Origin of the sequence: Aureibaculum sp. 2308TA14-22 (assembly GCF_040538665.1) — a bacterium.
Taxonomy (GTDB): Bacteria; Bacteroidota; Bacteroidia; order Flavobacteriales; family Flavobacteriaceae; genus Aureibaculum.
In genome coordinates, this window is sequence record NZ_JBEWXT010000001.1 from 173,015 (window position 1) to 230,685 (window position 57,671).

A 57,671-nucleotide genomic window follows, 5' to 3' on the forward strand; every position below is an offset into this window, starting at 1 on the left:
ATAAATTTTATATCAACCCCTTGACGCAAGACAATCAATTCGACCAAGGTTTTGCGGTTCGTGTTAAAAAATTATTGCCAACAACCATTACACCTATTGTAAAACCATTAAATAGCGATGGATTTTCTGACATTACGTTTAGAGGGGAATACCCCATAGGGAAAGTAACGTATAAAGATGCCGATTTCCCAATATCAATAAAACTAAATGCGTTTTCACCATTTATTCCGACCGACCATGAATCGTCTGATTTTCCAGCAGTAGTTATGGAATATACATTGACCAACGATTCAGATACTAAAGTTTCTGTGGAGTTATTCGGGTGGCTTCAAAATATGGCTAATTATAAAACGGCAAGTGAAGCTAATGGAAAAGCTAAAAATGAAATCATAAAATCAGGAGAGGCACTTCAATTGTTTGCTTCTTCAAACGTAACTGATGAAGCCAGCAAAGATTTACCAGATTATGGTAATATGTCTTTAACCCTATTAGAAGGCAATGAGGCTTGGGGGTCGCCATCTACACCACAAGATATTAATTATAATTTAACTGAAGTTTCTCCATCAAAAAATAAAGGCGAAGAAACTGCTTTAGGAAAAAAACTTACTGGCGTTATAGGAAAAGAAGTTGAACTGAAAGCAGGGGAAAGTAAAACATTAACCTTTGTGCTATCTTGGTATTTTCCAAATGTTCACCGTAAAGAAAGTGGTTTTCACGATTTAAAAAACAGAGATAATTTAAGACATTATTACAGTAAAAAGTTTAAGTCATCAGCAGATGTGGCAAGCAAAATTGCTGCAAAAAAAACTAAATATTTAGAAACTACAAAACAGTGGAATAAAACCTGGTATAATGCATCATTACCATCATGGTTTTTAGATAGAACTTTTGTAAATACAAGTATTTTAGCAACAACTTCTTGTTACCGTTTAGATGACTTAACTGATAATCCTGACAATGAAAACCGTTTTTACACCATGGAAGGAGTGTATTTAGGTCATGGTACATGTACACATGTTTTTCATTACGAACAGGCATTAGGTAGAGTGTTTCCTAGTTTGGCCCGTCAATTAAGAACCCAAATAGATTATGGTTTATCATTTAATAAAGGGGTTATTGGTTATAGAGCAGAATTAAGTGAAATTGGACATCATGATGGACGCGGTTATGCGGTTGATGGACAAGCAGGAACCATTTTAAGAGCCTACAGAGAACACACTACTGCATCAAATAACAACTATTTAAAATCGTATTGGCCAAAAATTAAAGAAAGTTTGGAATATATGATTGCACATGATGCTGAAAAATCAATAAAGCCAGACGGTATTTTAGAAGGTGTACAATACAATACCTTAGACAAAATGTGGTATGGTAAAAATGCATGGCAAAGTAGTCTGTACAATGCAGCATTGCAGGCAGGTGCAGATATGGCAATAGAAATGGGAGATAAAAAGTTTGCGAAAAACTTCAAGGCCATAGCTAAACTAGGACAACAAAACATGACCAATCAATTTTTTGATGGTGAATATTTTATAAATATTCCGGATCCCGATAATACGGAGAATCCAAATACTAATATTGGTTGTCATATTGATCAAGTATTAGGACAATCATGGGCTATTCAAGCAGGATTACCACGCGTATTACCTAAAAAGGAAACGGTTAGTGCCTTAAAATCAATTTATAAATATAATTTTCAAAAAGATGTTGGAAAATATTTAGATACGGCGACTATCAAAAATGTCCGTTTTTATGCCTTGCCTGGTGAGGCGGGAACTATTATGTGTACGTTTCCAAAGGGAGGAGCATTAGAATCTAAAGGCACAAAAGCGGCAGATTGGGATAATCTAGTAGTAGGCTATTTCAGTGAATGTATGACCGGGTTTACCTACCAAGTGGCGGGACATATGATTGCTGAAGGATTGGTAGATGAGGGAATGAGTATGATTAAAGCCATTCATGATCGTTATCAGCCTCAAAAAAGAAACCCATATAACGAAGTGGAATATGGTAATCATTATACACGTGCCATGTCTAGTTACGGAGCTTTTGTATCGGCTTCTGGGTTTACATTAAACGAGCCTAATGGAAGAATTGGTTTTTCACCAAAGATAAACCCTAATGATTTTAAATCGGCATTTATTGCAGGAAACAGTTGGGGTACATTTATCCAAAAAGTTGAAGACAACCAGCTAAAAGTGAGTTTAGAAGTTACTTATGGTAAATTAAAACTACAAGAAATTAGTTTAGATGAATTATCGAATGCTAAAGAAGTAGTATTGATAATAAATGAAAAAAAAACAAAAGCAAGATTAATTAAAAGCAATACTAAATTAATCGTGTATTTCAAAACCATTACACTTTCGAAAGGTGATAAATTAGAAATTAAAGTTTCATAAAAGTAAAATAATTTTACTTATAATATAATTTTATTGTTTTTAATGGAAATAGTTTCATATTTTTGTGTTAATATAATTTTGATAACCAATTAATAAAACTTAATACTATACAATGAGTGCAGAAACGAAATCCAAAACATCTTTACCTGCCAAGGCTCAAGTCGTTGTCGTTGGCGGTGGAGTGGTAGGAACAAGTGTTCTTTATCACTTGGCAGAGCGAGGTGTTGAAGCAATCCTTTTAGAAAAGAATGATTTAACAAATGGTGCAACTTGGCACGCTGCTGGTCTTGTAGGTCAGTTACGTTCTTCTCGTAATGTTACCCGATTAGTACAATATTCTGCAGAACTTTATCGTCGCTTAGAAGAAATTACAGGTCAACCCGCAGGTTGGAATGAAGTGGGTTCGCTTCGTTTGGCATCTTCAGAAGAGCGTATGATGGAGCTTCGCAAGATTGCGACACAAGGTAAATCGTTTGGTCTTGAAGTAGAGATTCTTACTCCAGAGCAATGCCAAGAAAAATTCCCTATTATGGAACTTGAAGGTTGTGTTGGAGGGGTTTATTGTGCTACAGATGGTTATGCAGATCCATCAATGCTTACTCAAGCATTGGCTCGTGGTGCACGTGCCAATGGAGCACGTATTTTCCGCGATACGATGGTTGAAGGTTTTGAAAAGAAAAATGGCAAAGTAACCGCAGTCGTAACAAACAAAGGAACAGTTGAGTGTGACACCGTTGTAAACTGTGCAGGTATGTGGGCTCGACGTGTTGGCCAAATGGCTGGCGTTAACGTTCCCATAGCCATTATGGAGCACCAATATATGGTAACCAAAGAAATGGATGGCGTACCAAGAGACTTGCCTGTAACTCGTGACCCAGATAAAGCTGTTTACTACCGTTCAGAAGTAGGTGGTCTAATTTTTGGTGGTTTTGAGCTTTCGCCAATTTTATATAACCATGGAGATATGCCATGGGATTTCGTATCACAATTATTCGAACCAAACTATGATCAATTTGAGCAACTTTTTATCCCAGGTTTAGAGCGAACGCCTATTCTTGAAAAAGCAGAAGTGCGTCAAATGATTAATGGTCCAGACGGATACACACCAGATTCTCACTACTTATTAGGACCTTCACCAGAAGTTCCAAATTACTTCTTAGCAACAGGAATGAACTGTTTCGGTATTGCAGGAGCTGGTGGAGTTGGTAAAGCAGTTTCAGAATGGATTATTGATGGTCGTCCAAAATTATATATTTATTCAGAAGATATTCGTCGTTTTGGTGCCCCTCATTATGCAGCAGATAAATACGTTGGTGCTCGCACAAATGAACACTATCCGAAACATTATACCCTTGCATGGCCACACGAACAAGACAAGGCAGAACGTAACTTACGTCGCAGTCCTTTATATGATAAACTGAAAGATCAAGGTGCTTGTTTTGGTGAAAAATCAGGTTGGGAACGGGCACTTTGGTTTGCTCCAGAAGGGGTAGAAGCAAAAGAAGAAATGGCATGGGGTCGACCACATTGGCATAATCATGTGGGTCGTGAAGTAAAAGCTATTCGTGAAAACGTAGCGATTTTAGACCAATCCTCATTCGGAAAGATTGAAATACGTGGTAAGGATGCGTTGCAGGTACTTCAACGTCTTTGTACACGTAATATGGACAAGCCTGTAGGTACACTATCTTACACACAAATGTGTAATAAGGATGGTGGTATTGAATGTGATGTAACGATTGCACGCCTAGGAGAGAACCATTTCTATATGATTACAGGTACTTCATTTACAGCACATGATTTGGATTGGGTAAATATTAACATTAAAGATGATGAAGCATGCGTTGCGTTTGATTGCACATCATCAAGAGGTGTTTTGAATCTTTGTGGACCAAATGCCCGTAAAGTTTTAGAAAAAACATTAATAACAAAATTCGATGATGTTTCTAACGAAGGGTTCAAATTCGGAACTTGTAAACAAATACATATTGGTTCGGCACCAGTTCAGGCACTACGTGTAAGTTATCACGGAGAATTAGGATGGGAGTTACACATGCCAGTAGAATATACTGCTTATGTTTATGAAAAATTAATGGAGGCTGGCGAAGAGTTTGCTATTGCTAATGTAGGATACCGTGCTTTAGAATGTTGTCGTATTGAAAAAGGATATTTTTACTGGAGTGGTGATCTTACGGCAGATTACGATCCATACTGTGCTGGACTTGGATTTAACGTTCATCTAAAGAAAAAGGTTGACTTTATTGGTAAGGATGCACTTGCTAAAATTAAAGCTGAAGGAACACGCTTCAAAATGTGTTTCTTTGAACTTGAAGAAGAGACAGAGATTTATGGATCAGAACCATTATACTGTGACGGCGAAGTCGTTGAAATTGTTACTTCCGGTGCTTTTTCTCATACACTTGGAAAAACAATTGCCTTCGCATATGTGCCAACAGCAAACTTAGATGCAAAGACTTACGAAATCGAATCATTCGGTAAACGAATTAAGTGCATACGACATGACAAATGTCTTTATGACTTTGAAAGAGTTCGTGTTCTTAGCTAAAAATATTTAAAATATAAATTAATATTAGATTCGTAAAATGAAAATTTTAGTTCCAACCAAGAGGGTTCCAGACCCAGATCAACCAATTCATCTTAATGCAGATAAGACAGCTACTGATTTAGACGGTATTCCATGCATTATCAATCCTTTTGATGCCATTGCACTAGAAGAAGCACTTCGTATTCGAGAAGAAGAGCGTAGTCCAGCTGGTAGCGATATTGAAATAGTTGCTGTTAGTATTGGACCACAAGCATGCGAAAAAGAAATTCGCATTGCTCTTGCTATGGGTGCTGACCGTGCCGTTCATGTTATAACTGATGCTTACATTGATTCGTGGGTTGCGTCAAACCTTCTCAAAGCGGTTGCTGATCAAGAGCAACCAGGCCTAATTCTTATGGGTAAACAAGCTATTGACGCGGACAATAATCAAGCAGGACAATTTCTCGCTAATCATCTTAATTGGCCACAAGCAACCTTTGCCTCTGAAATTTCCTTTGAAGGAGATCGCGTAAAAGTTGCTCGTGAGACAGATGCGGGTATCGAGAATGTTTCCATGGCACTTCCGGCTGTTATAACTACAGACCTTCGTCTGAATGAACCACGCTATGCGTCATTGCCAGCCATTATGAAAGCCAAACGTCGTCCAGTAGATACTCACACACCTGCTGACCTTGGTGTGGATATAGAGCCAAAAGTTGAAATCATTTCCATGGAAACTCTTAGTGCGAAGCGTAACTGTGTTCGAGTCAGCAATGTTGATGAACTTATTGTAAAACTTAAGGAGGCGGGTGCTCTCTAATATTAATTCTTAATTTAAATCAAAATGAAAATTCTAGTAATAGCAGAAGCACAAGGTAAGGAAATTCGCCACGCTAGTAGAAGTGCAATCACACTTGCTAAGAATGCAGCCGCGGCTGCTAATGGGGAAATTGAAATTGCCATAATAGGAGATGATATCGAAGCTGCAGCCACTGCAGCATCTGCTTATGCTCCAACATTTACACTTAGCGATGCTTCGTTAGCTAATGCAACAGCAGATCGTTATGGAGCAGCCATTGCAAAGATTGTAGAGCAGCGTGGAGCAAGTTTAGTTATCGCAGCTTCTACCTCACAAGGTAAAGATTGTGTTGCTCGAGCGGCGGCATCTCTTGGAGGTACTATGGTAACGGATGCAATTGCATGTGAAAATCGTGATGGTAAATTGGTATGGCAACGGACTATGCATGCTGGAGGAGTAGCGGCTTGGGTGGTGGCACATGGATCACCCGTCGTAGTAACGGCACTCCAGTCAGCGTACGAACCAGCAGAACCAACAGGTGAAACCAGTGTAACTGCTCTTGAGATAGATGTAGCATCGCTTCCTTCGGCAATTCAATTTGAATCGGTTTCTACAAAACAAAGTGATCGTCCAGATGTTACAGAAGCAGCTGTAGTTATTTCTGGTGGTCGTGCATTTAAGACTGCCGAAGATTATGAGCAACTTATTGGTGGTCTTGCAGATAAAGTTGGTGGAGGTACAGGAAGTTCGCGAGCTGCGGTTGATGCGGGTATAGCACCAAACGAAAACCAGGTAGGTCAAACAGGTAAGATCATTGCACCGGATCTCTATTTGGGAATTGGTATTTCAGGTGCGGTACAACATCTTGCCGGAATGAAAAACTCTAAAATTATTGCAGCTATAAATACAGACGATGAAGCACCGCTTTTAGATTACGCTGACTTTGCACTCATTGCAGATGCATATGATGCCATTCCTGAGCTTATTGATAAATTATAGGTTCATAGCCTAATTATTTTAAGCCCGAGGTTGTTTTCAAAAAGAGATTTAACCTTGGGCTTTAATTTTACTAAATAGCCAAACTAACAAATCAAATGGACGATTTATCTAGAGAATTATACGGAAATATTGGAGCTATCTCTAAAATCCTCTTTTATATATGTGCCTTTACTTCAATGGCAATTTTTATCTACGGAATATATAGACGTCGTCAGTTGTGGAAACTAGGTAAAGATACTGGAGAAAAGGTAAACATTTCTGCTACACTTAAAGCACTTATTTCAAGAGTGTTTTCACAAAAAACAGTTCGTCAAGGTGTTCGTAAAAAGAAAGCAGGACTTTTTCATGCCTTAATGTTCTTTGGTTTTGTAGTTCTTTTTATTGGTACCTGCCTTGTGGCGGTTGAAGAATATGGTCACATCTTGTTTGGGGTAAAGGGAGAAAACTTATTCCATAAGGGACTTTATTTTGCTATCTATGAAGTATCGCTAGATTCTTTTGGACTTATTTATACGGTAGGTGCAGCTTGGTTTCTTATCCGAATGATGCAGAAAGGGCGTGAGGACAGTGTCCGCTACCGTAAATCTGATTACTTTCTTGTTAGTGCACTTTTTGTTATTGGTTGGTCAGGTTATTGGCTTGAGGCACTCCGTATCATACGTGAGAACACACCATATCCTTGGTTGTCCTATGTAGGTAATAGTCATGCTCATATTTTTCGTTTTCTGGGTGTAACCGAAGGAAATGTTGACGCAATTCATTTTACTGTTTGGTGGGGTCACGGTATTCTTGTTTTTGCTTTTATAGCTTCATTTCCATTCACTAGACTATTACATGTTATTGCCGGGACATGGAACCTTTGTTTGGTGCGTAGAAAACCAGGTTACATGATTCCAGTTTCTATCGAAGAACTTGAAGAGACTGGGAAAGTTGGCGTTGAGAATGTGCAAGATTTTTCGTACAGACAACTACTTTCACTCGATGCTTGTGTTGCTTGTGGTAGATGCACGGATGCCTGTCCAGCCACAGAAGCTGGGAAACCACTTTCTCCGCATGATGTTGTTCAAGATATTCGCAATCATTTCAATGAAGTTGCTCCACTTATAAAGGATGCTCGTAAGAACAAACGTGATGAATTAGAAGATGAGGCACTTCAGACCGCTCCTAATCTTCATGGTGATATTATTGCTGCCGAGACACTTTGGAGTTGTACAACTTGTAACGCATGTCATGAAGTTTGCCCTCTTGATGTGAGTCCGGTGAGTATTATTACGGACATGCGTCGTTTTCTCATTGGAGAAGGGCAACTTAGTGGACCACCTGCAGCTTCTTTACAGAAAGTACAGCGTTCTGGAAATCCTTGGGGTCTGCCTACTCGTGATCGTTTTAATTGGGCAGAAGGACTTGATGTTCCTACAGTTAAAAGCAATCCGAATTTTGAAGTTCTTTATTGGATTGGTTGTTCAGCAACGTATGATCGTCGTATTCAAAAGGTAGCCCATGCCGTAGTAAAACTGTTGAAACATGCAGGAGTTAATTTCGCTACACTTGGCCCCGAAGAGCGTTGTACGGGAGAATTCGCTCGTCGAATGGGTGATGAATTCCTGTTTCAAGAATCCGCCGAAAATAATATTGAAGTGCTTAAGAAATATAATGTGAAATCTATCATTACACATTGTCCGCATTGCCTCAACTCATTGAGTAAGGATTATCCACAATTTGGTGGAAATTATGATGTCATGCATCATACACAATATTTATCTGGTCTTATAAAAGATAATAAACTTAAGATTGATGACAACGCAGTAATTGATGAGGGTGGATCTATTACTTATCACGATCCATGTTACCTAGCTCGTATCAATGGCATAAGTGAGGAGCCACGTCATCTCATTGAAACGGCAGCTGGTGAAAATGCCCTTGAAGAAGTTGCACGTAGTGGTTGTGAATCTTCTTGTTGTGGAGCGGGTGGAGGACGTATGTGGTTTGATGATGAGCCCGAAGAACGCATTGGTAGAACCCGTATAGATGAGTTGCTTGACACCAAAGCGAAGACCGTGGCCGTTTCTTGTCCGTTCTGTCTTACAATGATGACTGATGGTGTTGCTGCAAAAACTGATCAAGTTGAGGTAAAAGATATTTCCGAAATTCTCGCTGATGCGATAGAGATTACAAAAAATATTTCTAGTCTTACGGAAAAAGAAGAATAAATAACGTGAATTTAATAATAGAAATTGAATAAAAGAACATGAATCCACAAATTATTACCTTTTTAATAAAATGTCCAGATCAAAAAGGAATTATATCAAAATTAACGAGCTTTTTTTTTGATGAAGGTTTTAATATTATTAGTTCACAGCAATACACCAACATTGAAGAAGAAAAATTCTTTATGCGTATTCGATTAGAATCTGATAGTTTGGTAACGCTAAGTAAAACACAGCTGGAGAGTAAGTTTGAGAAACTTGCTAATGTTTATCAGATCACTTGGAAAGTTGATTATGGCAGTAAAAAACAAAAAGTGGCAATTATGGTGTCACATACAAGTCACAATTTATACGATTTGTTACATAGGCACAAGGAAGGCAAACTTTCGTGTGAAGTTAAGATGATTGTAAGTAACCATACAAAGTTGAAACCTATAGCTGACATGTTCGGAATTCCGTTCTATCATGAACCTATAACGAAAGAGACTAAGAAAGCTCAAGAAAAGCAAGTCATAGAGCTGTTTGATACGCATGAAATTGATTTAATTGTAATGGCCAGATACATGCAAATATTATCGTCTAATTTTATTAACCATTACTCTGAAAAAATTATAAATATACATCATTCGTTTTTACCTGCATTTCAGGGGGCAAATCCTTACAAAAGAGCATATGAAAGAGGTGTAAAATTAATTGGAGCTACCGCCCATTATGCAACAGAAGATTTGGATGAAGGTCCAATTATTGAGCAAGGGGTAGAAAGAGTGTCTCATGAAAGCACGGTGAGTTCTTTAAAAAGTATTGGTGCGGAAATTGAAACATCTGTGCTGGCAAGAGCCGTTAATTTTCATTTAAGTAATCAAATAATTGTTGATGGAAATAAGGCAATTGTTTTTCCAGAAACGGGCGAGTAATTAATTTTAATCTAAATAATTCCCTGACGGCCATTGCCTCGGGAATAGTCAGTTTCAAGAAATTTTTTGTTTAAATTTAAAGTGTCCAACTCGAATAATTGAACATCATTGAATAACATGAAACGCAGAAAATTTATAAATCAATTGGGTCTTGGTGCAGTAGCAAGTATGCTACCTTGCACATTAGTATCGTTTACTCCGGGAGTTTCTTCAGAAAGTAATGCCAAAAATTTAAATTTTGGTATTGTTACCGATGTACATAAAGATTTAATGCCAGATGCTGATAAACGTCTAGAAACCTTTATAACCAAAGCCATTGATAAGAAGGTGGATTTTATCATTCAAATGGGAGATTTCTGTTTTGGCGAAACAAAAAATAATGACTTTTTAAAAATATGGGAGACCTATAAAGGACCTAAATATCATGTTTTGGGAAACCACGATATGGATAGAAACACCAAGTCGGAAATGTTAGATTTTTGGGGCATGCCCAAAACCTATTATTCCTATGATTTTAAAGGTTATCATTTTATTGTTTTAGATGCTAATTTCTTATATCAGGATGGAAAATACATAAATTATAAAAATGCCAATTTTTATGTAGATTCGAGTATCAGAACTTTTATAAATGACGAACAAGTCGAATGGTTTAAGGCAGACCTAGAAGCAACTAAATTGCCCACCATTGTATTTTGCCATCAAAGTTTATGGCATGGCGTTAAAAATCGGTTGACCTTGCAAAAAATTATGGAGACCCATAAGGAAAAGGTAATTTGTTCTTTGAATGGACATAATCATTCGGATTACCATTTTGAACAAAACGATATTGACTATATTGGAATAAACAGTATGTCATATCAATGGGTTTCCGGTAAATACGAGAGTACAGAGCGTTTCCCTAAAAAATTTTATAAAGAGTATGGAAACTTACATCATATTGCAGGTTATAAAGACCCATTGTATGCGTTTGCAAGTTTAGATCCGAAGGGTATTATGAAAATTGAAGGTGTTAAAAGCGATTGGATGTCTCCATCCCCATATCATGTTAAGACGCCAAATAATGAAAGACTTTTTGATGAATCCATACAGATATCAGATTATGAAATAAAATTTTAAAAATTATGGATATATTAAATAAAGTTAAGTGTTTACATTTTTATATTTCAGTCTTTACTTTGCTTCTTTTGGTTAGTACTAATGTAATTGCACAAACAGCTGTAGACTCTACAAGAATTTTCAGTGTACTATCATTTAATATTTATCATGGAGAAACAGTAAATGCGGTTAAAAAATACGATTTAGATTTATTGGCAAAAGTTATAAACGATACCAAACCAGATTTGGTAGCTCTGCAAGAAGTCGATTTTAAAACCAATCGTGCACGTAAATATGATTTAGTGACCGAGTTAGGACAACGTACAAAAATGCAGGCAATTTTTGGAAAAGCTATGTCCTATGATGGCGGAGAATATGGAGAAGGTGTGTTATCTAAATATTCATTTTTATCAACTAAAAATCATCCTTTGATAGCACAAGAAGGTAAAGAACCACGTGCAGCTTTAGAAGTAAATGTCGCTTTAAAAAGCGGAGATACTATTCGTTTTGTTGGTACTCATTTAGATCATACCAAAGAAGATACAGATAGGATTAATCAAGCAAGGCAATTGAACGAACTCTTTACGAAAGATGATACGCCAACAATTCTTGCCGGTGATTTAAATTCCAGACCGGAAAGTGAAGCCATGAAAATTTTGTTTCAATATTGGAAACCATCTTTACCCGATTTTGAACCAACGGCACCAGCCAATAATCCACGTTCAAAAATAGACTACGTTCTTTTTAGGCCTTTACATAAATGGAAGGTGTTAGATGCCGAAATAATCTGTGATGATATGGTCACGGACCATTGCGTAGTTTTAAGCATTTTAGAATTATTAAATTAAATTATGAAATTAGCAAAACACATTTTTACTCTAGTATTGGTTTTTACATCAATAACTATACAAGCTCAAAAATTAAAAGTTATTGCTTATAACGTTGAGTTTGCGAAAAATACTACGCCAGAAGAAATGGCAGCATATCTAAAAAGTGAAAAAGCGGATATTATTTGTTTTAACGAAGTGCCTGCACAAGGATGGACAAAAGAAGTTGGTAAATTACTTGGATTACCTTATAGTTACGAAGGGGAGATAGCTTCGGCACATCATACTGAAGAATTTAAAGATAAAACAAAAAAGTATTTTGGAAAATATAAATCAATATTGTGCAAATACCCTTTGGAAAACACCAACGAAATTACCATTGAAGGTTCTGGATGGTCACCGGCAACAGCCGTAAGTGCTACGATAAAGATAAACGACTCGACTTCAGTACGCGTATTTAGTTTACATATCCCAAGTGGAGAATCTAATCCAGATAACAGTAGAGCGTATCATTTAGCAAAGATTATAAAAGAGCAATATGCTACCACAGATAAAATTATTGTGGCTGGAGATTTTAACGATGTGCATGATTCCAAGCCAATGCAGTATTTTTACAATGCTGGACTACAAAACCCTTGGGAAGAATTAAAAGTAGATTTGTCTAACCAAACAACGTATCCTAGCGGAAAAGTTAACAGTTATGTAATAGACCATATTTTATTTAAGGGTTTTGAAGTAATAAGTACGGGTATTTTAAAAGAAAGAACGAAACCATTATCCGATCATAGTGCGGTCCGAGTGGTTTTTGAATATTGAAAAGGTAGCACCGACTCTAATTTCAAAAAAAATGAAAATCAACAAGAGTATTGGATTAATTTTTATAATGGTACTTGTTTTTGGTGCCTGTACCCAACCCAAAGTTACAACTGAAGTTATTGTAGAAGAAGAAAAAGTGGCATCCAATTGGAAAACCGATTTGGAAGCGAAATTAAAATTATACGGTCACCGAAATTGGATTGTAGTAGCAGATGGAGCCTACCCGCAACAAAGTAATCCTGCTATTGAAACTATTACTATAGATGCTTCTCAACTTGAAGCGGTAAAATATGTCAGCAACCTGATTGCAGATGCAACACATGTTGACGCCAATATTTTTGTGGATAAAGAAATGGCTTTTGTTTCAGAAAAAAACGCAAAAGGGATTACCGCTTATCGTGATGATTTAAACAAAATTTTAAACGGCAAACCTTTTAGAACTATGTTGCATGAAGATATTATTAGCGAATTGGATGCTTCTGCAAAATTGTTTAATGTGTTAATTATTAAAACAGATTTGGCAATTCCATACACGTCAGTATTCTTTCAGTTAGAATGTGGGTATTGGAATGGTGATTCAGAAGCGGAGTTAAGAGAAGTTTTAAAGGAGTAAGTAAGATTAACCATGGATGAATTAATTGATATTCTAGATGAGCAAGGAAATATTACAGGGAAAACCTGTATGAAGTCCGAAGCTCATAAAAAAGGGATTTGGCACCATTGTATCCATGTTTGGTTGTATACTATAAACGGAGAGGTTTTAATTCAGAAAAGAATTGTTTCTAAAGATACGTTTCCTAATAGGTGGGATGTTTCCGTTGCGGGACATATTCGGGCAGGAGAAGATATTCTTTTAGCAGCTCAAAGAGAAGTATTTGAAGAATTAGGTATTAAAGTTGAGTTGAGTGATTTGAATTTTACAGGAAATTTTAAAACAGATATTAAACATAATGAGTTTCTATTAGATAGAGAATATCATCATGTTTATATTTCAGAACTAACGTTACCAATTGAGGAGCTAAATATACAATTGGAAGAAGTTTCAGAAATTAAACTTATACCTATTTCAAATTTAAATGAAACCCTAATTAATAAAAATCTAGAACATCAGTTTGTGCCCTATGAACGAAATTATTTTAATATGGTCTTTGAGGCTATTAAAAACTTTATTTTCTTACAAACGTAATATCAATAAATGCTTGTTTAAATATAAGATACCTATTCAGTTACCTATTCAAATTGTTAAAAACTATTTAATTCAACGTTAGACCCTTATAAAATTATGGGCAGTTCCTCTTTCTCAGTCGATATATAATATTGGCGATAATCTCTACAGTGTAATGTTAATTCTACTATCTTCAGTTAATATTGTTTAAAGGTTTGAAAAAGGAATGTTTTGAGATAGTATTGACTCCTTATTGTGGTTTATACAATGAAATATCAAATCGTATCAAATGATAGAATTTAAAATGACCAGTTAAAAATAACAAAATGTTGTACCTATGTTGTACCTGAGAACAATCTAAAAAAGAAAACCCAGACGAAAGTCTAGGTTTTATAGTACTCGAGATGGGACTTGAACCCATACGGACATTACTGTCCACTGGATTTTAAGTCCAGCGTGTCTACCAATTCCACCACTCGAGCCTTTTGTCATTTGCACGACAAAAAATTGGTATATGTTAATGAGCGAAAAACGGGATTCGAACCCGCGACCTCCACCTTGGCAAGGTGATGCTCTACCCCTGAGCTACTTTCGCATTTTTTAAAGAACAAGGCATTATCATCTCAAATGCGAGGGCAAATTTAAGACAATTCTATAAAATGCAAAGCCTTTTTTAATATTTTTTAAAAAGGTTTTGTAAAGTCTAAATTTTACTATGGATGGTATTGAATTAATAAATATATTTGCACCACTTTAGTAATTAATTATGCAGACTTCATTGGGTTCTATTACAAAAAAACAATCCTTTGCAACGGTTTTAGATGACTTAAAACAATTGACCAAATTTGGGTTGTCAATTAGTGTAGTATTTTCTGCATTAGCTGGGTATTTACTTGCTGCTGAATCCGTACAAATATCAACATTGCTTTTATTGGCCGTTGGAGGTTATTTTATGGTTGGGGCTTCAAATGCTTTTAACCAAATTATTGAAAAAGATACCGATAAGTTAATGAAGCGTACTATGAACAGGCCTTTGCCTGCTGGCAGAATGTCGGTAAATACGGCAATGATTATTGCCGTTGTTTCAACCATTTTGGGGATTACTATTTTATATATGATAAACCCTAAAACAGCAATGTTTGGAGCTATTTCAATATTTTTATATACTAGTATTTACACGCCTTTAAAATCCAAAACGCCATTGGTTGTTTTTGTTGGTGCATTACCAGGAGCCATTCCATTTATGCTAGGCTGGGTGGCGGCAACTGGTAAGTTTGGTATAGAAGCAGGTATGTTATTTATGATTCAATTTTTTTGGCAATTCCCACATTTTTGGGCTATTGGATGGTTACAATATGATGAGTATAAAAAAGCGGGATTCAATATGTTACCTACGGGTGAGAAGAATAAAAAAGCTACCTCGCAAATTGTACTTTACACTATTTGGATGATTATTGTTTCTGTATTTCCTGTATTAAAATTAACGGGAAGTTTATATTTATCTCCAGTTGCGGCAATTTTAATTTTGATTTCAGGTATAGTAATGTTATACTATGGTGTGAAATTACATAAAAATCAAACGGATAAATTGGCCAGAAAACTAATGTTAGCAAGTGTTTTGTATATTACACTTATTCAAGTAATTTACGTAATAGATAAATTTTTACATTAAAAATGATAATGGAAGCTCAAGTAAAAAGTAGGACTTCAAAACAGATGATGTATGTTGCCATCATTAGTATGATAATGATGTTTGCAGGTTTAACAAGTGCCTATGTAATTAGTAGTAATAGGGAAGACTGGGTAACTTTTGATTTGCCTCAAGGCCTTTACATTAGCACCTTGTTAATTATCTTAAGTAGCGTTACTTATTTTTTAGCAAGAAAAAGTATTCATAAAAATAATAGATTGTTAACAACAATTTTTTTAGTATCGACGTTACTATTAGCTATTGGATTTGTCTTTTTTCAAATCGAAGGATTCAACCAATTAAGAGAAGTAGGATTATATTTTACTGGAGAGGGCAGCGTGGTATCATCATCGTTATTGGTAGCTATTTCGTTTGCTCATTTATTGCATGTTGCGGCCGGACTCATTGTTTTACTAGTTGTGCTTTTTAAGCATTTGAATAATAAATATAGTGCAGAAAATGCATTGGGATTAGAAGTTGGTGGAATTTTTTGGCATTTTGTAGATTTTTTATGGATTTTCCTGTTTTTATTTTTCTATTTCATTACATAATTAATAGTGTTGATATCATATAATTTTATATTTTTGCCTATCAACCATTATTTTATAACCAAAATTAACTGATAATTTTTTTATGGAAGCAACAATTGCTAAAGAAAACACAGAAGGTGACTCTTGGACTGGTGGCGGTAAAAAACCGTTAGGAGCCAGTTATGGTAAAATGATGATGTGGTTTTTTATCATGTCTGATGCTTTAACTTTTTCAGGATTTTTAGCAGCTTACGGGCTTATGCGTTTTAAATTTATTGACAGCTGGCCTATAGCTGATGAGGTTTTTACGCACGTACCTTTCATGCATGATGGTCATTACCCAATGTACTACGTAGCTTTTATGACTTTTATCCTAATTTTTTCATCGGTAACTATGGTATTAGCAGTTGATGCTGGTCACCAGATGAAAAAAAATAAGGTTATTTTATACATGTTGTTAACTATCATTGGAGGACTGATTTTCTTGGGTTCGCAAGCTTGGGAGTGGAAGAATTTTATCAACGGAACTTATGGTTCTTTAGTGTTGCAAGACGGTAAAGTTGTTCAGTTTGTTGATGATACAGGCCACCAAATTGCACTAGAAAATTTTGTTACTAAATCAGCAACAAATGAGAGAGTACCACATACAAGAAGTAATGGATTGTGGTATGTTAAGGATGCTGGAGCATTGCCACCATATTCTGTAAATGAAGTTATTGAAAGCTTTAAAAATAGCCCCAATGTAAACCTCAGAACAGAGCAAATAAATTTAGATATTAAGAAAAAAGTTATATTATCTAAAGAGGAAGCAAATAGGCTTTTAACAAAAGCAAGTAGTGTGGTAAAAGGTGCAAACCTGAAGATTAACGAATACGGTAATACTCTATTTGCTGATTTCTTTTTCTTTATTACCGGATTTCACGGATTTCACGTTTTTTCAGGAATTTTGATAAATATCATTATTTTCTTTAATGTTATTATTGGTACTTACGAGAGGAGAGGACATTATGAAATGGTTGAAAAAGTAGGTCTGTATTGGCACTTTGTCGATTTAGTATGGGTATTTGTATTTACATTCTTCTATTTAGTTTAAAAAAATAATATGGCACACGATCAAGAACACGAACACGAATCGCATGTAGGATTAATTTGGAAAGTCTTCGGATTTTTGTCTCTAGTAACAATTGTTGAGGTAGCTTTGGGTATTATAAAACCTAAGAGTTTGCACTTGGGTATATTTTTAGGAACGAGTTGGTTAAACTGGATTTTTATTATTTTAACCTTGGTAAAAGCCTACGGAATTACTTGGTATTTTATGCATATAAAATATGAAAAAGCGGGTTTACGTAGAGCCGTTGTTTGGACAACTACCTTCCTAATTTGCTATTTAGCAGCTTTACTATTAATTGAAGGCGACTATCTTGGCGGTATTTTACAAGAATATACACGTTGGAGCTATTAATTTAGTTGCAGAATTATAATATAAAGCGGTTGTTAAACCGCTTTTTTTATACGTTAAAGAACCGTAATTTTGTGATTTAATAATAAAACTAAATTGGTTTGAAGTCTAAGAAGTTTTGGATTTTAGTGGGATTGTTCATTATGCCTTTGGTATTCTATATACTATTACTAACAGGTACAAACAACTTTGCCAAGTTACCTGTGTTGAATAAAAGTATTGGTAATGTTACAGATTTCAAAAACAGTACGGGCACTTCAATTACATTAGATGATAAAATTACCATACTATGTTTTTTAGGAAATGATTTAGGTTCTGTAAAAAACAATGCTCTAAATCTTAACGAGAAAATCTATAAACACTTTTATAAATTTAAAGATTTTCAATTTGTTGTTGTACTGCAAGAAGGCTCTTCAAGTCAGGTTAGGGAGTTGGTAAAACAACTAAAAGTAACAACAGATATGCAAAAGTGGAACTTTGTATATGGTAACCAAAAACAAATTGAAACCCTTTTTAAAAGTTTAAATACAAACCTTGACATAGATGCTAATGGATACTCTCCTTACGCTTTTATTATTGATAAAAATAAACATTTACGTGGAAGGACTGATGATGAAGATAATGGATTGATGTACGGTTATAATGCCGAAACAGTAGCACCGATTCATGGTAAAATGGTTGACGATGTTAAAGTTCTGATAGCCGAATATAGGCTGGCATTAAAAAAGAACAATAGAGAAATTTAATAACCAAATGTCAGTTCGAGTTGAGGCTTTTTAGGCGAAGTATCGAGAACTTTTTTAAGAATTGAAAATGAAAAAAACATACATAGGTATAGCATTTGTTGTTTTGGTATTCGGTATTTGGGCAGTGCCAAAAATTGTAAATAAATTATCACCACCATCTTTATTAAAGTTTGAAAAAGTGCCTGATTTTGAGTTTACAAATCAAAATAATAATATTATATCCAATAGTAACTTTAAAGATAAAGTGTATGTAGTAGAGTTTTTCTTTACCTCTTGCCCAACTATTTGCCCAAAAATGCATCAAAGTATGCTTAAAATACAAGATGCCTTTTACGGTAATCCAAATTTCGGAATTGCTTCAATAACAATAGATCCAAAAAGAGATACTCCTGAAACACTAAAAAAATATTCTGAAAAGCACAATGCAACGTTAAAAAATTGGCATTTTTTAACGGGAGATAAAGATATCATTTACGATTTTTCCAATAATGGTTTTAAACTATATGCTGGCGAAAATGAAGAAGCCGAAGGTGGCTTTGAACATTCAGGTTTATTTGCTTTAATTGATAAAGATGGTTATATACGATCTAGAACCATAACCGTTGGCGAATTTGAAAATCCAATAAAGTTTTATGATGGATTGGATGCTGAACAGGTTCAAATGCTCAAGGAAGACATCAGTATTTTATTAAATGAATAATGAATCAGGTAACAAAAAAATATAATAAATGGATTCTTATTTTGTCAATAGTTATTCCGTTGGTGATTGCAGGATTATTTAAGGTTAAAATTGATGTTGACCTACCCATTTTTTTACCGCCAGTTTATGCGACTATAAATGCAATTACGGCAATTTTGTTAATTATTGCAGTTTGGGCAATTAAAAACGGGAAAAGAGATTTGCACGAGCGTTTGATGAAAACGTCCCTAATCTGTTCCGTGCTTTTTTTGGTAATGTATGTGCTTTATCACATGACATCTGATTCCACTAAATTTGGTGGGGAGGGAACAGTAAAATATATTTACTTTTTTATTTTATTAACGCACATTTTATTGTCAATTGCAGTAATACCATTTGTTTTAATTACTTATGTTAGGGCAATAACAGGAGATTTTGAAAAACATAAAAAAATTGCGAAATTTACATTTCCATTATGGTTGTATGTCGCTGTATCGGGAGTTGTTGTTTATCTGATGATTTTGCCTTATTATTAAATAACTAAATGAAAAAAAACCTATTCATATTATTTTTCTTTATTTCTCAATTAATTTCGGCACAATGTGCAATGTGCAAAGCTGTTGTAGAATCTGGAGATACTGAAATGGCTGAAGGATTGAATAATGGTATTGTTTATTTAATGGCTTTTCCATACATCTTAGTCGGAGTTGCGGCTTATTTTTTATATAAAAAGTGGAAAAAAGGAAAATTAACAGAACAATAAGAAGATTTAAGTGTAACAAGTTTTACTTTTGTTCGTCATATATAAAAAATCAATAAAATCAACCTTTAGGATTATCTCCATTTTAGATAATGCACAAATAAATATAACCAAATGAAAATCAGACTAAGTGTTTTAATTACACTCCTTGTTATTGCAACGGCCTTTGCTCAAGATAAAAAATGGACTTTAAAAGAGTGTGTAGACCATGCACTTGAGCATAATATTGCTATAAAAAAGAACAAAAAATTTGTTGAAATAAGTGAAGTGGATGTTATGGATGCTAAAGGTAATTTTTTACCTAATTTAAATGCTTCCGTAAATCCAGGATTGAACTTTGGTTCTTCAATTGGTCAAGATGGTGCAAGAATTTCAACAGATAATTTTAGATCTTCATTCACCCTTAATAGTAATACAACTATTTTTAATGGGTTTAGAAATACAATTACTTACAAACAAGCCAAATTAGGTGTTGAAGCTAGTAAATTAGATTTACAAAAAATTGAAGATGATATTTCCTTATTTGTTGTTAATGCCTACCTCAATGTTTTGTTTGCCAAAGAGAATTTAGAAGTGGCTCAAACACAGTATGAAATTAGCACCAAAAATATAGAAGTTACTCAAGCACAAGTTGATGCTGGCGTTAAGCCTAAAGGGGATTTATTGGACGCTGAGTCAACAGTTGCAACTGATGCTCAAAATGTAGTCACCCAACAGAATGCATTAGATTTGGCACTACTGTCATTAGCCCAGTTATTACAAGTGTCGCCTGATAATTTTGATGTAGCTACTATTGATGTTGGATCACCTTCTATTGCGACACTTTATGAAAATTCAAATATGGTTTATGAGAAAGCATTGGATAATAGAGCAGAAATAGCTAGAGCTAAATTAGCGGTTGACAATGCGGAATTAGGAATTGAGTTAGCTAAAAGTGCATACTCTCCATCATTAGGTTTTTCTGCAGGTGCTGGAACTTCTTATCAAAATGTCTTTAACAGTGCTTTTACAAATGACAGCTTTACAGATCAGTTCAAAAATAATTTAGGATATAGTCTAGGTTTTTCATTAAATATTCCAATTTTTAATAGAAATCAGACTAAAGCAAATGTTAACCGGTCAATTATTAATCAAAAAATAAGTGAGATTGATTTAGAAGATCAAAAACTACAACTAAAAGAAACTATTGAAAGAGCGTATTTGGATGCCAAAGCCGCAGCAAAATCATTTGAAGTTGCTAAAATATCTTTAGACGCACAGAAAGAAGCTTTTAAAAATGCTGAAGAACGATACAATTTAGGAGCTATGACCTCTTTTGATTTTGACCAGGTCAGAAGCCGCTTTGTTGATGCTGAGTCAACTTTAATCAGAGCCAAGTTTGACTATGTTTTTAAAACCAAAGTACTAGAGTTTTATTTTGGTGAGGAAATAGTCCTAGAATAAAAAACGAACTCTCAACTATCAAATTCTAACTATTGAAATGAATAGTTGGAATTTTTCTTTTTCAATACTATATCTTTGCCTGCAAAAACTAAACGTTGTCTTTAATCTTAAACATAGAAACTGCTACTAAAAACTGCTCGGTAAGCTTAGCCAAAAATGGAGAATTACTTGCTTTAAAAGAGCTAAGTAACGGTGGTTATTCGCATGGCGAACAATTACACGTTTTCATTCAGGAGACGTTAACAATCAGCAAAAAGGCAATTAACGATATAGATGCTATTGCAGTAAGTAAAGGGCCTGGTTCATATACGGGTTTACGTATTGGCGTTTCAACTGCTAAGGGCTTGTGTTTTTCTTTAGATATACCATTAATTTCTATTTCAACGCTTGCATCATTGGCAAATACAATTGCTGTTGAAAAAAACATGATTGTAGTACCTTTGTTAGATGCTAGAAGAATGGAAGTATATAGTGCTGTTTTTAACAATAACTATAATCAGATCAGAGAAACAAAAGCCGAAATTATTAACGAAAATTCATTTTCAGAATATTTGAGTAAAGGTAAAGTTTACTTTTTAGGTGATGGGGCGGAAAAATGCAAAACAGTAATAAAAAATGATAATGCTATTTTCCTTGACGGCTATTTCCCTTCAGCCAAACAAATGGTTGGACTCTCTTATGAAAAACATAAAAAAAACGACATTGAAGATGTCGCTTATTTTGAGCCTTTTTACTTAAAAGATTTTATGGTTACTACTCCAAAAAAGTAATTTATAATGTGTTATAATACATAACAAGCTTAATCAAATCATTTTCTTTTTTTGGGTTTAATTTATTGTCTTTGGCAAACTTTTCAACTTCTTTTCCCTTGTCCTTAAATAACTTAAAGATGTGCTTCTTTTTATTAGGTACTTTTTTGGCTGAATAATCTTTAAATCCTAGAAATAATTCATCACTTTCTCTTTTAAATGTAGGAGGGATATAACTGTCATAGCCTGAGTGAGCCTCTTTCTCTTCATAGAACTTTATCCTTTCTTTGTTTAATAAACTCAATTCTTTTCCTAATGTAAGTACTACAAAAAACCCAGTTTTATTTTTCCCATGTTCTTCATAATTATAAGCTTTGTAAACTTTATTGTCATTTAAAAAAGTGACAGTATTGTCAAAAGATTTAGCAACTGTAAATTTTTTACCATTAGCATTAATTACTATTTGGTCTTGGTAAGCATTATAATTTGCAGAATAAATAGTTTTGTTATTAGAGAGTTTTGCAGGTGAAAACTCAGCATTAATATAAACATTACCTTTTACATCTTTGTCTCGTAAATCTGTTGTAGAAAGTAAGGTGGAGAAATCATGTAAGTTGGCAGTAGTCATTGTTTTTTCCCCTTCTGATAGTTGCCCGTTACTTGTTAGACTCCAAAAGAATAAAAAAACAATAGTTAAAATAATAGACTTAAACATTTTTTTATTTTTATAAATAAACATCAAAAATCGTTCCAGATATTACCCTTCTTTTTGTATTTCAACTGCGTGTGGGTAAGGAATTTCAATACCAGCTTTATCTAATGCTACTTTAACATTTTCGGTAGTTTCAAAATAAACATCCCAATAATGTTCAGGCGTACACCATGGCCTAACAGCAAAATTAACTGAACTATCTGCAAGCTCAGAAACATTTACAGTTGGTGCAGGATCTTTTAATACTTTATCATTGGTAGTTATGACACTCATTAAAACATCTTTTGTCTGTTTGATGTCAGAATCATAACCAACACCAAAGGTTAAATCAACTCTTAACTTACCTTCTTCAGTATAATTAACAATATTTCCGTTAGATAAGGTTCCGTTAGGTATAATTACTAATTTATTTGTTGGGGTTATAATTTTTGTTGTAAATATTTCTATCTCTTTTACTACACCTAATTCGCCTTGTGCTTCAATTAAATCACCAATTTTAATTGGCTTGAAAATCATTAGTAAAACACCACCAGCAAAATTTGAAAGCGAACCTTGTAATGCTAAGCCAACTGCTAAACCTGCCGCTGCTAAAATGGCTGCAAAAGAAGTCGTTTCAACACCTAATTTCGCAAGAATAGCAAGAATTAATAATATTTTCAGCGTCCAGCCTAATAGATTAAGTAAGAATTTTTGCAAGCTCTCATCGTAATCATTTTTGGTCATTACGTTACGAGCAACTTTAAGTAACTTTTTAATTATCCAAGAACCAATTATCCATATGACTATGGCTCCTATGATTGAGATACCATAAGTAGTTAAAAAAGTTGTTGCTTGATTCATTATATTTTCAAAATCCATAGTTTATTAATTTGATGATAGTAAAGTTATAATTAAGGCAAAAATAGCAGGTACAGATTGAATATAAAAAAGTTTGACTTTTTTTGTTGAATAGGCTCCATAAATTCCTGCAATAATAACGCAAGATAAAAAGAAAATTGCAATTTGATATGAAAAATTTTTGCTGATAATTGACCAAATTAATCCAGCTGCTAAAAACCCGTTATATAAACCTTGATTGGCAGCCAATACTTTGCTTTGTTCTGCAAACTCTTTTGTAAGACCAAATGCCTTTATTCCCTTGGGTTTTGTCCAGTAGAACATTTCTAATATCATAAAATACAAATGCAATATTGCTACAAGAGCTACCAGAAATATCTGAACCGTTTTCATTTTAAGAGAATTTCAATTTGCTCCAATGCTTTTTCAGCCTCATTTACTGGCATCTTACAAGTACCATCAATACAAACATAAAATGTAGTTTCACCTTCAGAATATTTATATTCTAATAAAGGCAATTTACTATCTGTTGTACTGCCAACTATCAATTTATTTGGAATGTATTTTTTATTGAATTCTTTTAGCCTTTCTTTGGCATCTTTACCAACAATAGCTATTTCGTAAAAATTACCTAAATAATTTGAATACAACAATAACCAATTAGAAGCTCCACCTCCATATTGTAAAACTTTATCCTTTACATTGTGTAACATTTGATCAGCATTTTTGGAATATGCTTGATTTGCAAAATAATGGCCTAACTTAAATAAATTATTAGCCATAATAGAATTTGAAGACGGGATTACATTATCATCCGTTTCAATTTTTCGGGTAATCAATTGGGAGTCGCTATCTGATGTGAAATAGAACATTTTACTCTTGTCGTCGTAAAAATTATCAAAACAATAGTCGGTCATTTTCTTTGCCTTATGCAACCATTTATCATCCAAAGTAATCTCGTGCAAACTTATAAAGGCATCTATTGTGGTAGCATAATCAATCAAATAGGCATTTATATTGCTTTTGCCATTTTTATAATTGCGGTATAAGCTGCCATCCTCTTTATGTTGCACTTTATCAATAAAATTAGCAGTTTTTAATGCTCTTTCTAAAAAGTGTTCATTATCAAAAACACGATAGGCATCAACATAACCTTTCAGTATTAAGGCATTCCATGAGGTCAGAATTTTATCATCTAATCTCGGGCGACTTTTTTGTTCTCTTGCTTTTAATAAAACTTCTTTCCAATAATTGACTTTTTTGGACAGTTCTTGTTCTGTAATTTGAAAATTTTCTAAAATGTCATCATTAAATCCAATACGATTTAAATGATACGTTTCATTTTCCCATTTGTAAGTATCGTTTACATTATAGTATGTTGCAAACAAATCAAAATCGTTTTTGAGTATATTATTTAACTCCTCTTTTTTCCAAACATAAAAAAGCCCTTCTTTTAATTCGCCATTTTCATCTTCGCTTACCGCATCAAGCGAAGAATAAAAAGCACCTGTTTTATCCATTAATTCACGTTCTACAAAGCGTATGGTTTCGTAAACAACTTGTTTGTATAATGGGTTTTTAGTTACTAAATACGCATTAGCATATAAACTAACCAATTGTCCGTTGTCGTAAAGCATTTTTTCAAAATGAGGTATGTGCCATTTTGCATCTACGGAATAACGTGCAAAACCACCGCCTATTTGGTCATATAAGCCACCATAGGCCATATTTGTTAATGTGGTATTTACGTAATCCATTATCTTGTCATCATTATTTTGAACCGCATACCGCAACAAAAATTGATAATTATTGGGCATTGGGAATTTAGGTGCACCAACACTTCCACCAAGGTCAGTATCCATGTACTTTTTCCAATTATCAACAATGGTATCGAGTTCTACGGTTGTATATTCTTTTTCAGAAGTATTAAGTGTAACTAAACCAGATTGTTCCACACCAGTAGTTAATTGTGCGGCATATTCTTCAATTTTATCAGGATTTTCCTTATGTAGTTTTATAATTTGTTCTAAAGCACTTTTCCAATTTTCTTTAGGCAAATAGGTGCTACCCCAAATAGGTCTGCCATCAGGCAAAGCAATACAATTTAACGGCCATCCCGCACTACCTGTCATTAGCTGTACTGCATTTATATATATTTGATCTACATCAGGTCTTTCTTCACGGTCAACTTTTATGTTGATAAAATTTTGATTCATTATGTTAGCAACAGTAGAGTCTTCAAAACTTTCACGTTCCATAACATGGCACCAATGGCAAGCTGCGTAACCAATGGAAATTAAAATCAATTTATTTTCTTTTTTTGCTAAAGCTAAGGTTTCATCATTCCAAGCATACCAATCAACAGGGTTGTGGGCGTGTTGTAACAAATAAGGACTTGTTTCATTTATTAGGTTATTGGTGTATTTATGTTCTTCTGTCATTTCTTTTTTGTTTTGCCTACCACAGCTTAACATAAGGTAAGCACATATAAATAAGGTAAAATATTTTTGAATCATATGGTTTTTTTCAAAGATGTGATAAAGATAGGGAATAATGGCAAGCAATGAAAAAGCTGTTTTGCCAAGTTGGATAAATCAAAAAAGGAAAGAAAAAAGCGTTTTGAACACATTTCAAAACGCTTTAGCTTTTTTCAGGCTATAAAAAATTTTATTTTACTTCAAAGGTAATTTTCACATTAACTCTGAATTCTTCAACATCACCATCTTTGACAACTGCACTTTGTGATTGCACAAATACTGATTTAATATGGTTTACACTTTTTGAAGCGTGTTTTACTGCTTTACGAGTTGCATCTTCCCAACTTTTATCAGAATTTGCCATTACTTCAATTACTTTCATTACTGCCATAATATTTGTTTTTAAATTTAATAAATAAGTGAATCGTAAATATACAAATTTATCCATTTAAAGCTACCACTTCCTCAATTTTATTAGGCAATAATTGCTTTAAAGTGGCCTCAATTCCATTTTTTAAAGTTATAGTAGACGAAGGACATCCGCTACAAGCACCTTGTAAAATAACACTGACCGTTTTGCTTTCTGTATTGTATGATTGAAACATAATATTACCACCGTCAGAAGTAACCGCAGGTTTTATATATTCATCTAAAATAGCTACAATTTCTTGAGAAATATCATCCAAATCCTCTGGCACAACAGTATTGATTTCAGCTTTTTCATTAACTTTAGGAGTATAGTTTTCGGTAATTATTGGTTTAGCTTCCGACAGGTATTTTTTTAAAAAATCGCGTAAAGCAGTTGTAATTTCAAACCATTCTACACTATTGTTTTTAGTAATAGAAATATAATTGTCAGAAATAAATACTTCTTTAACAAACGGAAAATCGAATAAGTCTTTAGCAATAGGTGCTTCATTGGCATCTTCTGGTACTATAACTTCAATGTTTTGTGATGACAACAATTTATTACTGACAAATTTCATTACAGCTGGATTTGGGGTGCTTTCAGCATAAACTTCAACAACCACTTGTTTGACTTCTTTATTGGTATTAAAGAGACTTTCGTTTACCGTAAGATAATTTTCAATAACACCCTTTAGCTCATCTTGAACATCCGACCACTCCACTATATTAAAACGTTCAACAGCAATAAAATTTGCGGTGACAAACACTTTTTTAACAAAAGGCAAATGAAACAATTGTTGTATAAAAGTCGAGTTTTTAACCTCTTCGACCGAATTGTATTCAAAGCTCCCTTCAGTTAAGATCCTGTTAGAGACAAACTTGATTATAGTTGGTGTTTTAGTACTTTCTATATTTATTTTTAACATCTTCAAATTAATTTATTACAAAAGTAATACTATATTTGATATCATCTAAATATAATCATTTGAAGAAAAATTACTTTTTTATTTTATTTTTTCTGTTTATATCTATTACCTGTTTAGCACAAAAAGAGGCTTCTCATTGGTATTTTGGTAGTAAAGCGGGGTTAGACTTTAGCTCTGGAGCTCCGATTGCAGATACCAATGGTGAATTGATTACTACCGAGGGTTGTGCAACAATATCCGATGTTAGCGGTAATCTTCTTTTTTATACCGACGGACGTTCTGTATGGAATAAAAATCATACTAGAATGCCTAGCGGTAGAGGTTTGTTAGGAAATTCTTCAAGCTCTCAATCTGCAATTATTGTTCCTAAGCCAGATGATGAAGCCATTTATTATATTTTTACTGTAGATTGGTCTGGAGGTGAAAATGGGCTAAATTACTATACTGTTGATATGACTTTAGATGGCGGTTTGGGTGATGTTGTTGGGACGAATAATTCGCCAAATGCGACATTATTATTAGCCTCTCCTGTAACTGAAAAAATTACTGCTGTTAAGGTAGAAAACGAAGAAGCTTTTTGGGTAATAACTTCAAAAGATGGACGGTTTAATGTTTTTAAAGTTAATCAGAACGGGGTGCAAACCACTCCAGTTGCAGGGAATACAGGTTTTGTAAATCCTGAAGATTTTAGGGGATATTTAAAGACTTCTCCAGATGGAAAACTATTAGTTTCCGCAAATATGTCTTCCGGCACTTTTTTATATGATTTTGATAGTGTTACGGGTAAAGTTTCCAACCAAAGAAGACTTAATTTATCAGGAGCATTTGGATATGGTGTCGAGTTCTCTCCTTTGAGTAAAAAGTTATACGTTTCTACTGGTAATTTTGGGAGAAATGGCCCATATGAAGAACTGTTATTACAGTTTAGAGTGGATATGGCTCAACCTACCGAGTTGAACATTAATGCTTCTCGATTTGAACTACATAGGTATGTAAACTCTAGAGCTGCTTTACAAGTGGGGCTTGACGGTAAAATTTACAGAACCATTGATAATGCTGCTTTTTTAGGCGTTATCAACAACCCTGATGGTGATGCCACGGCATCAGATTACAGGCATGAGTCAATCAATTTGGGAGGTAAATTTTCTACGCAAGGATTGCCTCCTTTTATTCAATCGTTTTTTGCGGCACTAATAACAGTAGAGAATCTTTGTTTGGGTAGTGAAACCAAATTTTCTATTGAGTCTAATGAACCAATCATATCTATTAAATGGGACTTTGGTGATGGATCGACTTCAACAGATTTAGAACCAGTTCATATTTATGCCTCTACCGGAGATTATGTGGTAAATGTTGATGTAACCACAGCTTCAGAAACTAAAACGATTACACAAACCATTACCATTTTTGATGTTCCTACAGTAAATACTCCAGTTGACCTTTTCCAATGTGATGATGATACCGACGGACTTACCACTTTTAATTTAAATGAAGCTGTTCCATTAATGTTTACAGATGATACTGATTTAACGATAAGGTTCTATCAAAATAGAACTGATGCCGAAGAAGGAGATTTTAATAAAGCCATTCAAAACCCAAGAGCCTTTTCTAATGCTCAAGCAACAAAAATCTATGCTCGAGTAGAAAACATCTATGAATGCGAGAATATTGCAGAAGTAAATTTAAAAGTATCTTCAACCACTATTGATGCTGATTTTTCTTTAATTGTAAACGAATGTGATAATGCTTCGGATGGTGATGATACAAATGGATTTACAACTTTTAACTTAAACGAAGCAACACAACCTGTTTTAGACCAATTGCCAGCAAATCAGAATTTAGAAGTCACCTATTATGAAACCATGGAAGATGGTTTGTCGGAAACCAATGCTATTAACCCTGAAAATTATAAAAATACAGTCGCATTTACGCAAAATTTAGTGGTTAGAATTGAAAGTAAAGACAATAACGAATGTTTAGGATTAGGCTATTTTGTTACATTACGGGTTAATGCTTTACCAGAATTTAATTTAGCTGACGAAGCCTTTGTTTGCTTAAACAAACCATCAGAACCAGTTACTGTAGTTGCTGAAAATCCTCAAGGTATATATAACTATCAATGGACAGACAACAGTGATAATCCTTTACCTGAAGGGAATACCGCTTTTTATAATTTTACCGAACCAGGTATTTATAAACTTACTGCTTTTGATACTACAACCAATTGCTCAAGAACAAAGTCAATTACGGTCGGAACTTCTAATATTGCTGCTTTTCAAAACTTTCAAGTGGAAGATGCTTTAGAAAATAATACGGTTACCGTAACTATTTCTGGTGAGGGAGAGTATGAGTATGCAATCGATGATGCTTTTGGATCCTATCAAGATTCTAACGTTTTTGAAAATGTTACCTCAGGAATACATACCATTTACATAAGAGATAAAAAAGGTTGTGGTACTATTGAAGAAGAAGTTTCAGTTATTGGTTTCCCTAAATTTTTCACTCCTAATGGTGATGGGTTTAACGATACTTGGCAAATAGATGGTGTAAGCTTTCAACCTGCATCACTCATTTATATTTTTGATAGGTTTGGTAAAGTGCTCACAAAAATTGACCCCGCTGGAGAAGGTTGGAATGGTAGGTACAGAGGTAAGTTATTGCCAGAATCTGATTATTGGTTTAAAGTGCAATTAGAAGATGGTAGAACGCTTAAAGGAAATTTTAGCTTAATCAGAAGATAAGCCCATAATGGGCATTTTAAAATAAAATGGTTAATAATAACCAAGATGAATAGTGAGAAATGAATAGGTTAGTGAAATTTTATGAGATGAAAGATTTAAAGAAAGGTTTACTATTTATATTTATAGCATTAAGCACTTTGGATATAAATGCTCAAGGTACATTGCCTATTTATTCTGATTATTTATCGGATAATGTTTTTTTGGTGCATCCTTCAGCTGCTGGTATCGGTAATTCAGCAAAGTTAAGGCTTACACATAGGCAGCAATGGTCAGATAATGAAGACGCCCCATCTTTGCAAACATTGAGTTATCATCAACGATTTGGAAAAAAAATGGCTTTGGGCGGATTATTTTTTAACGACAAAAACGGTTACCATTCACAATTGGGATTCCGAGCAACTTATGCGTATCATCTTAATTTTGGTAGAGACGATGCGTTGAACCAATTATCTTTGTCTTTGTCTGGATCATATGTTCAAAACAGTACGGATCAACGTAGTTTTACAGCTTTCGACCCTGTAATATCTCAGGTCATTGAATCGGATCATTATGTAAATGCTGATTTTAGTGCCGCTTATTTTAATTTAGATGGCTATGTCTACTTTACCGCAAAAAACTTATTATTAAATTCTAAAAACTCGGTTGATAATAATTACAGCTCTCTAAATTTAAGAACCTATTTACTAAACATGGGTTACTTTTTTGGATGGGAGAAAAGGTTTCAAGTAGAGCCCTCAGTAATGTTACAATATGTAGAAAAAACGGGTGAATTTAATGTTGATCTGAGTGCAAAAGTTTATAAATTATTAGATCGAAATAAACGTGTTTGGTTAGCTTTATCTTACCGACAAAGTTTAGATGGTAATAAATTGCAAGAGTTAAGCCAACTTACACCCATTGCTGGATTTGAAATTGACCGCTATTTAATTTCTTATACATATACCCATCAACTTAACAATATTACTTTTACTAATGGAGGTTTTCATCAATTTACATTGGGTGTAAATCTATTTCAAAAGCGACCAAAAGACCAAGGTTATATTCCGAGGTTTAACCCGTTTTTGTTTAAGAATGATAATTAGTTATTCAAAGTTTCCAGCTTCTCCACCAACAAATCTGTTCTTATAAAATCATTCACAGAAATGGAATGTATCGATTGCCCATCTTTATCATTTAACTTTCTGTTACCGTCCAAATCATTATTGGTTATAAAGTAAATGTTATTGGTTTCAGGGATATATTTCCAACCATGTAAATTTTCATTTTCTTTTGTAATTTTTGTAAAATTTTTACCATCATTCGTACTCAAATATAACGATGTAAAAGTTTCTTCTTTTTCGTTCTTTGGAAAAGAATCAATTATCTGATAAAGTGTTGTGTTTAATGATGGATTAAGGCTGTCTAATAACCGTTCATAAGAAATTATTTTAATTTCCTTTTTGGTTAAAATATGAGTTTCTTGTGTTTCTATATTCTGAAAAATTAAATTATCTAAATAATTATTATACCAATTTCCACTTTTATATAAACCTCTTTTTCTTTCTTGAATTTTATTGTCTCGTATTGAGAATACAATATAATTTGTACTATCAATAAGCATTGGTAAATCAGCCACAAGGTTTTTAGAAGTTTGTTTTTCTTCTTCTGATTTTTCAGAAAAAGTATTAATACTTACTCCATCAGTTGATTTTAGACAAGACGATAATAGCATTCCTAAAAATGCCATTATCATCAATAAATTATACTTCATTATTTTACCATTCATAATTTTTGCTTTTAGCTTGTCTTTTAATGGCTTCAACCATTACATTATCTAAACCTTTACTATTGTTTTTTTGCTTTTCGGCAACATATTTATTTCTTTTGGTGTTCAATTCCTGGATTTCCTTTTGAATTTCAGCACGTTTTTTACCTTGTTCCGCAACATAAGCTTTGATTTCCTTGTTAGATTTACCTTTAAGTTTTTCAGGTAAGGTTTTTTTATCCAATTTATCATAACTAAACCCCTCTTCTTTTTCGGCATCTACCAAGTCCCATGATGAATTGTTATAAATTCTAGAACTCTTGCTTACCGCTCTTTTAACCTCAACAACTTCGTCCAATTCCGAGGCATTACTATCTTGGACAGCTTGTAATCTCATTTTGTTTCTGCCATTTCCCCCAAAATAGATATAGGTATCGTTCAATTTTTTATTCAGTTTGATAATTACGTCATCATAAGGAGAAGCAATATGTACAATTTTTTCATCTTGGTTTATGGTCATATAATCGCCACCTGTTAGCTTAGCACCATCCTTCCACATGCCTGAAATTCCGTTCTGATAATTACCGCAAAAAATAGTATTTACCACAACATCTTGTTCTTTGGCTTGTGTTGCGGCATCTTTATAGTTTATTTTACCTTGAGTAAAAGGTTCGTTACCTGCAATAAAAATGATATTTAAATCTTTTTTATTTTTGCCCCATTCCAGTTCTTTTAAGGAAGTCATTATTACTTCGCCACAAAACTCGTTACCGCCATTTGTTTTTAAAGCGAATAGCTTTTCTGAAATCTCATCCAAATCAGAGCTAAATCCAATTACTTGTCGGATAAATCCTTCTTTCGAAGGAAGATTACTATTGCCATATTCATACAAAGCGATTTTCAAATCAGGGTTTTCATTATCACATTTAGCATAAGATAGTTCATTAACAATTTCCCATAATTGTGTTTTAGCTTGGTTTATTAGTCCATCCATTGAATTACTGGTGTCTAGTAACAATGCTACTTTTATCGTATTTTTTTTCTTTGGATGGTTTTCATTGGCAAAAGCAAAAAAGCTGTTAAGAGCCAACATTAAGATTAAAATTTTACTAATATTCTTCATTGTTTTTCGTTTTAAAATTCAGGGTAAAAGTAATGTCAACAAAAAGCGAAAAAAACTACAAATGAGTAAAGTGGATGTTTTAATGAGTGAAAAAGACTTTTAAAAAAGTGTATAGGGAATTTGTGGACAATTTAAGCCCCAAAAAGCTTGTTTTTAGCGTACTACCATTTTATAAAACCAATATTAGTATGTAGATTTACATCATATTAGAAACCTAATGAAGCGACAATTTTACATATTCATTATTTTATTTTTTGCGGCACTTTCCTTTATTCATGCTCAGGAAAACGAGAGGATAGCCCTTCCCAATAAGATATATTCAGATAGGGTTACAGACGAAAGCGGCACCCCATTAAGTGGTCTAACAGTACGTGTTAAAAGTAAAGGTTTAAAAACGACCACAGATGTCAACGGAGAGTTTTCTATTAATGCAAAAAATGGTGATGTGATTGAACTTAGTAAAAACGGCAAGGTTATCAACACATACAGATTGACAGGAAGTATCTATTATGAGGTACAAGACGAATCAGGAGTATTAGATAGGAAAGAGAGCAAAAAGGCTTGGTCGCCTTCTAAAATTAGAAAGCGAGAGGGTTCGGCTGAATTCCAAAAATTTATCGATTCGGCCAGTTATTATAAGAAGAGGAACCCCACCAAAAGTATAGATAAAATTAGAGAGGCTTTATTAATTGCTGATGACGATAATAACAAGAATCAACTTGCAGAATCTTATCATGTTTTAGGCGATGTTTATATGAACTTAAAACAGTTCGATCTTGCGGCAAGTAATTATAAGGTATCGGTTGATAATATTAAAAACACAACCGTTCATTTAAAATTGGCCGAGGCCTATTTGCTGAACAATAATTTCACAAAAAGCGAAACAGCGTACAAAACGGTTTTAAAAGGAAGAGGAATATCGGACACTCAAAAAATATCTGCATTTAAAGGATTGGGTGATGTGTATTTAAGGTTAAAAAAATCGAGTGCTGCAATAGTACAATACCGAAAGGCTTTAGAGTTAGCCCAAAAACAAAAAAACACGGCTCAAATAACGGAGCTGAACACAAAAATTTCCAATGCTTTTGAGGTGGAAGGTAATATCATCCAAGCGGAGCAGTTTTTGAATTTGGCAAAAACCAATGTTAAGACTCAGAGCCCTAAAGAAGAAGCCATCCAAAGTCAACGAGCTGCTGAATTTTACAGCCGTAACAATAATGTTGATAAAGAAGTAGAGCAAAGAAAACAAACCTTAAAAAATTTAGAAGAAGCTGACCTAGAAGAGGTTGTAAGTGAAGATGTTGTCTTAAACAAGCCTAAAGCTAAACTCGATTTGGGTAATGCCTTATTAAAGCAGAATAATTTAGGAGAAGCTATTCCTATTTTGGAACAAAGTGCGGATGAGGCCGAAAAAAACGATGATATCTTTACACAAAAAGATGCTGTACAACGTCTTTCTGAGGCTTATGCATCCTTGGGAGACGACAACAAAGCATTGAGCAATTATCAGAAATTTGTGTCTTTGATTGATGAAATCTACCAACAAAAAGAAGCTGAAATAGCAAGAATAGCAACCCTAAATCGAGATTTGTCTGAAAAGCAAAATAGAATTACGAGTTTGGAAAAAGACAGAGAACTTTCAGAGAGTAAATATCAATTAAATCAAACAGAGAATAGATTAACTATTGAAAACGATCGGCGTCAAAAAATTATTATTTATGCACTTTTGGGTGGATTACTGCTGCTCTTATTTTCTTTGTTTTGGATGCTACGAAGCAACAAGCAACGTCGCTTGGCAAATAATCTTTTAGCGTTAAAATCGTTGCGAACGCAGATGAATCCGCATTTTATTTTTAATGCATTAAATTCTGTAAATAGTTTTATAGCACAAAACGATGAACGTACTGCAAATAGGTATCTGACCGATTTTTCTACCTTAATGCGAAGTGTACTGAACAATTCCGAAGAAGATTTTATTTCACTGGAAAATGAAATTGAGTTGTTAGAGCTATATTTAAAATTAGAACACTCTCGTTTTAAGGATAAGTTTGATTATGAATTGACTGTCGATAAGAACATTGACCAAGGACAGTTTCAAATTCCGCCAATGTTATTACAACCCTATGTGGAAAACGCCGTGTGGCATGGATTACGCTATAAAAAGGAGAAAGGATTTTTAAAAGTGAGTTTAGACAAAGTAGATGAAGAAACCATAAAGATCGAAATATCGGATAATGGAATTGGTAGAGCAAAGTCTAAAGCGTTGAAAACCGAACATCAGAAAAAGCAAAAGTCAAAAGGAATGCAAAATATTAAACAACGTATAAAGATATTAAACCAAATGTACAAAGACAAGGTGGATGTTTTTATCAAAGACATGTACGATGATAAAACAGGAACTAAGGTGGTGTTAACTTTAAAGAAAGATCAATGACCAAAAACAACCTAAAAACCATAATAGTAGAAGACGAACAGACCAGTAGGGAAATCCTAAAAAATTACCTGCAAAAATACTGTCCAACAGTTGAGATTGTTGGTGAAGCTGAAAATATTGACGAAGCTCTTGTTTTGATTCGAAATAATGAGTTGGATTTGGTGTTTTTAGATGTGGAAATGCCCTATGGTAGTGGGTTCGATTTACTTGAAAAATTGGGAAACACAACTTTTGAAGTCGTTTTTGTTACCGCTTACAACCAATATGCCATAGAAGCACTAAACAAACATGCTTCTTATTATTTGCTAAAACCTATTTCCATTGACGAACTGATTAAAGCCGTTGATTATGTAACCACGCTAAGAACTAAAGAAAGTGAATTACAGAACGTCGGTTTAGTTCCAAAAATAAAAGCGAATGAAGGCAAAATAACCATTCCTACACAAGAAGGTTTTGAGGTGTTAGAAATGAAAAATATTATGTACTGCAAGGCCGATGATAACTACACGGAACTTTTTTTAGAGAATAATCATAAAAAATTGGTCAGCAAAACCTTAAAATATTTTGAAAATATATTAAAAGATAGCGGATTTGCACGTATCCATAAATCATATATGGTAAATGTATCTTATATTGCATCATACAAAAAAGGAAAAGGAGGCACAGTTACGTTGGCAAACGGAAAGGAATTAAGTGTTTCTGCCTCTAAAAAAGCAGATTTTTTATCTTATTTTAAATGATTATCAAAAAACTTAACGGAAAAGAGCCTCAGTTCGGAAATGATTGTTTTATTGCCGAAAATGCTGTTATTATAGGTGCTATTGAAATGGGAAACCAATGCAGTATTTGGTATAATGCAGTGTTGCGTGGTGATGTACACTACATAAAAATGGGCAACAAGGTAAATGTACAAGACGGAGCAGTGGTACATTGTACCTACGAAAAAAGTCCAACAAATATCGGTAATAATGTTTCCATAGGACATAATGCCATTGTACATGGGTGTACCATTCACGACAATGTTTTAGTAGGTATGGGCAGTATTATTATGGATGATTGTATTGTGGAAAGCAATTCAATTATTGCTGCAGGAGCAGTTGTTACCAAAGGAACAAGAGTTGAATCTGGGAGTATTTACGCGGGTACTCCAGCAAAAAAAATAAAAGATATATCTGAGGAGCTTATTTCCGGAGAAATAGATAGAATAGCTAATAATTATGTAAAATATTCAAGTTGGTATAAATAACTAAAACTTAAATCAGTGCGTAAAATTTTAATCCTAATTGGTCTTATTATGTTGGTTTCCTGTAAAAAAAAGGAACAAAAACTTGAACAGACTAATACAATTTCAGAAAAAAATTATGACGAAATTGAACAGCTTAAATGGCTTGTTGGTAAATGGACTAACATTACAATAGATCAACAATCTTATGAAACTTGGGCTCAATTAAATGATAGTACGTTAACTGCGTATGCTTACACAACAGTATTAAAAGATACTGTTTTTCAAGAAAATATGACAGTACAACAAAAACCTGAAGGTTTATTTTTAGTTGTAAGTGTACCTAATCAAAACGAAGAAAAACCTGTTACTTTTAACTTCTCGCCCAGAGAAAACAATGTATTTACATTTGTTAATGAGCAACACGATTTTCCCAATAAAATATCCTATACAAATCCGGTAAAAGATTCTATACATGCTTGGATTGAAGGAAAAATTGATAGTACATATCGGAAAATGGACTTTTATTTTAAAAGAAGTAATTAATGCAAAAAACCCTTGCTATAATCTTAATAAGTATAGTTTTATCAAATTGTAAAACCGTAAAAACAACTTCGAAAAAACAATTACAGCTTAAATTCTTGGATGAATATGTAGCACCTAAAAATATATTCGTTGAAGGAACTTTAGTTGGTGGTTTGTCCGGAATTGATTATGCAAACGGAAAGTATTACTTGGTTTGTGATGATGCTTCAAACCCCAGATATTATCAAGCGAATATTAGCATTAACAATTCAAAAATAGATACTGTGATGTTTACCAATGTTGTAAAAATTAAAGATAGCACTCAGTATTTAGATTTAGAAGCAATACGATTTGATAAAAATTCTAACCAAGTTGTAGTTACCAGTGAAGGTATTATTAACCTTCAAAAAGACCCTTCTTTTTTTAGTGTAGGCTCAAATGGGATAATTAATCATTTTTATAAAATTCCAGCAGCTTTAAAAGCATTAAGCAAACAAAAACCAAGAAATAATGGTACTTTAGAAGGGTTGACAATTAGTTACGACAAAAAAGGATATTGGATTGCAATGGAGTTGCCTCTAGAAGCTGATGGTCCTGAGCCTAAAGTAACCGAGACAAAATCTCCCGTTAGAATTACTTACATAGATGCCAAAACTCAAAGACCTACCAAACAATTTGCTTATTTGCTGGATAAAATTGCTAAAAAACCCAAAGGAAACTTTGCTGTAAATGGATTAACGGATTTAATAGAATACGAGAAAGATAAATTTATAGTAATTGAGCGTAGTTTTTCTAGCGGTATGGGCACACTAGGCAATACGGTTAAATTATTTAAGATTGATGCTTCTAAAGCTACAAATACACTTACAACAAACAGCCTAAAATATGTAAATTATTTAGCAGCAAAAAAAGAATTGCTATTTGATTTTGAAACGGTTAGAGGTTTGCTAACTGATAACATTATTGATAATATTGAGGGTGTTTCATTAGGGCCAACATTAAAAAATGGTAACAAAACACTGATTTTAGTAGCAGATAATAATTTCAACAAATTGGGGTTGCAATTAAATCAGTTTGTTTTATTAGAAATTTTAAATTAAGTGTAATCATTTAAAATCTTTTATCTCTTTGTCATTAAATCTTCGAAAATCACATTTCGTTTTTTAACATAAATTTTTAGATTTTTTTGTAGGATGATATGAAAAAAGTTGTATATTAGCAGTCTACTTAGAAAGGGTTTTGCCTTTTCTTTTTTGGGTGTTTTCATAAGTGTTTAGCGACAAAAATAATACCCCAAAACTCTAGACAGCTAAGTTTACTTAGCTGTCTTTTTTTATAGAGTATTCTGAATTTAATAGTGCAATTAGAATTTTAAAAATCCTACTATAGCTGAAGGGCTTATTTTTTTCACAATTCCAGACAAAGTATTTATGTCAGCATTGCTATATAGTTTATGAGAAGGGGCTTCTATATTAGTATTTACTATTTTATTTTTTTGAAGAATGTTTTTGGTTTGTCTTGCAACGGCTTCACCAGAATCGATTATAATAACAGCATCACCTACTATTTTTTTTATTTGAGGAATTAGAAATGGATAATGGCTACAACCCAGTACCAAATAATCTATTTTTTTTTGGAGCATAGGTTGCAAATAGTGTTGTAAAAGCTGTTCCATTTTTTTACCGTTAATTTGATTGCTTTCAATTAAAGGTACCAGACCTTCGCCAATGGTTTCAACAACCGTAATTCCCTCCGTAAATTTTTGAGAAGTACTATGGAATAATTCACTACTTAGTGTTCCTTTAGTAGCTAAAATTCCAATAGCATTGGTATTGGTTCGTAGTGCAGCGGGTTTTATTGCTGGTTCAATACCGATAAAAGGCACGTCGTAATTTGCCCTAAGATAATCTATTGCATTTGTTGTTGCAGTATTGCAAGCAACTACTATAAGTTTACATCCTTTATCTAAAAGTAGTTCAGTGTTTTTTACGCTCAAGTCTATAATTTCTTGTTTAGACCTTTCGCCGTAAGGGGCATTTTTACTGTCGGCAAGATAAATAGTGTTCTCATAAGGTAGCTCTTGAATCAACGCTGTCCATATAGAAACACCACCGACTCCAGAATCAAAAACGCCAATAGGATTTGTAGCAACCATAATACAAATATAAGGGAATGGATTATGAACCCTTACTAATTAAAACAAAAAAATCCTGTCGGTAAGACAGGATTTTTATAATATAATCTATTAAGAATAATCTTATTTATATACCTAATTTAGCTTTTACATCTGCCATAAGATCTGTTCCTTTAAAAACAACTAAACCTTTACCTGGTGTAGAGTCTAAAACATACTCAATACCTTTTGCTGCAGCAACATCATCAATTGCTTTTTGAGCTTTTTCAGCAATAGGCTTGTACAAATCAAACTCTTTTTTTTGTACTTCCTCTCGAGCAGTTTGCTGGTACATTTGCAATTTACGTTGTATTTCTTGTACTTCTTGTAATCTTTTTTGATTCTCGGCATCCGTCTGAGTGGGTGCTTCTTGATCATATTTTTGCATTTTGTTTTGTAGCTCATTAGTTTGCTGCTTAAAATCAGCATCGTAGGCCTGAACCACTTTTTTAAGTTCATCTTGCATTTGTTTGGTTTCTGGCATTGCAGCAACCAACTCGTCGGTATTAATATGTGCTACTTTTTGTGCATTTACGGTCATAGCTCCTAAAAATAATACACTTGCTAATAGTAGATTTTTAAATAGTTTCATTTTTGTTTAATTTATTAATTATTGTTTTTATTTCTATTACTTGTCATCCCGAGGTTGGAGGGATCTTTTTAATTGTTACCTCTTTTATTCTATTACTGTTTTGTTTTAGTTGTATCTTGTTTTTGCTTTACTTTTTCTTCTCTTTCTTTCTTTTGCTTAGCAATTTCATCTAAACGTTTTTGACGAGCTTCTTGTTTGGCTTTTATAGCTTCTGCTCTTTTTTTAGCCTTAGCTTCGTTTTGTAATCTTATTTTTTCTCGTAAAGCATCATTTTTTGTTTTTCTTTCTTCAGCTTTTGTTTTGGCTATTTCTTCTTTTGCCGCTTGAGCTTCTGTACGTTCTACTTTTTTTTCTGCAATAGCTTTTACTTTTCTGCCTTTTACTATCTTACTTAACACCAATTCGCTAATATCGTATTTACCATTTGAATACAGCATAATTAACTCACTAGATTTGTCAAAAACAATGTCGTATTTTTTCGCTACGGCTATTTCTTGTACGGCATTGTAAATCTGATCTTGCACCGGTTTAACTAACTGCTGACGTAAAAAGAACATATCTCCATTAGGACCAAAATAAGCAGCTTGCAAATTTTTCAGATCCAATTCTTTAATTTCAATATCTTCTTGTTTTTCATTAACTAAATCGTCGGTAAGCAATGCTTTTTCGTTACTTAAATCCGTTTTTAAAGTTTCAATTTCACTTTTAATAGCATCCAGTTTTTGTTGCCAAGTAATTACTTTGGCTTTTAGTCTAGATTCTGCCTCAACATATTCAGGTACATTATCTAGAATGTACTGCATGTCTATATACGCTATTTTCTGTGGCTTTTGGGCTACAATTATAGTACTTACAAATAATGCCAGTATAAAAATTATTTTACGTATCATAGTGCAATGTGTATTTAGAAAAAACCGTGCCAAAGTAAAATATGTTGCAAATGTACTAATTTAGTTTAGAATTGTTGGCCGATAATAAAATGTACGGATTGTCCTGGTGTAAATAGATCGGTATCGAAGCCTTTCGCAAAATCTATACCCAATAAACCAAAGGCCGGCATATGTATTCTAATTCCCGCTCCTGCAGAACGTTTCAAATCAAAAGGTTGGAAATTATCAAATCCGTCATATGCTTTACCACCTTCTAAGAAACCTAAAACATAAATAGACGCCGTTGGTTTTAAGGTTATAGGATACCTGAGTTCTAATGAAAACTTATTATAAATTGTACTACCTAAGTTAGAAGACAGACTGTTATTTTCATAACCACGTAAACCTACAGTAGTTCTCCCGTCAAATTGACCAGAAGCTAAACCATCTCCACCTAAGTAAAAACGTTCAAAAGGCGAAACACCTAACTTGTTGTTATAAGCACCTAAGAAACCAAACTCAACATTAGACATCAATACAAGTTCTTTCTGAGGTTTACCCATTATCTTACTGTACCACTTACCGCTAAAGTTTAATTTATAATATTCAAGTAATTTGAACTTTTCTGCAGATGTTAAATTTGAATAATCTTTATCTTTACTATCAAATAAAGAATAAGGAGGTGTTATTTTAGCACCAATACTAAATGTTGAGCCGAATGTTGGGAATATAGGGTTGTAACCAGCAGAACTTCTACTTAAGTTCAGACCTAACGATAGGTTATTTGAAACTCCATTGTTAAACCCAAAAGTACCTAAAAAGAAATTATCTAAATTGAATCGCTGGTAGCTAATGGCTGTTGACAAAGTAAAATAATCATCAGGCCATTTTAAACGCTGATTTAAAGCTATTGTAGCACCAATGATGTTTAGTTTCTGGTCTTTATCTACTTTTCTTGTTCGGTAATTATAACTAAACTGACTAGAACTATAGACAGAAAATGAAAGCGATTTTGGTTTTTTACCACCAAACCATGGCTCAGTAAATGATAAACTATATGAATTTGAAAAACGACTGGCTTGTGCCCTTAATGCAACACTCTGACCATCACCTCTAGGCACGGGTTTGTACTCACTGCCGTTAAATAGATTTTTTATGGAAAAATTACTAAAAGACAAGCCCAATGTACCGATAAAAGTGCTACCCCCAAATCCACCTTGCAATTCTATTTGACTGGCTCCTTTTTCAACCACACTATATTCAATGTCAACGGTTTTGTCGCCATAATTTGGTTGTACATCAGGTACAATACTTTCCGGATCTATATACGGTAATTGACCTACTTCTCTAATAGTACGTATAATATCTTCTCTACTAAACAAACTTCCAGGCATGGTACGCATTTCTCTCAGCAATACATGGTCGTTGGTTACCTCATTGCCTACCAAGGTAATTTTTCTAATAGTAGCAGGTTCATCTTCTCTAATTCTAATTTGTATGTCTATAGTGTCATTTTTTACTCTAGTTTCAACAGGTACAACACTAGAGAATAAATAACCGTTGTTTAAATAGTAGTTGGTAATGTCTTGTGAGTCTGGTGAACCATCTCCTTTTATACGTTCGTTTAATAACTTACCATTATAAACATCCCCTTTTTCCAGCCCTAAAAACTGTTGCAAAACGGTATCGGTATAAACCGTGTTCCCCAAAAACTCAATATCACCAAAATAATACTTCTTACCTTCGTTTACCGTAATATCTAAATTAATCGTATTATCATCGTTCCAAGAAATGGAATCTTTTAAAACTTGAGCATCACGATACCCTTTTTCTTGATACTTCTCAACCAATCTTTCTAAATCAGTATTGTACTCTTCCTCAATATATTTAGAAGGTTTCCAAAAACGATAAAACTTTTTTTGCTTGGTTTTTTTTAGGAATTTTTTTAATCGCTTGTCTGCAAATTTTTCATTGCCCTTAAAGCGTAAGTTTTTAATTTTAATTTTTTCACCTTTATCTATAACCACTAATGCTTTTTCCGCGTTGTTATCGGTTGTATCTATTTTGGTATTGATGGTTACTTTTGTTTTTAAGAAACCTTTATCAACATATTTCTTTTTAATATAGTTTTTTGTGGTTGTTAACAGGTTTTCTGTGAGCATAGCTCCTTTTTTAAACTCTGTTTCTTTGATGAGTTCTTCACCTTTATTCTTTCTAATGCCCTCTACCGTAACCGAACTTATTTTTGTAAGTTCTTGTACATCAAATTCTAGATATATAGTATTGTCATCAATATTAGTAACATACACATCAACGTTGCTAAATAGTTTGGAGTTCCATAGTTTTTTTATGGCGGCAGTTAATTTGTCTCCTGGTATTTTAATAGGCTGACCTACACTTAACTCAGAAAAAACAGTAATAGATTGGTCTGAAAATTGTTGATTCCCTTTTACGGAGATGCCACCTAATATATAGTTGTTTACTTTTCTAAAGTTAATATCTTCTAAGCTAATCTTTTTTTGGGGAATGGTGTCAGCAGCTTTTGTAGCTAAACTATCTATTGCCGAAGGAGTTATTATTGTATCTGTATTTTTGGTTATTTTGGGGATGTCTTGTGCATTACTAAGTAATGCAGTTAACATAAATACTAAGAGTATTAGGGTGACTTTTAGTTTTTTAATCATTATCATTTTGAATTTGTTCGCTAATTTTTCCAAAGCGTCTTTCTCTATGTTGAAATTCTAAAATTGCTTTAAAAAAATCTTCTTTTCTAAAATCGGGCCATAATACATCTGTAAAGTACAATTCAGCGTAGGCAATTTGCCACAATAAAAAATTACTGATGCGTTTTTCGCCACTGGTCCGTATCAAAAAATCAACATCGGGCAAAGTAAATGTATATAAATGATTATTTATAATTTTTTCGTCAATTTCTTCAATTGAAAGTTGCTTATTAACAACTTTTTTAGAAATATTTTTAATTGTATTAACAATTTCCTCTCTTGAACCATAGCTTAAAGCTAAATTTAAGACCATTTTATTATTATTCTTTGTCAATTCAATTACTTCCTGCAATTCTTTTTGAGCTTTTTTTGGTAAGTTTTGAGTTTGCCCAATAGTTTGTAGTTTAATATTGTTTTTTTGAAATGTTTCTAATTCATCTTTTAACGAACTAACCAAAATTTTCATTAATGCTTTCACCTCAGATTTAGGTCTGTTCCAGTTTTCTGTAGAAAAAGCATATAAAGTAAGTACTTCAATACCTATTTCGGCAGCAGCTTCAACAGTTTGTTTTACAGCTTTTACGCCGTTGCGATGCCCAAATACCCTCAACATGCCTTTTTGTTTGGCCCAGCGTCCGTTACCATCCATTATTACGGCAACGTGCTTAGGGGTTTTGTGAGTGTTTATTTGAGTTAATGTATTCATTTTAAGTTAAAAAGCACCAGTATAGCAGCCCGGTCTTCCAAAGGCGTAAACAATGGTAATGCCCGTAAAGACATACCAGTCTTTACTGTTAGGATTGCCAAAGGTGCGATTTGGGTCGCCCGTAATTGCATGGTTGTTACCATCAATTACATCCTTGAAAGTATATCTAAATGAAGACTCAAGGGCTATACCTACGTTGTCCATCAACTTCATTTTATAACCAAGACCAACGGGAAAAACAACTGAAGTTGTTCTTTTTGAGGCCCCATCGGAACCAATAGAAGCGTAATTTACGGCTCCTACCTGTGCTATTATATATGGTGTTTGCGTAAAACCTGTTTTTGAAAGACTATATTTGAAAAAGCTGAACTCTACACCTAAAGATGCTTCTAATATAGAATTTTTAAACTGAAGACCCCTACTTTGCCTTACCTTACTTTGGGCTCTACTATCGCTATCATGCAAACGAGTATATATACCAGTAGCTCTGAATGTAATTCTAGGTGTGTAATTAAATTTAGCTATACCGCCAACAGCAATTCTATTGGGTTGAATGTAAAATTCAGATCCAATATCACCAATATAATTACTTCCGCCTAAAAAAACACCACCTTCATATAGTTGTGCTGATGAAATACCTGTAATTAGTATAAATACGTAAAATAAAAGCCTTTTTCTCATTTTTAAAATGTTTGCAAATATAATTAAATCTATTAGGTTTAAAAGGATAAAAAGTCCTTTTTTGATAAACAGTTTTAATGATAAAATATTGTTACAAAGACGGTTAAGTTTTCACAAAATATTGTTAATACAAATGGTTTTAGTTACGCTTGTCTTCACCCCAAAGTAGCTTTTCTCTGAGTGTTTTAAAGAAGGTTTGTTGATCTAGCTGAATGGTTTTGAGTGTAAAATCAGCTTTTTTAATTGTTATTTCCGAGTTGCTGTTGATGGTAGTGGTACGTGAATCTAAAGATAGTAACACTTGTTTTTCGCGTGAGATGATTTTTAGTTTGATAACCGTATCTTCAGAAATTATCAAAGGCCTGGCATTCAAATTGTGCGGAGCAATAGGGGTCAACACCAAGCTTTTTGTGTTGGGTGTAATTACTGGCCCACCACAGCTTAACGAGTAACCTGTAGATCCGGTAGGCGTCGCAATTATTAATCCGTCAGCCCAATAAGAAGTTAGATATTCTTCATTTAAATACGATTCAACGGTAATCATTGAGGTAGTATTTCTCCGGCTTACGGCAATTTCGTTAAGGGCAAAGTTTATTTCTGATAAATCATCGTTTTTTTGACTAGAGGTAACCGCTAACAAAGTTCTTTCGTTAATGGTATATTTTTTTGAAATCAATAAATCAATGGCTTCGGAAATACTCTCTTTTTGAACGGTGGCCAAAAACCCCAACCGTCCGATATTTATACCTAAAACGGGAATGTCCAAATCTCTAACATAGGTTACCGCTCTTAAAAAAGTACCGTCACCACCCACGGTAAGCATTACTTCAAAAGAATTATCCAGCTCTGTATAGCTACTAAAAGTCTGATATTCTTTTTCAGGAAAATTATTGACCTTTATAAGATCATAAAAATTTTCTTCAATAAAGACCTCGATATTTTTTTCGGCCAATGTTTTTAAAAGAATTTCTATGTAACTTATAGCTTCCCCTTTATAATATTGTCCGTAAATACCTACTTTCATTTGTCGTTTTTTATAACTAAATGTCTAAATATTTTTGTAAATAATCAGATCTTTCTTTAAGTGTATTTAAATATTCATCAACATGAAAGCTGTTTAAAATATTATAATTATATCTCCTAAAAGATTGAATAGTATTATTTAAATCGTGGTCACTTATTTTTACGGTTACTTCTACGTTTTCTTCATTAATGTTTGAAACAAAAGCACCTAGAATTTTTGCATTGTTGGTTTCGATTATTTGTGAAATTTCACTGAATGAATAATCGGAAACATCTTTAGATACTACCATTACGCCACCACTTTGGTTTAAAAAAGGGGTGCTGTTAAAAATATTTAAAATATCAGCTAACTCATAATATCCTAAATAGTTTAGTTTTTCGGTAACCACTGGTATAATGGTTGACTCGTTCAATGCAAATATTTTTAGGAGCTCAAACCAATTGGTGTTCTTCCGGGCAAAAAACGATTGATATAAATAGCTATAATCTGAAATTGATTTGTCGTCTTCAACTATAGCCTGAACATCATTTTCAGCCATTAAACCAATATAATTTCCTTTGTCTATAACTGGTAAATGTGTAAAGGTAAGTAGGTTAAATAACCCTTTGGCTTTACTGATTTTGTCAGAAATCAACAACGGTTTTACGTCTCGTGATATGTAATCTGAAGTGTTCATAATCTATTGCAAAATAACTAAAATTAAACTACAAATACACTAATTTTGTTTTTGTAAATTTAAAAGAAGATTTAAATAAAACGTAGAATGGCTAAATTAAGTGTAAATATTAATAAAATAGCAACGTTAAGAAATTCTAGAGGAGGCGATACGCCTAATTTGGTTAATGTGGCTGTTGATGTTCAGGAATTTGGAGCTCAAGGCATTACAATTCACCCCAGACCGGATGAAAGGCATATTAGATATAAAGATGCTTATGACCTTAAACCTGTTGTAACAACTGAATACAATATTGAAGGCAACCCGATAGAAAAGTTTGTTGATTTGGTATTAGCTGTAAAACCCACGCAAGTAACTTTGGTACCTGACGCAGTTGATGCCATAACTTCAAATGAAGGCTGGGACACAGTTAAGAATCAGTCTTTTTTAACCGAAGTGATTACCGAATTTAAAAGAAACGGTATTAGAACTTCCATTTTTATGGATACCGATTTAAAGCTAATTGAAGCTGCAGTTAAAACAGGTGCTGATAGGATAGAACTCTATACTGAAGTCTACGCAACCGAATATGCATTAGGAAATAAAGACGCCATCAAGCCTTATATTGAATCCGCAGAATTAGCCAATAGTTTAGGATTGGGTGTTAATGCTGGCCATGATTTGAGTTTAGATAATATTCAATATTTTGCAGAGAATATTCCAAATTTACTAGAGGTTTCTATTGGACATGCTTTAATATCAGAGTCTTTATATCTAGGAATGGAAAATGTAGTTAATATGTATTTGCACAGATTACAATAATGGAGGTATTAAATTCAAAAATTCAAGGTAAAGGAGAACCACTGCTTATTTTGCATGGTTTTTTAGGCATGGGCGACAACTGGAAAACACTTGCCAATAAATTTTCTGAAAATTATAATGTTCATTTGATAGATCAACGCAATCATGGCAGAAGTTTTCATTCTGAAGACTTTAATTATGAATTATTGACTGAAGATTTATTGCATTATATAAAGTATCATAACATTAATAAAGTAAATATAATTGGGCATTCCATGGGAGGTAAAGTAGCCATGCTATTTGCGGTAACTCATCCTGAAAAAGTTAATAAATTAATAGTTGCAGATATAAGCCCAAAGTTTTACCCTAGGCATCATGATACTATTTTAGAAGGATTGTCAGCAATTGATTTTTCTAAGCAAAAGACTAGAGGAGAGGTTGAAGAGGTTTTAAAAAAGTATATTCCCGAATGGGGAGTTCGCCAATTTCTGCTCAAAAATGTCTATTGGAAAACCAAAGGAGAACTTGCATTTCGATTTAATTTGCCAAGTTTGATTGAAAATTATGATGAAATAGGTGCACCATTGCCGTCATTATCTGTTTTTAAAGGGTCAACCTTGTTTTTAAAAGGAGGAAATTCAGGTTACATAACCGATAACGATGCCTCTTTGATAACGGCTCACTTTCCAAAAGCAGTAGTAAAAACTGTCAAAAATGCAGGACATTGGCTACATGCAGAGAATCCAACAGATTTTTACAACTATGTTGTCAGTTTTTTAGGCGAATAATATCTTGGCATGTATGTTGACGTAATTTTATTGAATATAAAATTTTAATTATGAAATTAATTTTAAGAGTATTGTTGACCGCAATTGCTGTAGTAATTTTGGCGAAGATTTTACCAGGAATTGCCGTTGCATCTTATACAACAGCGATAATAGTAGCTGTAGTATTGGGATTGTTACGTGTTTTTGTAAAACCTCTAATTATACTATTTACATTGCCATTAACTATTTTAACACTAGGCCTGTTTTTATTTGTGATAAATGCAGGTATTATTTTATTAGCAGATAAATTGATTGATGGTTTTGCGGTATCAGGATTTTGGTATGCATTACTATTTAGTTTGTTGTTATCCTTTTTTCAGTCTATACTGTATTCTTTTTTAAAAGAGCCTAAACAAAAGAGAGTGTCTTAACTTGCCAAGTGGTATAAATTTACTAATTTTGCACCCGCTAAAGCGGCATTACAACAAAAAGAAAATATAAAGATGGACATTACTAAAGAAAATATTGATGATTTAAATGCTGTAGTAAAAATTAATATTACAGAAGATGATTATCAAAACAAAGTAGCAGAGATTTTACAAGACTATCGTAAAAAAGCAAATATCCCAGGTTTTAGAAAGGGGCGTGTGCCTATGAGCTTGGTTAAAAAACAGTATGAAAAACCTGTTTTAATTGACGAGGTAAATAAACTGTTACAAGAATCTTTAAGTAAGTTTTTGGTAGAGGAAAAGTTAGATATTTTAGGTAATCCGTTACCTAAAACACAAGATGATTTCTCGTGGGATGCAGATCAGTTTTCTTTTGAGTTCGAATTAGGTCTTGTTCCTGAGTTTGAAGTAAACTTGCAGCCAAAAAAAGCAATTACCAGTTATAAGATTGTTGCCGACAAAAAAATGTTAGATGATCAGGTAAAGAATATTCAAGAGCGTTATGGTAAAATGATTACGCAATCAGAAATTACAAAAGATTCTAATATAACAGGAACTTTTGTTAATGAAGAAAAGGAAATTGAAAAAAAGTCAACTTTTAAACTTGATAAAGTAAAGGGTAAAACTAACTCAAAATTATTTATCGGTGCAAAAGTTGGTGATGTAATTACCTTAAAAACAAAAGGACTTTTTACCGATGATTATCTGTTGCAAAACCATTTGGGTGTATCTCATGATGATGTTCATGATTTAGACACTGATGTGCAATTTACAGTTGAAGAAATTTCTGAAACTGAAGTATCGGAATTAAACCAAGAATTGTTTAATAAATTATTTGGAGAAGGAATTGTAAGAGATGAAAAAGAATTTAGAAAGCGTTTGAAAGAAGATGCTGAAAAACAATTCGAGCAACAATCAGATCAACAACTATTGAATGCAGTAACTGAGGGTTTAATTGAAAATACGAAATTTGATTTACCGGCAGAATTTTTACAAAAATGGATAGCTGTAGCTGGAGAAAAACAATTAACAGAGCAAGAGGCCGAAGAAGAGTATAAACGTTCAGAAAAAGGATTGCGTTATCAACTTATAGAAGGTAAAATTAGCAAAGACAATAACTTGCAAGTGACTTTTGAAGAGCTTAAAGAATTTGCAAAGGGTTTTATAAAAAGCCAAATGGCTCAATACGGAAATGCTAATCCTGAAGAGAAAGAATTAGAAGAAATTGCTGGTCGAATTTTAGGTAATCAAGAAGAAGCCAAGCGTTTATCAGAACAGCTAATGAGCCAAAAACTATTGACTTTCTACAAAGAGAATGTAAAACTAAAAACCAAAGAAGTTAGTTTTGATGACTTTGTTAAAGAGGTTTACAAATAATATTTTTTTAAAATATTTGAACCACTTCATATCTAGTGAGGTGGTTTTTTTTATGTCTTTTTTTAAATTAAGCCTAACAGTCAACAAGTCTTAATTATAAAATGGTATAACATTTATTTCATCAACACAAAATAAAAATTTATTATATATAATCAATTTTAAGAAAATTATAAAATGTCGCTACCTACCAAATGCCCATTATGGGCTTTCGTAATTAGTTAGTATATTTACCGTCTTAACATAAACAAAATAGAACATATGAATTACGGAGAAGAATTTAAAAAATTCGCCATAAAAGATCAAGGGATTAACAGTTTGTACTACGATAAAATGATTAGTGCAATGTATCCAGTAAGTCTTACCCCAAATATTATTGAAGAGCGTAAAATGAATATTGCCATTTTTGACGTTTTTTCACGTTTAATGATGGACAGAATTATCTTTTTAGGAACAGGAATAGACGATTATGTAGCCAACGTTATACAGGCTCAATTGTTGTTTTTGGAAAGTACAGATGCCTCAAAAGACATCTCTATTTATGTAAATTCTCCAGGCGGTGGTGTATATGCTGGTTTAGGTATTTACGATACCATGCAGTTTATTAAACCTGACGTAGCAACCATTTGTACAGGTATTGCTGCTTCTATGGCTGCTGTATTGATGTGTGCTGGAGAAAAAGGAAAACGTTCTGCTTTACCACATTCTCGTATTATGATTCATCAACCGTTGGGCGGAGCTCAAGGACAGGCATCTGATATTGAAATTACAGCTAGAGAAATTCTAAAATTAAAAGATGAATTGTATCAAATTATAGCAAAGCATTCAGGTCAAAATATTAAAAAAGTACATGACGACTCTGATAGAGATTATTGGATGAAAGCGGAAGAAGCAAAAAAATATGGAATGATAGATGAGGTTTTGTCTAGAAATTCATAATAAATAAGGGTAAAACCTGTTTTAGTAAAGAGATTATAAATAAAGCAATAGTATGGCAGAGAAGAAAGAATTAGAGTGTTCGTTTTGTAAACGCAAAAAATCTGATACAAATATGTTAATCGCAGGTTTGGAAGGTCATATTTGCGATAGATGTATAGAACAGGCACATGGTTTGGTTGTAAAAGAAATAGCTGAAACTGAAACCGATGGTTTGTCAGGAGAATTAATTTTAAAAAAACCTCAAGAAATAAAGCGTTTTTTAGATCAGTATATTATTGGTCAAGAACAGGCTAAGAGAGTGCTCTCTGTTGCTGTTTACAATCATTACAAGCGTTTATTACAACCGCCATCAAAAGATGAGGATCATATTGAAATAGAAAAAAGTAACATCATGTTGGTAGGTGAAACGGGTACAGGTAAAACCCTGATGGCCAGAACTATTGCCAAAATGTTAAATGTACCTTTTGCTATAGTTGATGCAACAGTATTAACAGAGGCAGGATATGTTGGAGAGGATGTTGAGACTATTTTAACACGTCTATTGCAAGCGGCAGATTATAATGTGCAAAAAGCTGAGAGAGGTATTGTTTTTATTGATGAAATTGATAAAATTGCTAGAAAAAGCGATAATCCTTCTATTACCAGAGATGTTTCTGGTGAAGGTGTTCAACAAGCTTTATTAAAATTGTTAGAAGGTACTGTAGTTAATGTACCCCCTAAAGGAGGAAGAAAACATCCTGACCAAAAGTTTGTTGAGGTTAATACACGTAATATTTTATTTGTTGCTGGAGGAGCATTTGATGGCGTTGATAAAATAATCGGTAAAAGATTAAATATGCAAGCGGTTGGTTACAGTGTATCTAAAAGCGAAGAGCGTGTAGATGAAAAAAATCTTTTACAGTATATAGTTCCTACCGATTTAAAAGATTTTGGTTTAATACCTGAAATTATTGGACGCTTACCAGTGCTAACCTATATGAATCCCTTAGATGCACATACGCTAAGAGCTATTTTAACAGAACCTAAGAATGCTATCATTAAACAATATGAAAAGCTTTTTAAAATGGATGATATTGAATTTTCCATTGACGAAAAAGCATTAGATTATATTGTTCAAAAAGCTGTGGAATATAAATTAGGAGCACGTGGATTACGCTCTTTATGCGAAGCTATTTTAACCGATGCTATGTTTGAATTGCCTGGAGGTGAAGACAAAAAATTAAGAGTAACCAAAAAATATGCTGAAGGTAAAATGCAAAAATCTACGTTAAGCAAACTAAAAGCGGTGTCTTAGAAGAACCAAAAGGCCTCACAGGTTTTCAAAACCTGTGAGGCCTTTTTATATCTACCCTAACAATCATGATAACCAGAAACACTATTGACAAAGTTTTTGAAATGGCTCGTGTCGAAGAAGTCATTGGTGATTTTGTGCAACTCAAAAAAGCAGGTAGTAACTTTAAGGGGTTAAGCCCTTTTGTTAATGAAAAATCACCATCCTTCATGGTGTCACCCGTTAAGCAGATTTGGAAAGATTTTAGTTCGGGCAAAGGCGGTAATGCCATTTCATTTTTAATGGAACACGAGCATTATTCGTACCCAGAGGCCATTCGTTATTTAGCCAAAAAATACAATATAGAGATTGAAGAAACAGAGCAATCTGACGAACAAAAAATACAGGCCAGCGAACGCGAAAGTATGTATTTGGTTTCTGAATACGCCCGTAATTATTTTCACGATACATTGTTAAAAACCCAAAAAGGAAAGGCTATTGGTCTAAGCTATTTTAAAGAGCGTGGCTTTACCGATGAAACTATTGAAAAATTTGAACTGGGTTACGCCTTAGACGAATGGTCGGCTTTTACAGATACCGCTTTAAAAAAAGGCTACCAATTAGAGTTTCTAGAAAAAACGGGACTTACAATCGTTAAGGAGAACCAAACGGATCCAAGCCAAACCAAGCAGTTTGATCGCTTCAAAGGACGGGTCATTTTTCCTATTCACAGTATGTCTGGTCGTGTATTGGGTTTTGGTGGTAGAATTTTAACTTCTGATAAAAAAGCAGCCAAGTACCTCAATTCACCCGAAAGTGAAATCTACCATAAAAGCAAAGTGCTTTATGGCATTTTTAATGCTAAAAAAAGTATTGCCAAAAAAGACAATTGTTATTTGGTTGAGGGTTATACCGATGTAATTTCTTTTAGCCAAAGAGGAATTGAAAATGTCGTGGCCTCCTCAGGTACAGCGTTGACTTCAGATCAGATTAGATTAGTAAGCAGGTTAACACCCAACATTACTGTGCTTTTTGATGGTGACGCTGCAGGTATTAGAGCTTCCATTCGTGGTATCGATTTGATTTTAGAACAGGGTATGAACGTAAAAGTGGTTACTTTTCCTGAAGGGGAAGACCCTGATACTTTTGCAAAAAAGAATTCTTTAGAAAAATTACAAGAGTATTTAAATACTAACGCTCAAGATTTTATTCGCTTTAAGGTGTCTTTATTGATGGATGAGGTTAAGGATGATCCCGTTAAAAAAGCAGGATTAATTAGGAATATTGTGGCTACTATCTCTAAGATACCGAACCAGATTCAACGCGAAATTTATGTGCAGGAATGTGCCAAGATTATGGATATTTCTGAACGCGTTTTGTTTAGTGAATTGGCACAAATTTCAAAAAAAGAAGAACGTGAAGCTGCCAAACGCCCAAAGGAGCAACAGCAAGCTTTTAAGGTAGAAAAGTCGGAAGAAAATAAAGTAGCTATAAAAAAAACGGATCAGTTAAATATCCTTGAGAAAAAAATTATAGAAACCTTATTGCTTCACGGAAATAAAGAAATTGATTTTGTTGATTATGTTGAGGTTGAAGATGATGAAGGTAGAACCAAATTGGTAAAGGAGAACTATCAAAATACCATTGCCAATGAAATATATCTGCACCTACAGGATGATGAGATTGACTTTAGTAATGAAATCTTTAGAAAAATATATTTTGAAATCATTCATCAATTAAATCAAGAGGAAAAAATTAATCCTGATGTATTTATCAACCACGAACAAGCTGAAATAGGCAAAGTAGTCACCGACATTTTAATGGATGAAGAAAAGCACACCCTAAGCGATTGGGAACGAAAAGAAATTTATGTACGTTCTAAAGAAAAAGAGCTGCCAAAATTGGTAATGGATGCTATTTTGAATTTACGCAGAATTTTAATCGAACTCAAAATAAAAGAACTGGTTGAAGAAGAAGTACCAGAAGAAGAACGGCAATCTATGCTAGAAATGATTGTAAATTATACGCAACTTAAAAAATTACTTTACGAGAAGTTAAATAGAGTGGTTTAGATAGTTTTTAATTTTAATAATTTTCTATCTTTGTTTAAATCGCTATGGCTTATGAAATTTCTTTACTTCCTTTTATTTTTACTCTCAATTACTCTCAATCTGTTTTCTCAAACAAAAAAAATCATCTATGTTGATGAAAAATTTGAGAAGATTGACTTTAAGAGCTATACAAAAAAACTGAATTCAGAACTCTTTTTAATATCCATGTTGGAAAGCGATACCGCAATCTTTAAAAAATTAAGATTTAAAGAATATTTTGGGAGTTTAGGAAAAAAGAAGGCACAATTAAATAAGTTGTATCAGCAAAGATATACCATTGATTCTACAAAAACCTGGTTAATTCACTACACAGATTCATTACCAGATGTAACTAAAATGCCAAAAGAATCAAGCATTCAGTTATTTGATTCTAAAGGACGGAAAATGTTAATGAGCAATAGTGAATATGATAGATTATATAACCAACAATTAAGAAAATTTGCAACTAGAGATTCCATAATTTACAAAGGAAGAACTTTAGTTTTGGCTGATAGACATATTCATGTTTCAAGTTATTTGGATTATAAAGAAAGTATTTTAAAAGAAATTAAGAGATATAAAAAATATAAAAGTATTTCTATATTGCATTTTTATAATATTAATAAGGGCTTTCCAGTTCATGAAATAAAAAACTTTTGGGTAAAAGATGAAAATGAAATATTAAAAAAAAGCTTTTCCGATGGTCAACTACAATATAAATTTTTATTAATCTATCCAAATGGAGATTTCTATGCGAGTCATTATTTTAAACGTTTTTCCGATGAAAAAAAATTATTTAACCATAAGCGTTTTAAAAAACTGAAAAAGAAATGGTTAAGAAAAGTTGAACGACTTAATTAGCCATCAATTCTTCTGGTATTTCACAAACCGGTATCGCTACCATTTTATGCTTATTAGCTCTATGGCGTTGCAAATAAATTTCAATAACCTTTTTAGCCCTACCATCAAATTCTTCTACGGTATTGCCCTGAGCTATCATTTTCATAGCCCACTCCAACTCATCGTAGCTAGCACCAATTTGATCTTCGTCAGTTCTTGAATCACCAAACAAACCATCCGTAGGTTTTGCTTTTAAAATCGATTCAGGCACATCCAAATGTTTGCCAATTTTATACACTTCAGACTTCATTAAATCGGCTATGGGGCTTAAATCTACACCGCCATCACCATATTTGGTAAAAAAGCCTACACCAAAATCTTCTACTTTATTTCCCGTTCCGCAGACCAATAAACCATGAATTCCTGCAAAATAATAAAGTGTGGCCATACGCAATCTGGCTCTTGTATTTGCCATAGATAAATCTACCTTGTCAGAAGCGGCATCATCGGGTAACAAGTCGTCAAAAGCATCAAAAACAGCGGTTAAATTTATATTTTTTGAACTTACTTTAGGGTAGCGTTCTTTTAGTAGTGCAATATGCTCTTGTGCTCTTGTTACCTGGCTTTCAGCTTGGTGTATGGGCATTTCCAAACAAAGAACTTTTAATCCGGTTTCGCCACAAAGCGATGAAGTAACGGCAGAATCTATTCCGCCCGATATTCCAATTACAAATCCGTTTACCCCAGCTTTTGTAGCGTAATCTTTTAACCAATCAACAATATGTTTTGTTACTTTTTCTGTTTGCATTGTATTACATTTTAGTACTTTTGTATGTTCCTACGAAAACGGGAACGACAACACGAAAATACTAAATTATAATTGATGTTTAAACACCTTGCTATTTTACTTCTTTTAATTGTTTTTGTCAATTGCCAAAAAAAAGACAAGATAGAAATTGATGTTTCCGATATTGAGGTGGACGTTGATATTCATCGTTTTGATCAGGCGTTTTATACTGCTACCCCAGACAAATTACCAGAACTAAAGACTACATATCCGTACTTGTTTCCTGCTCAGAACCATGACAGTATTTGGATTCAGAAAATTAATGATAAAGATGAACAAGAACTGTATGCTGAAACTCAAAAAGTATTCAGTAATTTTTCAGACCAAAAAGAGCGGTTAGAAGGTTTATTCAAGCACATTAAGTATTATTATCCAGAGTTTAAATCGCCTAAAATTATTACGTTGTTATCTAACGTAGATTATGAAAGTAGAGTGGTTTATGCCGATAGTTTGCTGTTCGTTTCATTGGATGTTTACTTGGGAAAGGATAGTAAAATTTATGAAAGCTTCCCTAATTATATCAAACAAAATTTTACTAAAGACCATTTAATTGTAGATGTTGCCAATGCGATTACCGATGTTCAATTGCTATTTTCTTCAGATAGGACTTTTGTTTCAAGAATGGTGCAGCAAGGGAAAAAAATGTATCTGTTAGATGCCTATTTGCCTAGTCTTGGTGACGCAGAAAAAATGGGATATACCCAAGAGCAAATTGATTGGGCAGAGTTTAATGACGAAGAAGTTTGGAAGTTCTTCATTCAGAACAAATTATTGTTCAGTACTGAGCAAGAACTTTCTAGACGATTTATTGACAATGCTCCGTTTTCAAAATTTTACCAAGCCAATGATAATGAAACTCCTGGAAGCATTGGAGTTTGGTTTGGTTGGCAAATTGTAAGAGCATATATGCAAAACACCGATACCTCATTGCAGGATATGTTAAAAACCAAAAACGAAGAAATATTTAAAAAATCTAAATATAAACCGGAGAAGTGAGCAGAGAACAATTTTTCATTTTTATGAAAAGTTTGTGAATCACTCATCCCGAAAGACCAAAGGGATTTTCGGGATCTCATGAATGTTAAGCAGAATATTTTCGAAGCTGCTATCAATTAACTCATTAATTCATTATTCTATGTCAAAACATACTTCCGAAATAAAATTTACTGTTGAATTGGACGAAAATAAAATCCCCGAAAAATTAGCTTGGGATGCAAAAGACGGCGGTATAGAAAATGAAACGACAAAGGCGGTTCTAATTTCTGTCTGGGACGACAAAAAGAAGGAGACTCTTAAAATGGATTTATGGACAAAGGATATGCCACTAAACGAAATGCAACATTTTTTCCATCAAACATTACTTTCTATGTCAGACACCTTTTATCGTGCTACCAATGATGAAAAAATGACCGCCACAATGCGTGATTTCTGCGAATATTTTGCAGAAAAATTAGAGTTGTTAGAAAAATAAAAAATTAGATACCTTCGGAATTTATTAACCCAATTATTTTTTGATAATCTTCCGTATTTTTTTCAAAATCCATTTCAGAAACATCTATAATTAAAGTGTTCAAATCTTGTTCAGTTTTTATAAAATTAGCGTAACCTCTATGTATTTTTTCTAAATATTCTTGCTGTATGTTCTGCTCATAATCTCTCCCTCTTTTTTTTATGTTTTCAAGTAAACTTTCAGTATTCTGATAAAGATAAACGTACAAATCGGGCTTGGTAATTTCTTTGTACATTACATCAAAAATACGTCTGTATAATTTGTATTCTTCGTTAGATAAGGAAACTTGTGCAAAAATCAGGGATTTAAAAATATAGTAATCGGAAACAATAAAGTTTTTAAATAAATCGAACTGAGCCAAATCATCAGAAAGTTGTTGATACCTATCCG

56 protein-coding genes and 2 tRNA genes (2 of these 58 running past the window's edge) are annotated in these 57,671 nt (G+C 33.4%); 38 read left to right on the forward strand and 20 right to left on the reverse strand.

Annotated elements, in window-relative coordinates:
* From U5A88_RS00750 to U5A88_RS00800, 11 genes are all read left to right on the forward strand, one after another.
* A protein-coding gene (locus U5A88_RS00750; protein WP_354203128.1) for a GH116 family glycosyl-hydrolase crosses the window boundary here: on the forward strand, positions 1-2,399 show its 3' portion. The gene continues 217 nt to the left of window position 1, outside the view; the window shows 2,399 of its 2,616 coding nt (coding positions 218-2,616); its start codon lies off the left edge, out of view; the stop codon is at positions 2,397-2,399.
* A 112-nt stretch (positions 2,400-2,511) separates the two neighbouring features.
* Entirely contained in the window at positions 2,512-4,965 is a 2,454-nt protein-coding gene (locus tag U5A88_RS00755; RefSeq protein WP_354203129.1) for a GcvT family protein, read from the forward strand.
* A gap of 37 nt (positions 4,966-5,002) precedes the next feature.
* The gene (locus U5A88_RS00760; RefSeq protein WP_354203130.1) at positions 5,003-5,764 is read left to right on the forward strand and encodes an electron transfer flavoprotein subunit beta/FixA family protein; all 762 of its coding nucleotides are present in this window, start codon (positions 5,003-5,005) and stop codon (positions 5,762-5,764) included.
* Between the two features lie 24 nt (positions 5,765-5,788).
* Positions 5,789-6,742: an electron transfer flavoprotein subunit alpha/FixB family protein gene (locus U5A88_RS00765; RefSeq protein WP_354203131.1), complete on the forward strand. Its 954-nt coding sequence runs from the start codon at positions 5,789-5,791 to the stop codon at positions 6,740-6,742.
* A gap of 95 nt (positions 6,743-6,837) precedes the next feature.
* Entirely contained in the window at positions 6,838-8,952 is a 2,115-nt protein-coding gene (locus U5A88_RS00770; protein ID WP_354203132.1) for a (Fe-S)-binding protein, read from the forward strand.
* Between the two features lie 38 nt (positions 8,953-8,990).
* Positions 8,991-9,863, forward strand: coding sequence for a formyltetrahydrofolate deformylase (purU, locus tag U5A88_RS00775; RefSeq protein ID WP_354203133.1), 873 nt, complete (start codon positions 8,991-8,993; stop codon positions 9,861-9,863).
* A gap of 117 nt (positions 9,864-9,980) precedes the next feature.
* Complete coding sequence (locus tag U5A88_RS00780) at positions 9,981-10,979, forward strand: metallophosphoesterase family protein (RefSeq protein WP_354203134.1); 999 nt, start codon at positions 9,981-9,983, stop codon at positions 10,977-10,979.
* Between the two features lie 5 nt (positions 10,980-10,984).
* A complete protein-coding gene (locus U5A88_RS00785) occupies positions 10,985-11,806 on the forward strand; it encodes an endonuclease/exonuclease/phosphatase family protein (protein WP_354203135.1) in 822 nt (273 codons plus the stop codon).
* Between the two features lie 3 nt (positions 11,807-11,809).
* Positions 11,810-12,601: an endonuclease/exonuclease/phosphatase family protein gene (locus U5A88_RS00790; protein ID WP_354203136.1), complete on the forward strand. Its 792-nt coding sequence runs from the start codon at positions 11,810-11,812 to the stop codon at positions 12,599-12,601.
* A 31-nt stretch (positions 12,602-12,632) separates the two neighbouring features.
* Entirely contained in the window at positions 12,633-13,214 is a 582-nt protein-coding gene (locus U5A88_RS00795) for an RbsD/FucU domain-containing protein (RefSeq protein ID WP_354203137.1), read from the forward strand.
* A gap of 12 nt (positions 13,215-13,226) precedes the next feature.
* Complete coding sequence (locus U5A88_RS00800) at positions 13,227-13,787, forward strand: NUDIX hydrolase (RefSeq protein WP_354203138.1); 561 nt, start codon at positions 13,227-13,229, stop codon at positions 13,785-13,787.
* 375 nt (positions 13,788-14,162) lie between these two features.
* Here U5A88_RS00800 and U5A88_RS00805 read toward each other — a convergent pair.
* A tRNA-Leu gene (locus tag U5A88_RS00805) sits at positions 14,163-14,248 on the reverse strand.
* Positions 14,249-14,289: 41 nt separating this feature from the next.
* Positions 14,290-14,361, reverse strand: a tRNA-Gly gene (locus tag U5A88_RS00810).
* A 171-nt stretch (positions 14,362-14,532) separates the two neighbouring features.
* Here U5A88_RS00810 and cyoE point away from each other — a divergent pair.
* From cyoE to tsaB, 10 genes are all read left to right on the forward strand, one after another.
* Complete coding sequence (cyoE, locus tag U5A88_RS00815; protein WP_354203139.1) at positions 14,533-15,438, forward strand: heme o synthase; 906 nt, start codon at positions 14,533-14,535, stop codon at positions 15,436-15,438.
* An 8-nt stretch (positions 15,439-15,446) separates the two neighbouring features.
* The gene (locus U5A88_RS00820; RefSeq protein ID WP_354203140.1) at positions 15,447-16,007 is read left to right on the forward strand and encodes a cytochrome c oxidase subunit 3; all 561 of its coding nucleotides are present in this window, start codon (positions 15,447-15,449) and stop codon (positions 16,005-16,007) included.
* Positions 16,008-16,089: 82 nt separating this feature from the next.
* Entirely contained in the window at positions 16,090-17,079 is a 990-nt protein-coding gene (locus U5A88_RS00825; RefSeq protein WP_354203141.1) for a cytochrome c oxidase subunit 3, read from the forward strand.
* 9 nt (positions 17,080-17,088) lie between these two features.
* Positions 17,089-17,448 carry a cytochrome C oxidase subunit IV family protein gene (locus tag U5A88_RS00830; protein ID WP_354203142.1) on the forward strand — a complete coding sequence of 120 codons (360 nt, stop codon included), beginning with the start codon at positions 17,089-17,091 and terminating at the stop codon, positions 17,446-17,448.
* Positions 17,449-17,546: 98 nt separating this feature from the next.
* Positions 17,547-18,191: a hypothetical protein gene (locus U5A88_RS00835; protein WP_354203143.1), complete on the forward strand. Its 645-nt coding sequence runs from the start codon at positions 17,547-17,549 to the stop codon at positions 18,189-18,191.
* Positions 18,192-18,252: 61 nt separating this feature from the next.
* On the forward strand, positions 18,253-18,891 hold the full coding sequence (locus U5A88_RS00840; protein WP_354203144.1) for an SCO family protein: 639 nt from the start codon (positions 18,253-18,255) through the stop codon (positions 18,889-18,891).
* Positions 18,891-19,406 carry a DUF420 domain-containing protein gene (locus U5A88_RS00845; RefSeq protein ID WP_354203145.1) on the forward strand — a complete coding sequence of 172 codons (516 nt, stop codon included), beginning with the start codon at positions 18,891-18,893 and terminating at the stop codon, positions 19,404-19,406. The genes U5A88_RS00840 and U5A88_RS00845 overlap by 1 nt, the downstream gene beginning before the upstream one ends.
* Before the next feature lie 8 nt (positions 19,407-19,414).
* Positions 19,415-19,633 (forward strand): hypothetical protein, encoded by a 219-nt coding sequence (locus U5A88_RS00850; protein WP_354203146.1) that lies wholly within the window; start codon positions 19,415-19,417, stop codon positions 19,631-19,633.
* A gap of 111 nt (positions 19,634-19,744) precedes the next feature.
* Entirely contained in the window at positions 19,745-21,073 is a 1,329-nt protein-coding gene (locus tag U5A88_RS00855) for a TolC family protein (protein ID WP_354203147.1), read from the forward strand.
* Positions 21,074-21,168: 95 nt separating this feature from the next.
* Complete coding sequence (gene tsaB, locus U5A88_RS00860; RefSeq protein ID WP_354203148.1) at positions 21,169-21,843, forward strand: tRNA (adenosine(37)-N6)-threonylcarbamoyltransferase complex dimerization subunit type 1 TsaB; 675 nt, start codon at positions 21,169-21,171, stop codon at positions 21,841-21,843.
* 1 nt (position 21,844) lies between these two features.
* Here tsaB and U5A88_RS00865 read toward each other — a convergent pair whose 3' ends face one another.
* The 6 genes from U5A88_RS00865 to U5A88_RS00890 all read right to left on the reverse strand — a co-directional run bounded on the left by U5A88_RS00865 (position 21,845) and on the right by U5A88_RS00890 (position 27,182).
* A complete protein-coding gene (locus U5A88_RS00865) occupies positions 21,845-22,537 on the reverse strand; it encodes a hypothetical protein (RefSeq protein ID WP_354203149.1) in 693 nt (230 codons plus the stop codon).
* A gap of 42 nt (positions 22,538-22,579) precedes the next feature.
* Complete coding sequence (locus U5A88_RS00870) at positions 22,580-23,392, reverse strand: mechanosensitive ion channel family protein (protein WP_354203150.1); 813 nt, start codon at positions 23,390-23,392, stop codon at positions 22,580-22,582.
* A gap of 6 nt (positions 23,393-23,398) precedes the next feature.
* Positions 23,399-23,764, reverse strand: a complete 366-nt coding sequence (locus tag U5A88_RS00875) for a DUF1304 domain-containing protein (RefSeq protein WP_354203151.1) — start codon at positions 23,762-23,764, stop codon at positions 23,399-23,401.
* Positions 23,761-25,812 (reverse strand): thioredoxin domain-containing protein, encoded by a 2,052-nt coding sequence (locus U5A88_RS00880; RefSeq protein ID WP_354203152.1) that lies wholly within the window; start codon positions 25,810-25,812, stop codon positions 23,761-23,763. Before U5A88_RS00880 ends, U5A88_RS00875 begins: the two co-directional genes overlap by 4 nt.
* A gap of 226 nt (positions 25,813-26,038) precedes the next feature.
* Entirely contained in the window at positions 26,039-26,239 is a 201-nt protein-coding gene (locus U5A88_RS00885) for a dodecin family protein (RefSeq protein ID WP_354203153.1), read from the reverse strand.
* Positions 26,240-26,288: 49 nt separating this feature from the next.
* A complete protein-coding gene (locus U5A88_RS00890; RefSeq protein WP_354203154.1) occupies positions 26,289-27,182 on the reverse strand; it encodes a NifU family protein in 894 nt (297 codons plus the stop codon).
* 59 nt (positions 27,183-27,241) lie between these two features.
* Between U5A88_RS00890 and U5A88_RS00895 the strand changes: the two genes are divergently transcribed.
* Both U5A88_RS00895 and U5A88_RS00900 read left to right on the forward strand, forming a co-directional pair.
* Positions 27,242-29,923: a T9SS type B sorting domain-containing protein gene (locus U5A88_RS00895; protein WP_354203155.1), complete on the forward strand. Its 2,682-nt coding sequence runs from the start codon at positions 27,242-27,244 to the stop codon at positions 29,921-29,923.
* Positions 29,924-30,009: 86 nt separating this feature from the next.
* Complete coding sequence (locus U5A88_RS00900) at positions 30,010-31,005, forward strand: PorP/SprF family type IX secretion system membrane protein (RefSeq protein WP_354203156.1); 996 nt, start codon at positions 30,010-30,012, stop codon at positions 31,003-31,005.
* Here U5A88_RS00900 and U5A88_RS00905 read toward each other — a convergent pair.
* A complete protein-coding gene (locus U5A88_RS00905; RefSeq protein WP_354203157.1) occupies positions 31,002-31,688 on the reverse strand; it encodes a hypothetical protein in 687 nt (228 codons plus the stop codon). The two genes, U5A88_RS00900 and U5A88_RS00905, sit on opposite strands and share 4 nt — an antisense overlap.
* The gene (locus tag U5A88_RS00910) at positions 31,678-32,790 is read right to left on the reverse strand and encodes a vWA domain-containing protein (RefSeq protein ID WP_354203158.1); all 1,113 of its coding nucleotides are present in this window, start codon (positions 32,788-32,790) and stop codon (positions 31,678-31,680) included. The genes U5A88_RS00905 and U5A88_RS00910 overlap by 11 nt, the downstream gene beginning before the upstream one ends.
* 217 nt (positions 32,791-33,007) lie before the next feature.
* On the opposite strand from U5A88_RS00910, the gene U5A88_RS00915 reads away from it, so the two are divergent.
* Genes U5A88_RS00915 through U5A88_RS00935 form a run of 5 tightly spaced genes read left to right on the forward strand, consistent with a single transcriptional unit; the run spans position 33,008 to position 38,071 of the window.
* Positions 33,008-35,224 (forward strand): tetratricopeptide repeat-containing sensor histidine kinase, encoded by a 2,217-nt coding sequence (locus U5A88_RS00915; protein ID WP_354203159.1) that lies wholly within the window; start codon positions 33,008-33,010, stop codon positions 35,222-35,224.
* Positions 35,221-35,964, forward strand: a complete 744-nt coding sequence (locus U5A88_RS00920; protein ID WP_354203160.1) for a LytR/AlgR family response regulator transcription factor — start codon at positions 35,221-35,223, stop codon at positions 35,962-35,964. The genes U5A88_RS00915 and U5A88_RS00920 overlap by 4 nt, the downstream gene beginning before the upstream one ends.
* On the forward strand, positions 35,961-36,470 hold the full coding sequence (locus U5A88_RS00925) for a gamma carbonic anhydrase family protein (protein WP_354203161.1): 510 nt from the start codon (positions 35,961-35,963) through the stop codon (positions 36,468-36,470). The genes U5A88_RS00920 and U5A88_RS00925 overlap by 4 nt, the downstream gene beginning before the upstream one ends.
* Positions 36,471-36,485: 15 nt before the next feature.
* The gene (locus tag U5A88_RS00930; protein ID WP_354203162.1) at positions 36,486-36,992 is read left to right on the forward strand and encodes a DUF6265 family protein; all 507 of its coding nucleotides are present in this window, start codon (positions 36,486-36,488) and stop codon (positions 36,990-36,992) included.
* Positions 36,992-38,071 carry an esterase-like activity of phytase family protein gene (locus U5A88_RS00935; protein ID WP_354203163.1) on the forward strand — a complete coding sequence of 360 codons (1,080 nt, stop codon included), beginning with the start codon at positions 36,992-36,994 and terminating at the stop codon, positions 38,069-38,071. The genes U5A88_RS00930 and U5A88_RS00935 overlap by 1 nt, the downstream gene beginning before the upstream one ends.
* Before the next feature lie 263 nt (positions 38,072-38,334).
* On the opposite strand, the gene murI is transcribed toward U5A88_RS00935, so the two are convergent.
* The 8 genes from murI to U5A88_RS00975 all read right to left on the reverse strand — a co-directional run bounded on the left by murI (position 38,335) and on the right by U5A88_RS00975 (position 46,415).
* Entirely contained in the window at positions 38,335-39,126 is a 792-nt protein-coding gene (gene murI, locus U5A88_RS00940; RefSeq protein WP_354203164.1) for a glutamate racemase, read from the reverse strand.
* A 106-nt stretch (positions 39,127-39,232) separates the two neighbouring features.
* A complete protein-coding gene (locus tag U5A88_RS00945) occupies positions 39,233-39,736 on the reverse strand; it encodes an OmpH family outer membrane protein (protein ID WP_354203165.1) in 504 nt (167 codons plus the stop codon).
* Between the two features lie 92 nt (positions 39,737-39,828).
* A complete protein-coding gene (locus tag U5A88_RS00950) occupies positions 39,829-40,626 on the reverse strand; it encodes an OmpH family outer membrane protein (protein WP_354203166.1) in 798 nt (265 codons plus the stop codon).
* A gap of 65 nt (positions 40,627-40,691) precedes the next feature.
* Complete coding sequence (gene bamA / locus U5A88_RS00955; protein ID WP_354203167.1) at positions 40,692-43,289, reverse strand: outer membrane protein assembly factor BamA; 2,598 nt, start codon at positions 43,287-43,289, stop codon at positions 40,692-40,694.
* Positions 43,282-44,034: an isoprenyl transferase gene (locus tag U5A88_RS00960; RefSeq protein ID WP_354203168.1), complete on the reverse strand. Its 753-nt coding sequence runs from the start codon at positions 44,032-44,034 to the stop codon at positions 43,282-43,284. Before U5A88_RS00960 ends, bamA begins: the two co-directional genes overlap by 8 nt.
* A 6-nt stretch (positions 44,035-44,040) precedes the next feature.
* On the reverse strand, positions 44,041-44,715 hold the full coding sequence (porG, locus tag U5A88_RS00965) for a type IX secretion system protein PorG (RefSeq protein WP_354203169.1): 675 nt from the start codon (positions 44,713-44,715) through the stop codon (positions 44,041-44,043).
* Between the two features lie 139 nt (positions 44,716-44,854).
* Positions 44,855-45,739, reverse strand: a complete 885-nt coding sequence (locus U5A88_RS00970) for an NAD kinase (protein ID WP_354203170.1) — start codon at positions 45,737-45,739, stop codon at positions 44,855-44,857.
* Between the two features lie 16 nt (positions 45,740-45,755).
* Positions 45,756-46,415, reverse strand: a complete 660-nt coding sequence (locus U5A88_RS00975) for a CBS domain-containing protein (protein WP_354203171.1) — start codon at positions 46,413-46,415, stop codon at positions 45,756-45,758.
* Between the two features lie 87 nt (positions 46,416-46,502).
* Here U5A88_RS00975 and U5A88_RS00980 point away from each other — a divergent pair, with 87 nt between their 5' ends.
* From U5A88_RS00980 to U5A88_RS01015, 8 genes are all read left to right on the forward strand, one after another.
* Entirely contained in the window at positions 46,503-47,216 is a 714-nt protein-coding gene (locus U5A88_RS00980) for a pyridoxine 5'-phosphate synthase (RefSeq protein WP_354203172.1), read from the forward strand.
* Entirely contained in the window at positions 47,216-47,983 is a 768-nt protein-coding gene (locus U5A88_RS00985) for an alpha/beta fold hydrolase (protein ID WP_354203173.1), read from the forward strand. The genes U5A88_RS00980 and U5A88_RS00985 overlap by 1 nt, the downstream gene beginning before the upstream one ends.
* A gap of 50 nt (positions 47,984-48,033) precedes the next feature.
* Positions 48,034-48,393 (forward strand): phage holin family protein, encoded by a 360-nt coding sequence (locus tag U5A88_RS00990; RefSeq protein ID WP_354203174.1) that lies wholly within the window; start codon positions 48,034-48,036, stop codon positions 48,391-48,393.
* A gap of 72 nt (positions 48,394-48,465) precedes the next feature.
* Positions 48,466-49,788 carry a trigger factor gene (gene tig, locus U5A88_RS00995; RefSeq protein ID WP_354203175.1) on the forward strand — a complete coding sequence of 441 codons (1,323 nt, stop codon included), beginning with the start codon at positions 48,466-48,468 and terminating at the stop codon, positions 49,786-49,788.
* A gap of 258 nt (positions 49,789-50,046) precedes the next feature.
* Positions 50,047-50,724, forward strand: coding sequence for an ATP-dependent Clp endopeptidase proteolytic subunit ClpP (gene clpP / locus U5A88_RS01000; RefSeq protein WP_354203176.1), 678 nt, complete (start codon positions 50,047-50,049; stop codon positions 50,722-50,724).
* Between the two features lie 52 nt (positions 50,725-50,776).
* On the forward strand, positions 50,777-52,018 hold the full coding sequence (clpX, locus tag U5A88_RS01005) for an ATP-dependent Clp protease ATP-binding subunit ClpX (protein WP_354203177.1): 1,242 nt from the start codon (positions 50,777-50,779) through the stop codon (positions 52,016-52,018).
* Between the two features lie 65 nt (positions 52,019-52,083).
* Positions 52,084-54,066, forward strand: a complete 1,983-nt coding sequence (gene dnaG, locus U5A88_RS01010; protein WP_354203178.1) for a DNA primase — start codon at positions 52,084-52,086, stop codon at positions 54,064-54,066.
* A gap of 51 nt (positions 54,067-54,117) precedes the next feature.
* Entirely contained in the window at positions 54,118-54,945 is an 828-nt protein-coding gene (locus U5A88_RS01015; RefSeq protein ID WP_354203179.1) for a hypothetical protein, read from the forward strand.
* Here U5A88_RS01015 and nadE read toward each other — a convergent pair.
* Positions 54,938-55,732 (reverse strand): NAD(+) synthase, encoded by a 795-nt coding sequence (gene nadE, locus U5A88_RS01020; protein WP_354203180.1) that lies wholly within the window; start codon positions 55,730-55,732, stop codon positions 54,938-54,940. The two genes, U5A88_RS01015 and nadE, sit on opposite strands and share 8 nt — an antisense overlap.
* 75 nt (positions 55,733-55,807) lie before the next feature.
* Between nadE and gldB the strand changes: the two genes are divergently transcribed.
* Positions 55,808-56,767, forward strand: coding sequence for a gliding motility lipoprotein GldB (gene gldB, locus U5A88_RS01025; protein ID WP_354203181.1), 960 nt, complete (start codon positions 55,808-55,810; stop codon positions 56,765-56,767).
* Between the two features lie 139 nt (positions 56,768-56,906).
* Positions 56,907-57,242 (forward strand): gliding motility protein GldC, encoded by a 336-nt coding sequence (gene gldC, locus U5A88_RS01030; RefSeq protein WP_354203182.1) that lies wholly within the window; start codon positions 56,907-56,909, stop codon positions 57,240-57,242.
* 4 nt (positions 57,243-57,246) lie between these two features.
* On the opposite strand, the gene folK is transcribed toward gldC, so the two are convergent.
* Positions 57,247-57,671, reverse strand: the final stretch of a protein-coding gene (folK, locus tag U5A88_RS01035; protein ID WP_354203183.1) for a 2-amino-4-hydroxy-6-hydroxymethyldihydropteridine diphosphokinase. The gene runs 709 nt beyond the window's last position; the window shows 425 of its 1,134 coding nt (coding positions 710-1,134); its start codon lies beyond the right edge, outside the window; it ends in the stop codon at positions 57,247-57,249.

Coding starts and splice junctions, on each gene's coding strand:
- U5A88_RS00755 (WP_354203129.1), top strand. CDS start 2,512: ATGAGTGCAGAAACGAAATCCAAAACATCTTTACCTGCCAAGGCTCAA.
- U5A88_RS00760 (WP_354203130.1), top strand. CDS start 5,003: ATGAAAATTTTAGTTCCAACCAAGAGGGTTCCAGACCCAGATCAACCA.
- U5A88_RS00765 (WP_354203131.1), top strand. CDS start 5,789: ATGAAAATTCTAGTAATAGCAGAAGCACAAGGTAAGGAAATTCGCCAC.
- U5A88_RS00770 (WP_354203132.1), top strand. CDS start 6,838: ATGGACGATTTATCTAGAGAATTATACGGAAATATTGGAGCTATCTCT.
- purU (WP_354203133.1), top strand. CDS start 8,991: ATGAATCCACAAATTATTACCTTTTTAATAAAATGTCCAGATCAAAAA.
- U5A88_RS00780 (WP_354203134.1), top strand. CDS start 9,981: ATGAAACGCAGAAAATTTATAAATCAATTGGGTCTTGGTGCAGTAGCA.
- U5A88_RS00785 (WP_354203135.1), top strand. CDS start 10,985: ATGGATATATTAAATAAAGTTAAGTGTTTACATTTTTATATTTCAGTC.
- U5A88_RS00790 (WP_354203136.1), top strand. CDS start 11,810: ATGAAATTAGCAAAACACATTTTTACTCTAGTATTGGTTTTTACATCA.
- U5A88_RS00795 (WP_354203137.1), top strand. CDS start 12,633: ATGAAAATCAACAAGAGTATTGGATTAATTTTTATAATGGTACTTGTT.
- U5A88_RS00800 (WP_354203138.1), top strand. CDS start 13,227: ATGGATGAATTAATTGATATTCTAGATGAGCAAGGAAATATTACAGGG.
- cyoE (WP_354203139.1), top strand. CDS start 14,533: ATGCAGACTTCATTGGGTTCTATTACAAAAAAACAATCCTTTGCAACG.
- U5A88_RS00820 (WP_354203140.1), top strand. CDS start 15,447: ATGGAAGCTCAAGTAAAAAGTAGGACTTCAAAACAGATGATGTATGTT.
- U5A88_RS00825 (WP_354203141.1), top strand. CDS start 16,090: ATGGAAGCAACAATTGCTAAAGAAAACACAGAAGGTGACTCTTGGACT.
- U5A88_RS00830 (WP_354203142.1), top strand. CDS start 17,089: ATGGCACACGATCAAGAACACGAACACGAATCGCATGTAGGATTAATT.
- U5A88_RS00845 (WP_354203145.1), top strand. CDS start 18,891: ATGAATCAGGTAACAAAAAAATATAATAAATGGATTCTTATTTTGTCA.
- U5A88_RS00850 (WP_354203146.1), top strand. CDS start 19,415: ATGAAAAAAAACCTATTCATATTATTTTTCTTTATTTCTCAATTAATT.
- U5A88_RS00855 (WP_354203147.1), top strand. CDS start 19,745: ATGAAAATCAGACTAAGTGTTTTAATTACACTCCTTGTTATTGCAACG.
- U5A88_RS00865 (WP_354203149.1), bottom strand. CDS start 22,537: ATGTTTAAGTCTATTATTTTAACTATTGTTTTTTTATTCTTTTGGAGT.
- U5A88_RS00870 (WP_354203150.1), bottom strand. CDS start 23,392: ATGGATTTTGAAAATATAATGAATCAAGCAACAACTTTTTTAACTACT.
- U5A88_RS00875 (WP_354203151.1), bottom strand. CDS start 23,764: ATGAAAACGGTTCAGATATTTCTGGTAGCTCTTGTAGCAATATTGCAT.
- U5A88_RS00880 (WP_354203152.1), bottom strand. CDS start 25,812: ATGACAGAAGAACATAAATACACCAATAACCTAATAAATGAAACAAGT.
- U5A88_RS00885 (WP_354203153.1), bottom strand. CDS start 26,239: ATGGCAGTAATGAAAGTAATTGAAGTAATGGCAAATTCTGATAAAAGT.
- U5A88_RS00890 (WP_354203154.1), bottom strand. CDS start 27,182: ATGTTAAAAATAAATATAGAAAGTACTAAAACACCAACTATAATCAAG.
- U5A88_RS00900 (WP_354203156.1), top strand. CDS start 30,010: ATGAAAGATTTAAAGAAAGGTTTACTATTTATATTTATAGCATTAAGC.
- U5A88_RS00905 (WP_354203157.1), bottom strand. CDS start 31,688: ATGAATGGTAAAATAATGAAGTATAATTTATTGATGATAATGGCATTT.
- U5A88_RS00910 (WP_354203158.1), bottom strand. CDS start 32,790: ATGAAGAATATTAGTAAAATTTTAATCTTAATGTTGGCTCTTAACAGC.
- U5A88_RS00915 (WP_354203159.1), top strand. CDS start 33,008: ATGAAGCGACAATTTTACATATTCATTATTTTATTTTTTGCGGCACTT.
- U5A88_RS00920 (WP_354203160.1), top strand. CDS start 35,221: ATGACCAAAAACAACCTAAAAACCATAATAGTAGAAGACGAACAGACC.
- U5A88_RS00925 (WP_354203161.1), top strand. CDS start 35,961: ATGATTATCAAAAAACTTAACGGAAAAGAGCCTCAGTTCGGAAATGAT.
- U5A88_RS00935 (WP_354203163.1), top strand. CDS start 36,992: ATGCAAAAAACCCTTGCTATAATCTTAATAAGTATAGTTTTATCAAAT.
- murI (WP_354203164.1), bottom strand. CDS start 39,126: ATGGTTGCTACAAATCCTATTGGCGTTTTTGATTCTGGAGTCGGTGGT.
- U5A88_RS00945 (WP_354203165.1), bottom strand. CDS start 39,736: ATGAAACTATTTAAAAATCTACTATTAGCAAGTGTATTATTTTTAGGA.
- U5A88_RS00950 (WP_354203166.1), bottom strand. CDS start 40,626: ATGATACGTAAAATAATTTTTATACTGGCATTATTTGTAAGTACTATA.
- bamA (WP_354203167.1), bottom strand. CDS start 43,289: ATGATTAAAAAACTAAAAGTCACCCTAATACTCTTAGTATTTATGTTA.
- U5A88_RS00960 (WP_354203168.1), bottom strand. CDS start 44,034: ATGAATACATTAACTCAAATAAACACTCACAAAACCCCTAAGCACGTT.
- porG (WP_354203169.1), bottom strand. CDS start 44,715: ATGAGAAAAAGGCTTTTATTTTACGTATTTATACTAATTACAGGTATT.
- U5A88_RS00970 (WP_354203170.1), bottom strand. CDS start 45,739: ATGAAAGTAGGTATTTACGGACAATATTATAAAGGGGAAGCTATAAGT.
- U5A88_RS00975 (WP_354203171.1), bottom strand. CDS start 46,415: ATGAACACTTCAGATTACATATCACGAGACGTAAAACCGTTGTTGATT.
- U5A88_RS00980 (WP_354203172.1), top strand. CDS start 46,503: ATGGCTAAATTAAGTGTAAATATTAATAAAATAGCAACGTTAAGAAAT.
- U5A88_RS00985 (WP_354203173.1), top strand. CDS start 47,216: ATGGAGGTATTAAATTCAAAAATTCAAGGTAAAGGAGAACCACTGCTT.
- U5A88_RS00990 (WP_354203174.1), top strand. CDS start 48,034: ATGAAATTAATTTTAAGAGTATTGTTGACCGCAATTGCTGTAGTAATT.
- tig (WP_354203175.1), top strand. CDS start 48,466: ATGGACATTACTAAAGAAAATATTGATGATTTAAATGCTGTAGTAAAA.
- clpP (WP_354203176.1), top strand. CDS start 50,047: ATGAATTACGGAGAAGAATTTAAAAAATTCGCCATAAAAGATCAAGGG.
- clpX (WP_354203177.1), top strand. CDS start 50,777: ATGGCAGAGAAGAAAGAATTAGAGTGTTCGTTTTGTAAACGCAAAAAA.
- dnaG (WP_354203178.1), top strand. CDS start 52,084: ATGATAACCAGAAACACTATTGACAAAGTTTTTGAAATGGCTCGTGTC.
- U5A88_RS01015 (WP_354203179.1), top strand. CDS start 54,118: ATGAAATTTCTTTACTTCCTTTTATTTTTACTCTCAATTACTCTCAAT.
- nadE (WP_354203180.1), bottom strand. CDS start 55,732: ATGCAAACAGAAAAAGTAACAAAACATATTGTTGATTGGTTAAAAGAT.
- gldB (WP_354203181.1), top strand. CDS start 55,808: ATGTTTAAACACCTTGCTATTTTACTTCTTTTAATTGTTTTTGTCAAT.
- gldC (WP_354203182.1), top strand. CDS start 56,907: ATGTCAAAACATACTTCCGAAATAAAATTTACTGTTGAATTGGACGAA.